The organism is Kluyvera sp. EC_51 (genome assembly GCF_019584505.1).
In the GTDB taxonomy this organism is placed as follows: Bacteria; Pseudomonadota; Gammaproteobacteria; order Enterobacterales; family Enterobacteriaceae; genus Kluyvera; species Kluyvera sichuanensis.
The window spans coordinates 1-57671 of sequence record NZ_VDAG01000075.1 but is presented as its reverse complement, the minus strand read 5'-3'; the positions used below and the strand labels follow the sequence as shown (position 1 = coordinate 57671).

51 protein-coding genes and 1 pseudogene (1 of these 52 running past the window's edge) are annotated in these 57671 nt (G+C 55.8%); 27 read left to right on the top strand and 25 right to left on the bottom strand.

The window, feature by feature from the left end; translation table 11 throughout:
- Positions 1–562 (bottom strand): annotated as a pseudogene (locus tag FHC49_RS13410) (GntR family transcriptional regulator) (it extends 98 nt beyond the left edge of the window).
- A gap of 171 nt (positions 563–733) precedes the next feature.
- On the bottom strand, positions 734–1306 hold the full coding sequence (locus FHC49_RS13405; RefSeq protein WP_220440020.1) for an XRE family transcriptional regulator: 573 nt from the start codon (positions 1304–1306) through the stop codon (positions 734–736).
- A gap of 40 nt (positions 1307–1346) precedes the next feature.
- Here FHC49_RS13405 and FHC49_RS13400 point away from each other — a divergent pair, with 40 nt between their 5' ends.
- Both FHC49_RS13400 and FHC49_RS13395 read left to right on the top strand, forming a co-directional pair.
- Positions 1347–1865, top strand: coding sequence for a GNAT family N-acetyltransferase (locus FHC49_RS13400; RefSeq protein WP_220440019.1), 519 nt, complete (start codon positions 1347–1349; stop codon positions 1863–1865).
- Positions 1862–2311: a DMT family transporter gene (locus tag FHC49_RS13395; protein ID WP_220440018.1), complete on the top strand. Its 450-nt coding sequence runs from the start codon at positions 1862–1864 to the stop codon at positions 2309–2311. Before FHC49_RS13400 ends, FHC49_RS13395 begins: the two co-directional genes overlap by 4 nt.
- A 101-nt stretch (positions 2312–2412) precedes the next feature.
- Here the strand turns inward: FHC49_RS13395 and FHC49_RS13390 are convergent, their stop codons facing one another.
- Together FHC49_RS13390 and FHC49_RS13385 are read right to left on the bottom strand one after the other, a co-directional pair.
- Positions 2413–2646 carry a DUF2526 family protein gene (locus FHC49_RS13390; RefSeq protein WP_185666226.1) on the bottom strand — a complete coding sequence of 78 codons (234 nt, stop codon included), beginning with the start codon at positions 2644–2646 and terminating at the stop codon, positions 2413–2415.
- A 9-nt stretch (positions 2647–2655) separates the two neighbouring features.
- The gene (locus FHC49_RS13385; RefSeq protein ID WP_220440017.1) at positions 2656–4263 is read right to left on the bottom strand and encodes an ABC transporter substrate-binding protein; all 1608 of its coding nucleotides are present in this window, start codon (positions 4261–4263) and stop codon (positions 2656–2658) included.
- 257 nt (positions 4264–4520) lie between these two features.
- On the opposite strand from FHC49_RS13385, the gene FHC49_RS13380 reads away from it, so the two are divergent.
- From FHC49_RS13380 to FHC49_RS13365, 4 genes are all read left to right on the top strand, one after another.
- Positions 4521–5852, top strand: coding sequence for an SrfA family protein (locus FHC49_RS13380; RefSeq protein ID WP_220440016.1), 1332 nt, complete (start codon positions 4521–4523; stop codon positions 5850–5852).
- A gap of 3 nt (positions 5853–5855) precedes the next feature.
- Positions 5856–8837 (top strand): virulence factor SrfB, encoded by a 2982-nt coding sequence (locus FHC49_RS13375; RefSeq protein WP_220440015.1) that lies wholly within the window; start codon positions 5856–5858, stop codon positions 8835–8837.
- Positions 8834–10957 (top strand): virulence factor SrfC family protein, encoded by a 2124-nt coding sequence (locus FHC49_RS13370; RefSeq protein WP_220440014.1) that lies wholly within the window; start codon positions 8834–8836, stop codon positions 10955–10957. The genes FHC49_RS13375 and FHC49_RS13370 overlap by 4 nt, the downstream gene beginning before the upstream one ends.
- A 131-nt stretch (positions 10958–11088) precedes the next feature.
- Positions 11089–12522: an aldehyde dehydrogenase gene (locus FHC49_RS13365; RefSeq protein ID WP_220440013.1), complete on the top strand. Its 1434-nt coding sequence runs from the start codon at positions 11089–11091 to the stop codon at positions 12520–12522.
- A 94-nt stretch (positions 12523–12616) separates the two neighbouring features.
- On the opposite strand, the gene FHC49_RS13360 is transcribed toward FHC49_RS13365, so the two are convergent.
- The 7 genes from FHC49_RS13360 to FHC49_RS13330 form a co-directional block, all read right to left on the bottom strand.
- On the bottom strand, positions 12617–13864 hold the full coding sequence (locus FHC49_RS13360; RefSeq protein WP_220440012.1) for a putative acyl-CoA thioester hydrolase: 1248 nt from the start codon (positions 13862–13864) through the stop codon (positions 12617–12619).
- 78 nt (positions 13865–13942) lie between these two features.
- Positions 13943–14332, bottom strand: coding sequence for a 4-carboxymuconolactone decarboxylase (pcaC, locus tag FHC49_RS13355; RefSeq protein WP_220440011.1), 390 nt, complete (start codon positions 14330–14332; stop codon positions 13943–13945).
- Positions 14322–15086 carry a 3-oxoadipate enol-lactonase gene (gene pcaD, locus FHC49_RS13350; protein WP_220440010.1) on the bottom strand — a complete coding sequence of 255 codons (765 nt, stop codon included), beginning with the start codon at positions 15084–15086 and terminating at the stop codon, positions 14322–14324. Before pcaD ends, pcaC begins: the two co-directional genes overlap by 11 nt.
- Positions 15083–16429 (bottom strand): 3-carboxy-cis,cis-muconate cycloisomerase, encoded by a 1347-nt coding sequence (locus FHC49_RS13345; RefSeq protein ID WP_220440009.1) that lies wholly within the window; start codon positions 16427–16429, stop codon positions 15083–15085. The genes pcaD and FHC49_RS13345 overlap by 4 nt, the downstream gene beginning before the upstream one ends.
- Before the next feature lie 9 nt (positions 16430–16438).
- Positions 16439–17641, bottom strand: a complete 1203-nt coding sequence (pcaF, locus tag FHC49_RS13340) for a 3-oxoadipyl-CoA thiolase (protein WP_185666369.1) — start codon at positions 17639–17641, stop codon at positions 16439–16441.
- 9 nt (positions 17642–17650) lie between these two features.
- Complete coding sequence (locus tag FHC49_RS13335; protein ID WP_185666368.1) at positions 17651–18307, bottom strand: 3-oxoacid CoA-transferase subunit B; 657 nt, start codon at positions 18305–18307, stop codon at positions 17651–17653.
- A 10-nt stretch (positions 18308–18317) separates the two neighbouring features.
- The gene (locus FHC49_RS13330; RefSeq protein WP_185666216.1) at positions 18318–19007 is read right to left on the bottom strand and encodes a 3-oxoacid CoA-transferase subunit A; all 690 of its coding nucleotides are present in this window, start codon (positions 19005–19007) and stop codon (positions 18318–18320) included.
- A gap of 168 nt (positions 19008–19175) precedes the next feature.
- Here FHC49_RS13330 and FHC49_RS13325 point away from each other — a divergent pair, with 168 nt between their 5' ends.
- The gene (locus tag FHC49_RS13325; protein ID WP_220440008.1) at positions 19176–19982 is read left to right on the top strand and encodes an IclR family transcriptional regulator C-terminal domain-containing protein; all 807 of its coding nucleotides are present in this window, start codon (positions 19176–19178) and stop codon (positions 19980–19982) included.
- Here FHC49_RS13325 and smrA read toward each other — a convergent pair.
- A complete protein-coding gene (gene smrA, locus FHC49_RS13320) occupies positions 19979–20542 on the bottom strand; it encodes a DNA endonuclease SmrA (protein WP_185666214.1) in 564 nt (187 codons plus the stop codon). The genes FHC49_RS13325 and smrA overlap by 4 nt on opposite strands.
- Positions 20543–21132: 590 nt before the next feature.
- Between smrA and ogt the strand changes: the two genes are divergently transcribed.
- The 3 genes from ogt to uspE all read left to right on the top strand — a co-directional run bounded on the left by ogt (position 21133) and on the right by uspE (position 23778).
- Complete coding sequence (gene ogt, locus FHC49_RS13315) at positions 21133–21648, top strand: methylated-DNA--[protein]-cysteine S-methyltransferase (RefSeq protein ID WP_220440007.1); 516 nt, start codon at positions 21133–21135, stop codon at positions 21646–21648.
- Between the two features lie 196 nt (positions 21649–21844).
- Positions 21845–22597, top strand: coding sequence for a fumarate/nitrate reduction transcriptional regulator Fnr (fnr, locus tag FHC49_RS13310; protein ID WP_015964308.1), 753 nt, complete (start codon positions 21845–21847; stop codon positions 22595–22597).
- A 230-nt stretch (positions 22598–22827) separates the two neighbouring features.
- Complete coding sequence (uspE, locus tag FHC49_RS13305) at positions 22828–23778, top strand: universal stress protein UspE (protein WP_185666212.1); 951 nt, start codon at positions 22828–22830, stop codon at positions 23776–23778.
- Between the two features lie 107 nt (positions 23779–23885).
- On the opposite strand, the gene FHC49_RS13300 is transcribed toward uspE, so the two are convergent.
- The 3 genes from FHC49_RS13300 to pntA form a co-directional block, all read right to left on the bottom strand.
- Entirely contained in the window at positions 23886–24074 is a 189-nt protein-coding gene (locus FHC49_RS13300) for a YdiH family protein (RefSeq protein ID WP_035895467.1), read from the bottom strand.
- Positions 24075–24209: 135 nt separating this feature from the next.
- The gene (gene pntB, locus FHC49_RS13295) at positions 24210–25598 is read right to left on the bottom strand and encodes a Re/Si-specific NAD(P)(+) transhydrogenase subunit beta (RefSeq protein ID WP_220440006.1); all 1389 of its coding nucleotides are present in this window, start codon (positions 25596–25598) and stop codon (positions 24210–24212) included.
- Positions 25599–25609: 11 nt separating this feature from the next.
- Positions 25610–27139 (bottom strand): Re/Si-specific NAD(P)(+) transhydrogenase subunit alpha, encoded by a 1530-nt coding sequence (pntA, locus tag FHC49_RS13290; protein WP_220440005.1) that lies wholly within the window; start codon positions 27137–27139, stop codon positions 25610–25612.
- A 525-nt stretch (positions 27140–27664) separates the two neighbouring features.
- Between pntA and ydgH the strand changes: the two genes are divergently transcribed.
- The 3 genes from ydgH to folM all read left to right on the top strand — a co-directional run bounded on the left by ydgH (position 27665) and on the right by folM (position 31022).
- Positions 27665–28615, top strand: a complete 951-nt coding sequence (gene ydgH, locus FHC49_RS13285; protein WP_220440004.1) for a DUF1471 family protein YdgH — start codon at positions 27665–27667, stop codon at positions 28613–28615.
- A gap of 262 nt (positions 28616–28877) precedes the next feature.
- On the top strand, positions 28878–30260 hold the full coding sequence (locus FHC49_RS13280) for an amino acid permease (protein ID WP_220440003.1): 1383 nt from the start codon (positions 28878–28880) through the stop codon (positions 30258–30260).
- A gap of 39 nt (positions 30261–30299) precedes the next feature.
- Complete coding sequence (gene folM, locus FHC49_RS13275; RefSeq protein ID WP_220440002.1) at positions 30300–31022, top strand: dihydromonapterin reductase; 723 nt, start codon at positions 30300–30302, stop codon at positions 31020–31022.
- A gap of 3 nt (positions 31023–31025) precedes the next feature.
- Here folM and FHC49_RS13270 read toward each other — a convergent pair whose 3' ends face one another.
- On the bottom strand, positions 31026–31361 hold the full coding sequence (locus FHC49_RS13270; RefSeq protein WP_220440001.1) for a GlpM family protein: 336 nt from the start codon (positions 31359–31361) through the stop codon (positions 31026–31028).
- 154 nt (positions 31362–31515) lie between these two features.
- Here FHC49_RS13270 and rstA point away from each other — a divergent pair, with 154 nt between their 5' ends.
- On the top strand, positions 31516–32235 hold the full coding sequence (rstA, locus tag FHC49_RS13265; RefSeq protein ID WP_220440000.1) for a two-component system response regulator RstA: 720 nt from the start codon (positions 31516–31518) through the stop codon (positions 32233–32235).
- 143 nt (positions 32236–32378) lie between these two features.
- Here the strand turns inward: rstA and FHC49_RS13260 are convergent, their stop codons facing one another.
- Positions 32379–32909: an isochorismatase family protein gene (locus FHC49_RS13260; protein ID WP_220439999.1), complete on the bottom strand. Its 531-nt coding sequence runs from the start codon at positions 32907–32909 to the stop codon at positions 32379–32381.
- A 244-nt stretch (positions 32910–33153) separates the two neighbouring features.
- Between FHC49_RS13260 and FHC49_RS13255 the strand changes: the two genes are divergently transcribed.
- On the top strand, positions 33154–34497 hold the full coding sequence (locus FHC49_RS13255; RefSeq protein WP_220439998.1) for a cation:dicarboxylate symporter family transporter: 1344 nt from the start codon (positions 33154–33156) through the stop codon (positions 34495–34497).
- Positions 34498–34560: 63 nt separating this feature from the next.
- Here FHC49_RS13255 and FHC49_RS13250 read toward each other — a convergent pair whose 3' ends face one another.
- The 3 genes from FHC49_RS13250 to FHC49_RS13240 all read right to left on the bottom strand — a co-directional run bounded on the left by FHC49_RS13250 (position 34561) and on the right by FHC49_RS13240 (position 37054).
- The gene (locus tag FHC49_RS13250) at positions 34561–35352 is read right to left on the bottom strand and encodes a PhzF family phenazine biosynthesis protein (protein WP_220439997.1); all 792 of its coding nucleotides are present in this window, start codon (positions 35350–35352) and stop codon (positions 34561–34563) included.
- 172 nt (positions 35353–35524) lie between these two features.
- A complete protein-coding gene (locus tag FHC49_RS13245) occupies positions 35525–36097 on the bottom strand; it encodes a TetR/AcrR family transcriptional regulator (RefSeq protein WP_185666202.1) in 573 nt (190 codons plus the stop codon).
- 93 nt (positions 36098–36190) lie between these two features.
- Complete coding sequence (locus FHC49_RS13240; protein ID WP_185666201.1) at positions 36191–37054, bottom strand: arginase family protein; 864 nt, start codon at positions 37052–37054, stop codon at positions 36191–36193.
- Between the two features lie 269 nt (positions 37055–37323).
- Between FHC49_RS13240 and rstB the strand changes: the two genes are divergently transcribed.
- Together rstB and tus are read left to right on the top strand one after the other, a co-directional pair.
- Positions 37324–38625: a two-component system sensor histidine kinase RstB gene (gene rstB / locus FHC49_RS13235; protein ID WP_220439996.1), complete on the top strand. Its 1302-nt coding sequence runs from the start codon at positions 37324–37326 to the stop codon at positions 38623–38625.
- Positions 38626–38711: 86 nt separating this feature from the next.
- Entirely contained in the window at positions 38712–39644 is a 933-nt protein-coding gene (gene tus, locus FHC49_RS13230) for a DNA replication terminus site-binding protein (RefSeq protein WP_220439995.1), read from the top strand.
- On the opposite strand, the gene fumC is transcribed toward tus, so the two are convergent.
- Complete coding sequence (gene fumC / locus FHC49_RS13225; RefSeq protein ID WP_185666198.1) at positions 39641–41044, bottom strand: class II fumarate hydratase; 1404 nt, start codon at positions 41042–41044, stop codon at positions 39641–39643. The two genes, tus and fumC, sit on opposite strands and share 4 nt — an antisense overlap.
- A 105-nt stretch (positions 41045–41149) precedes the next feature.
- Positions 41150–42796: a class I fumarate hydratase FumA gene (gene fumA / locus FHC49_RS13220; RefSeq protein WP_220439994.1), complete on the bottom strand. Its 1647-nt coding sequence runs from the start codon at positions 42794–42796 to the stop codon at positions 41150–41152.
- A gap of 199 nt (positions 42797–42995) precedes the next feature.
- On the opposite strand from fumA, the gene manA reads away from it, so the two are divergent.
- The 3 genes from manA to FHC49_RS13205 all read left to right on the top strand — a co-directional run bounded on the left by manA (position 42996) and on the right by FHC49_RS13205 (position 47386).
- On the top strand, positions 42996–44174 hold the full coding sequence (manA, locus tag FHC49_RS13215) for a mannose-6-phosphate isomerase (RefSeq protein ID WP_220439993.1): 1179 nt from the start codon (positions 42996–42998) through the stop codon (positions 44172–44174).
- A 93-nt stretch (positions 44175–44267) separates the two neighbouring features.
- Positions 44268–45689, top strand: coding sequence for a YdgA family protein (locus FHC49_RS13210; protein WP_220439992.1), 1422 nt, complete (start codon positions 44268–44270; stop codon positions 45687–45689).
- Between the two features lie 185 nt (positions 45690–45874).
- Positions 45875–47386, top strand: a complete 1512-nt coding sequence (locus FHC49_RS13205) for a YdgA family protein (protein ID WP_220439991.1) — start codon at positions 45875–45877, stop codon at positions 47384–47386.
- A gap of 87 nt (positions 47387–47473) precedes the next feature.
- Here the strand turns inward: FHC49_RS13205 and FHC49_RS13200 are convergent, their stop codons facing one another.
- Positions 47474–48502 (bottom strand): Mal regulon transcriptional regulator MalI, encoded by a 1029-nt coding sequence (locus FHC49_RS13200; RefSeq protein WP_220439990.1) that lies wholly within the window; start codon positions 48500–48502, stop codon positions 47474–47476.
- 177 nt (positions 48503–48679) lie between these two features.
- Here FHC49_RS13200 and malX point away from each other — a divergent pair, with 177 nt between their 5' ends.
- From malX to FHC49_RS13170, 6 genes are all read left to right on the top strand, one after another.
- Positions 48680–50272 carry a maltose/glucose-specific PTS transporter subunit IIBC gene (gene malX, locus FHC49_RS13195; protein WP_220439989.1) on the top strand — a complete coding sequence of 531 codons (1593 nt, stop codon included), beginning with the start codon at positions 48680–48682 and terminating at the stop codon, positions 50270–50272.
- A 65-nt stretch (positions 50273–50337) separates the two neighbouring features.
- The gene (locus tag FHC49_RS13190; RefSeq protein WP_220439988.1) at positions 50338–51510 is read left to right on the top strand and encodes a MalY/PatB family protein; all 1173 of its coding nucleotides are present in this window, start codon (positions 50338–50340) and stop codon (positions 51508–51510) included.
- 302 nt (positions 51511–51812) lie between these two features.
- Complete coding sequence (locus tag FHC49_RS13185; protein WP_255581363.1) at positions 51813–52193, top strand: spore coat U domain-containing protein; 381 nt, start codon at positions 51813–51815, stop codon at positions 52191–52193.
- 22 nt (positions 52194–52215) lie between these two features.
- Positions 52216–52932, top strand: coding sequence for a molecular chaperone (locus FHC49_RS13180; RefSeq protein WP_220439986.1), 717 nt, complete (start codon positions 52216–52218; stop codon positions 52930–52932).
- Positions 52898–55252, top strand: a complete 2355-nt coding sequence (locus FHC49_RS13175) for a fimbria/pilus outer membrane usher protein (RefSeq protein WP_220439985.1) — start codon at positions 52898–52900, stop codon at positions 55250–55252. The genes FHC49_RS13180 and FHC49_RS13175 overlap by 35 nt, the downstream gene beginning before the upstream one ends.
- Positions 55231–56181, top strand: coding sequence for a spore coat protein U domain-containing protein (locus tag FHC49_RS13170; RefSeq protein WP_220439984.1), 951 nt, complete (start codon positions 55231–55233; stop codon positions 56179–56181). Before FHC49_RS13175 ends, FHC49_RS13170 begins: the two co-directional genes overlap by 22 nt.
- On the opposite strand, the gene FHC49_RS13165 is transcribed toward FHC49_RS13170, so the two are convergent.
- Complete coding sequence (locus tag FHC49_RS13165; protein ID WP_220439983.1) at positions 56165–56743, bottom strand: TetR/AcrR family transcriptional regulator; 579 nt, start codon at positions 56741–56743, stop codon at positions 56165–56167. The two genes, FHC49_RS13170 and FHC49_RS13165, sit on opposite strands and share 17 nt — an antisense overlap.
- A gap of 89 nt (positions 56744–56832) precedes the next feature.
- On the opposite strand from FHC49_RS13165, the gene FHC49_RS13160 reads away from it, so the two are divergent.
- The gene (locus FHC49_RS13160; RefSeq protein WP_220439982.1) at positions 56833–57303 is read left to right on the top strand and encodes a nuclear transport factor 2 family protein; all 471 of its coding nucleotides are present in this window, start codon (positions 56833–56835) and stop codon (positions 57301–57303) included.
- 269 nt (positions 57304–57572) lie between these two features.
- On the opposite strand, the gene FHC49_RS13155 is transcribed toward FHC49_RS13160, so the two are convergent.
- Positions 57573–57671 (bottom strand): IS1 family transposase (locus tag FHC49_RS13155; protein ID WP_000641146.1); only part of this gene is annotated, 99 nt, incomplete at its 5' end.

Sequence of the window (57671 nt, the reverse complement as noted above, 5' to 3'; positions counted from 1 at the left end):
TCAGTAATGATGCATACACATTTTGATGCTGAAACGGTTCTACTCAATTTAAATATAAATAATGAAGACTCGGCCCCGCTCGCACCCATAATTGTTCAATCATCGTCACCAATGTTGGCATTTCCGCATAGTCGTAAATCTTAAAGCGAAATTGATAATTGGTTTGCAGCATGAGGGTAACATCCCCTGCTGCTTTAGCCTCATGGAAAGCGTCAGAGAGGCGGTTTAATTCACCCATTCTTTCTGTGGTTATATTGATTGCCGCAGCGGCAGTCGCCATTCCTTCGAGGTTTTTACGAATCTGATTAATTTTAAGATAGCCTGAATTTGTCAGCACCGGCACCATAAAGGCCTGTGCAGGCGCCGCCTGCAGCGCGCCTGAGGAGACCAGTCGCAGCAGCGCTTCTCGCACCGGCGTAATACTGATCCCCTGGTTCACGGCAATTTCACGCGTGACGAGCCGTGCGCCAGGTTTTAACGCGCCGACAACCAGCGCATTCTTGATATTATTCTCAATTTGCTGCGTCAAACTGATACGTTGTGCTTTAGCAAAATCCAGCATATTTATTATAACTCCGCGCTTTTATTTACCCAGACTATTTATAATTAATAGCTGGCGTTTTATTTTTTGCGCAGGAAATACGATATATATTTTTTGCGAAGTAGTTTTCAGCATAATTAATAGAAGATGAATCATCGCCAAACACCCCGCTCAGGCCGCTCCCGGCCTGGATTAGAGCGGCACGTTGAGCCTGACCACCAGATAAGTACAGGGTTTGCCGCTGTCGTTAATAAAGCGGCAATCGTTCGGTGGCCCGAGTTCGAGGCAGTCGCCGGTTTGCATACGGTGCGCGATGTCGCCTTCCATAAACAGCAATTCACCGTCCTGTACCCATAGCAGTTGGCGCGCCATCGCATAGGCCGAGGCAGGCATCGGAATGTCGCTGCCTGTTGGCAGTTCAATTTGTACCAGATCGACCGGCAGTTCACCCCGCGGCGAAACGTGCCGACGCAGGTAGTGAGTCTGCGGGTCGTGCCAGACCGGCTGGTCAGCAAAGCGCAGCAGTTTACCTTCCTGCATCTCCGCACGGGCGATCAGCGTCGACATGCTGATACCAAAGGCACCAGAAAGCCGCGCCAGCAGTGCCGCCGTCGGGCTGCTTTCGCCGCGTTCAATTTTGTGGATCATCGCCCGGGAGACGCCCGCACGTTCGGCCAGCTCGCTCAGTGACCAGCTGCGCGACTCACGCTCAATGCGAATTCTTGCACCGATCCGTTGATTTAAGTTGTCTTCAATAGTATTCATATCGTAATAATATAGTGAACAACACTCAGGGTGCAACTCCATGCCTATTCGTTTTGCAACAAAAGAAGACTGCGCCGCCATTGCGGCAATCTACAACCATGCTGTGGTCCACACCGCCGCTATCTGGAATGACAAAACTGTCGATACCGACAACCGCATCGCGTGGTTTGAAGCGCGCCAGTTGGGGCATTTCCCGGTGCTGGTGAGCGAAGAAAACGGTACCGTGACCGGCTACGCCTCCTACGGTGACTGGCGCAACTTTGATGGTTTCCGCCACACCGTCGAGCACTCGGTCTACGTCCATCCGGAACATCAGGGCAAAGGGCTCGGCAATATCCTTCTCGGTGCGCTGATTGAAGAGGCCCGTCGTCGTGGTAAGCACGTAATGGTGGCCGGTATTGAAGCACAGAACCACGCGTCGCTGCATCTGCACGAGAAGCACGGTTTTGTCACTACCGGGCAGATGCCGCAGGTTGGCACCAAGTTTGGACGCTGGCTGGATCTTACCTTTATGCAGCTACAGCTTGATAACCGTCGAGATCCGGACGGACAGGCATGAATCAATCCCTCACGCTGACGTTCCTGATAGCCGCCGGCATCGGTCTGGTTATTCAGAACACGCTGATGGTGCGCATAACCCAGTCAGCCTCCACCATTCTGGTGGCGATGCTGCTGAACTCGCTGGTGGGTATCGTGTTGTTTGTCAGTATTCTGCTGATTAAGCATGGGCTTGCGGGCGTGAGTGAACTGGTGGCGACCATCAAATGGTGGACGCTGATCCCCGGCCTGCTCGGGTCGTTCTTTGTGTTTGCCAGCATCAGCGGCTATCAGTACGTGGGGGCAGCGACGACCATTGCGGTGCTGGTCGCCAGTCAGCTTATCGGCGGGCTAGTGATGGACGTGGTGAGAAGCCACGGCGTGCCCTGGCGGGCGCTGGTTGGGCCGATTTGCGGTGCGGTGATGTTGATTGTGGGCGCGTGGCTGGTGGCAAAGCGTCAGTTTTGATGCAGCGATTTCCCCGGCGTCGCGTTGCTCGGCCGGGCTACAGAATGTCGTGAACAAACGTAGCCCGGCCAAGCGAAGCGCCGCCGGGAACCATGCCTGACTTAAAGAATAGTCCCACCGGAAGTGAGCTGCTCTTTACGCGCCTCTTCCTGCTCACGCAGATGCTGGCCATGATGAGAAATTGCCACACGCAGGCGCTGCTGCTGGGTGAAACGATCTTCACGACTCAGCTCGGCGTCATCGCTTAACACCACCAGCAACTCATTCATATGCGTAATCACGTTCTCTTGCACCGCGGCGTCCACGCGCGCGATGACCTCATCCAGATGTGACATATTCACTCCTTAATTAATTTTCACTTTCGAGAAATCGCTGCCCATCAGGCTAACGCTATAGCCGGTGATGTTGCTACGCGTGGCGTAGAAGGTTTTGCCGTTCGCCAGGGCAATCCACGGCGCCTGTTGATAGAAAATCTCCTGCGCCTGACCGTAGAGCGCGGCACGCTTCGTCGGGTCGCTCACCACCAGGGCTTTTTTCACCAGCCCATCATACTCTTTATTGCACCAGCGCGCGGCGTTAGAGCCGGTTTTAATGCTGTCGCAGCCGAGCAGCGTGTTGGCAAAGTTATCCGGATCGCCGTTGTCTGACATCCAGCCATACAGCGCACTGTCGTGTTCGCCTTTACGAATACCGGTGAGATATTCCCCCCACTCATAGCTGACAATCTTCGCTTTAATGCCCACTTTGGCCCAGTCGTTCTGGATCATTTCAGCAATACGGCGCGAGTTCGGGTTATACGGACGCTGCACTGGCATTGACCACAGGGTCACTTCCGCGCCCTTCTCCAGCCCAGCCTGCTTCAGCAGCGCTTTCGCTTTTTCTGGATCGTAGCTGTAGTCTTTAAGATCTTTGTTATAGCCCATCATGTTCGGCGGAATCGGTGATTTCGCCACGGTGCCAGAGCCCATAAACACCGCGTTAACGATAGCCTGTTTGTCGGTAGCGTAGTTCAACGCCTGACGCACCAGCACGTTATCAAACGGTTTTTTCTCGGTATTAAACGCCAGATAGCCGACGTTCAGCGCGTCAACGGAATGCAGCGTCAGATCTTTGTTGCCTTTAATAACATCAAACTGAACCGGCGACGGTGCCGGGATAATCTGGCATTCGTTGGTTTGCAGCTTCGCCAGACGCGTTTCCACGTTCGGGGTGATAGCGAAGATCAGATGTTTGGTCGGTACCTCGCCATCCCAGTAGTTCGGGTTCGCCAGATAACGAATCTGCGAGTCCACTTTGTACTGTTGCAGCACATACGGGCCGGTACCAATTGGCCAGTTGTCTACGTTCTCCGGGGTGCCTTTTTTCATCATCTGATCGGCATATTCCGCCGAGAGAATCGAGGCAAAATCCATTCCCCAATCGGCGAGGAACGCGGCGTTCGGTTCGCTCAGCACAAACTGTACGTGGTTATCATCAATCTTCTTCACTTCTTTGATCAGTTTATCGAGGCCAACATCGCTGAAGTACTCATAGTTGCCCTGCGACACCTTATGGTACGGGTGATTGACATCTTTCTGACGCATCACCGAGAAAATCACGTCATCGGCATTGAAATCGCGCGTCGGTTTGAAGAATTTGTTGCTGTTGAACTTCACGCCCTGGCGCAGCGTAAAGGTATAAGTCAGGCCGTCCGGAGAGATGGTCCAGGCCGTTGCCAGGGAAGGAACCGGGGTATTTTTCACCGGATCAAAGTTGATCAGGCGGTTATAGAGCACCTGAGAGCTGGCCACAAACGATGGGCCGGAGCTGGCAATCTGCGGGTTAAAGGATTCTGGCGATGCTTCGGAGCAGTAAACCAGCGTGTCGGTATTTGCCGCCATCGCGCCGGCCGGTAGCAGCGCGCTGAAAGCCAGCGCGAGGAGCGTTTTCCCTGTAGTGTTCCCTGTGATCATGGTTATAAGCCTTTCGATTTTATTATATGGACCGCTTAATAACAGCACAGGGGCAGATAACTGGCAAATAACCAATTTGTCTCAGGTTATGCTGAATAACCGTTTATTGCTGGTTTCTTCATCGCCTGCCTGGTGATTTCACTTAAGTCCAGCCATTCAATGCCGCGAGAATTACCCAATTTACCCCTCTCTTTCGCCGTTTGTTGCATTTTGCTTTGCGTAAAGTAATGACGTGAAGAAGTCTATGGGACAGGAACGTGGCAAAAACTCTTTTACGCAGTGGAAGTCTTGATGATTTCCAGGCCGTAGGCGGCGGCGGGCAAACCGTATTTCATTCTGCGCTTCAAGTGCGCGAAACCCTGCGTTTACGCAAACAGCTGGCGCTGGCCGATTGTCTGGCGATACCGCAGCTGAATGATGAAGGCGATCGCGTTGACTGGTACTCCCCGGTCGATGGCGAGATTATCGGCTGGAAAGCGGCCGACGAAACCCAGCGCACCCGCGCGCTACATTATTTAGAAGGCCTGCAGGAGAGCGCCCGCGCGCTCAGTAAGAAGTGCCTGCAATCCGAGAAAACCGCGCAGCAACTGTTCGGCGCGCTGCTGGAAAAATCCCTGCAGTTCCCCGGCGAAAATCACCTTTTTTTGGTCGATGGCAAGCCGGTTATCAGCTTCTGGGGCTTTGTAAACCTCAACGAAGGTGCGCGGGAAGATGCCCTCGACTGCCTGCGTTACGTTGAACCGGAGATAATAGAAGAAGAGCCGGTCATTGACGAAGTGCCTGAAGTGGAAGAGCCGGAGCCGGCCATCGTCACCTTTAGCGAAGCCGATGCTCCACTTATCTCCGCCAACGAACCGCTGATTAACGCCTATTCATTGCCGGTGGAAGAACCTGAAGAGCCACCGCAGGCGCCTGCGCCTGTTGCGGCTGCCGTCGTGCCAAAAACGCGTCGTCCACGCTGGGTCTGGGGCCTGCCGCTGGCTGCCGCAGTAGCCGCCGTGGCCATTGCCGTACCGTTAATGATCCCGAGCACTCAGGCCGAATCCGAACCCGTTACGCAGGCCGCACCCGCACCTGCGCCCGTTGTCCTCAAAGGCCCGGCAATGCCGGTACTGATTAGCGACCTGCCGCTGCACCAGGCGAGCGTGAAGGTTGAACCCGTTGTTGAGCCAGAAGAAAAACCGGTGGTAATCGCCGTGATCCCAAAAGATGCGATGGTGATGGACGCCGACCAGCTCCGTGCCGGAACGACCCGTTTCCTCAACGGCACCTGGCGCGTTCAAATGGACGTCAGCGATGCCCATAGCGGCAAAGCGCCGAGCCTGCGTTATCAGATTCAGAACAACAAAGGCACCGCCCGCGTGGTGCGTGAAGGCAGTATCGTCTGCAAAGCGGCGGTGTTCTCCGGCCTGCACCAGAACGGCGAGCTGATGATCAAAAGCCGCGGCAACGCGCAGTGCAGCGACGGCGCGCGCTACCCGCTGCCGGAAATCAGCTGCAAGCCTGGCAACAGCAACGTTGCCGTCTGTACCGCACGGTTTGATGCTAAGACTGTTGTGCCGTTGACCTTTAAAAAGACGGGAGCCTAATCCATGCTGGTCACCCTTTGCGATTACAAACAGAGCGTTACGCTGATTGCCAATAGCGGCGTGCAGTTCCTCGATTTCGGTCTCAGCCCGCAGGAGTCGCTCCAGCACGGGCGCTTCGTGCGCAAAACCGCCAACGGCCCGCTGCTGCGCCTCGATTATGATGTGGTCAACCAGCGCTACACCCTGCCAGGTGAACCCGGCCGCGCGCCGGAAGTGGTCAAACCCGAATCAACGCTCTCCCTGCACCACTCGCTGACGCTGCTTGACGGCGTCTGGCTGCCGCTGCCGTTCCTGCGCTTTAACCCACCGCGCACCTTCGTAGAAGGGCCGGATAACTGGGCGCGTGTGCAGATAAGAAAGCTGGCGGAGCCGGACAGCGCGGGTAATACCCACCGCGTGACGCTGGCGTTCGACAGCCAGATTAGCCCGGATGACGCCACATCGCTCTCCCCGGTGGCGGGCGATTTGCTGAACGGCACCCGCTTTGCGCTGGCCTGGCGCGATAATGAAATTGCCGATTTCCTCGACCAGACCTGGATTGACGGCTGGCTACGCGAAGTGTTTCAGCAAACCACCTCCGTCCATGAAACCCGCAGCGAGCGTGACATTGCTCAGGCGCTGCGCAGCTTTGAATACCAGGGCCACTGGATGAACATTCTGGCGCTGCTCGGCGAACAGCTGACGGTGCCGGAAATTAAAATGGTCACCGCCACCCTCAGCACGCCCGCCATTCCGGTCGATTTAATTCTCGATGTCGGCAACACCCACACCTGCGGCGTGATCATTGAAGACCACGGCGATGCTAACGATGGCCTGCGCCAGACCGCCGAGCTGCAGGTGCGGTCGCTCAGCGAGCCGCAGTACCTGAACGAACCGCTGTTTACCAGCCGGGTCGAGTTCTCGGAATCCCGCTTCGGTAAGCAACATTTCTCGGTAGAAAGCGGACGCGAAGACGTCTTTATCTGGCCTTCTCTGGTACGCGTGGGTGATGAAGCCCGCAAGCTGGCGATGCAGCGCGCTGGCACCGAAGGCTATAGCGGGATCTCCAGCCCGCGTCGCTACCTGTGGGACGAAACGCCGACGGTCCAGGACTGGCGCTTTAGCCAGATGAACAGCAAAACTCAGCGTGAACCGCTGGCAACCGCCTTCCCGCTGATGAACCTGATGAACGACGAAGGCCAGCCGCTGTTTACCCTGCCGCCGGACGAACGCATGCCGGTCTTCTCGCCGCAGTACAGCCGCAGTACCCTGATGACCCATATGCTCTGCGAACTGCTGGCACAGGCGCTGGGACAGATCAACAGCGTAGCCACCCGTCTGCGTCTGGGCTTCCCGGCCTCGCCGCGCCAGCTGCGTACGCTGATCCTCACCCTGCCATCAGCAATGCCGAAGCAGGAACGCGAGATTTTCCGCCGCCGGATGTTTGAAGCTATCGCGCTGGTGTGGAAAGCGATGGGCTGGCACCCGCAGGACGACGATTTTGCCAACGTTCGTCTGCAGGAAAAAAGCGTCGTGCCAATCCCGAAAATTCATATGGAGTGGGATGAAGCCAGCTGCGGCCAACTGGTGTGGCTGTACAACGAAGCCATTTCCCACTTTGCCGGGCAAACCGAAGCGCTGTTTACCGCGATGGCGCGTCCGGATCGTCAGCCGGAAGCGGGCGAAACTGCTGGCCGCACGCTGCGCATCGCCTCGTTGGATCTCGGCGGCGGCACCACCGATATGGCGATTGCCGAGTATCAACTGGACGATGGTATTGGCGGCAACGTCAAAATCACCCCGCAGTTGCTGTTCCGCGAAGGATTTAAAATCGCCGGGGATGACGTGCTGCTGGATATTATTCAGCGCTGTGTTCTCCCTGCGCTGCAAACCCAGCTACAAAAATCCGGCGTCGCCGATGCGCAAGCGCTGATGGCCACGCTGTTTGGCGATTCCGGACGTCTGGACACTCAGGCGGTACTGCGTCAGCAGACCACGCTGCAACTGTTTATGCCGATTGGCCATGCCATTCTCGCCGCATGGGAGCAAAGCGACGTGCAGGATCCGCTGGCCGGGCTGCACGCCACCTTTGGCGAGCTGTTATCACAAACGCCAACCCGCAACGTGATGAACTACGTCGGCCAGGCCATCGAGCATGCGCTGCCCGCCGGGAGTGCACCGTTTGATCTTCTCGCCGTGCCGCTGGAAGTCACCTTCAGCAGCCTTCAGTCGGCAATGCTGGCGGGCGAATTTACTCTTGCCGGCCCGCTGCACGCGCTGTGTGAAGCCATTTCCCACTACAGCTGCGACGTGCTGCTGGTCACCGGGCGACCGGGCTGCCTGCCGGGCGTTCAGGCGCTGATTCGTTATCTCCAGCCGGTGCCGGTGAACCGCATGGTGTGGCTGGATAAATATCACGTTCACGAGTGGTATCCGTTCAGCCAGCAGGGCCGTATTGGCAACCCGAAATCAACCGCCGCCGTCGGCGCGATGCTGTGCAGCCTGGCGTTGGATCTGCGTCTGCCGCACTTCAACTTTAAGGCTGCGGATATCGGTGCCTACTCCACCGTGCGCTATCTCGGCGTGCTGGATAAAACCGTGAATACCCTGCGTGACGAGAACATCTGGTACCACGACCTTGATCTCGACAAGCCGGGCGCAAAGCTTGACGCCCGCCTGCATTTCCCGCTGCGCGGTAACGTCACCCTCGGTTTCCGCCAGCTCGCAAATACCCGCTGGCCCGCCACGCCGCTGTATACCCTGAGCATCAACTCACCGAATCTGGCTCGCGCCATTGCCGGAGATGGCGTACTGCAGGTTCGCCTCAAGCTTCAGGGCGGCAGCAAAAACGAAGCGCCACAGGCGTTCGTGCTGAGCGATGCGTGGTTGCAGGACGGTACGCCGGTTTCGCCGGATGCCCTGACCCTGAAGCTAAATACGTTGGCCGACCGCCGTCATAGCGGCAGCCATTACTGGATTGATAGCGGGAGCGTATTCCTGAAATGACCACTGTAAACGCTGTAATGGACTGGCTTGCCACTGAGCGACTCGCGCACCCGGCGCTGGATGATGACGCCGATGCCCTGCTTATCCGCCTGCTCGCCCTCGATGCGCAGCAGCAATCCCACCAGCAGGCGCTCAACTGCCGCGCCAGCATTGCGCTGTTCGGCCATTCCCAGCCCTCAAAAGCACACCTGCTGCGCACGCTGTGCGGCAGCGGCGAAGGCCGCTTAACGGTGCAGAGCGGTAGCAAAACGCTCGACTATTTTAGCCATATCAATCCCGGCCATAGCCTGACCCAAATGGCGCTGCGCTTTAGCCGCGACCAGTCCACGCCGGACGATGCCTTCCCGCTACGCCTGAAATTGATGCGCGAAGCAGAGCTGGTACAGCTGTTTATCGCCCATGCCTGGCAGCGCGGCGATATTCGCCCGCCGGACAGCAGCGTGATTACCGAACGCCTGCGCGGCTGGCAGAGCCTGCGCCAGCCGCAGCCGGTGCCGGGGCTAACCGCCACCGATATCGCCGCCATCAGCCGATTCTGGCGCGATACCTTACCGGGCAACTATCAGCAGATTGACGATGCATTGTGGTATCAGTTTGCCCATCTGCTGCCGTCGCTGGATCTCAGCGCCCGCGCCCGCGCCTGGTCGTTGCTTTGGGGCGAACAGCAGGAGTTAACCCAGCAATGGTTGACGCTGGCGCACACGCTGCATCAACTCGGCAATCGCCGCGAAGTGATGGCACCGCTGAGCCTGCTGGTCGATGCCTTTACCCTGCCAATGGACGCTTTCTTAACGCCAGGTGGCGAAAGCGACGACGCGGTGCTGGTGCACCCGTTGACCAGCGATGGCTACCAGAATGCGGTAAGCGTCCCGGTAACCACGTTGGCGCAGTTGACCCTGGAACTGGTGCTCAGTACCGAACACGGCGTACTGGATAACGTAGATATCATCGACATTCCCGTACCGCCACTGACCGATGAGACACCGCTGTGGGCCAGCAAATGTCGCTGGCTGCTCGACTACTATCGCCAGCAGCAGCAGCCGGATATCCTGCTGACCTGCAACGCCACAGCGCAGCGCAGCGCGATCCCGTCATCTGCCAAAACCCTGCTGCGCTGGGTGAATGAAACCCAGCCGGTGCAGGAAAACAAGCTGCCGGGGCTGGTATGGGCGATTACGCCAGAGGACGATCGCTTCATCCACAAACGCCATTTTGATGAAGCCATTCAGCAACTGGTCGGTAAACCGGGCCAACACTGGGGTACGCTGCAGGCGCTGGACCACAGCAGTCTGCAGCGCCTGATTGAGTGGTTGTCGCAGGCTTCGCAGCCGGAATTACGCCAGCGTCGCTTTGCGGCTATCAGTAGCGCCCGTCAGCAACAGCTGCGGACGCTATGCCAGCCGCTGCTGGCGCCTGCGCAGCCGGATAAAGCGCGCGTCGAGACCATGATCCGCGAACTGCAAACCCACGCGGCCCGCCACGGCGAACTGTTGGAGAGTCTGTTACCTGAACTGGCGGCGTTCGATGCCCTTTGTCAGGTACAGCAGCAGCGCGAAGAAAAAGTGAGCGGCCTGTTTAACGACGCGGTAGACCTGTTTGCCGCGCCGGAGGCCATCGCGTCAAACCCGCTGACGCATCAGGATAATGGTTCACAGGCCTATGCGCTGTGGTGCAAACATCTGCGCCAGTGGAGCCGCCAGCCGCATGCGCTGCTCAGCAGCGACACTCAGCAGCAGTTGGCGCTGTCTCTGCTAAGTGCCAGCCAGCATCTGTCGCTCGGGCAACAGCTACGACGCGCCAGCGCCGAGCAACAGGCTGGTGCAGCCCAGCTTCGCGCGATTATCGGCAACTTTATTAACTGGCTGGGTTATGCCGAGCAGCCGGTGGCACAGCGCCCGGCCAGCCGTATTGCGAAAGGCAGCGCTATTTTTGTTCAACCGACAGCAGCGTCGCGCACGCGTTTAACCCAGCTTGGTGAACAGCCGGTGCACGCCGCCACCCGCTACGTCTATGACTGGCTGGTCGCGCTTTACGCCCGCAGCATTGAACCGGGTGACGCGGTCAATCTACTGGCATTGCGCGACGACGCGCAGCAACGGCTGCACGCCCTTCTCAGGTAACCCTCGGCGGCACAAGGATGTGAACCGCTTTCAAAAGCTGAAAAAAAGCGTGCGAAATCCGCCTGATGGATATTCAACCTGCCCACGCCTCTTTACACTCGATGGATAACCCGAGTCGATAAGAGGCTGCCATGACCATCACCTGTACCCTGTTTATTCACGGCGAAGCGTGCGCTGCGCAAAACGCCGCCACTTTTACCCGTCTGAATCCGGTGACGCAAACCGTCGCTAGCGTCGCCCCCGCCGCCACGCTGACCGATGCCACCCGCACCGCCGATGCCGCCGCTGCCGCATTCCCACAGTGGCGCGATACCCCTCCCGGTGAACGCCGTCGATTGCTGCTGGCTGCCGCCGATGAGCTGGAAAAACGCAGCGAACAGTTTATCACCGCCATGAACGCAGAAACGGGTGCCACGCCGCAGTGGGCCGGGTTTAACGTACATCTCGGGGCCGAAATTCTGCGCGAAGCCGCAGCGTTAACGACGCAGATCGACGGTCAGGTGATCCCATCGAATATTCCCGGCAATCTGGCGATGGCCACCCGTCAGGGCGCTGGCGTGGTGCTCGGCATGGCGCCGTGGAACGCGCCGATTATTCTGGCGGTGCGCGCTATCGCCACGCCGCTTGCCTGCGGCAATACGGTGATCCTCAAAGGTTCTGAGCTATCGCCTGCCACCCAAGGGCTGATTATCGATTCACTGGCGGCGGCGGGGTTCCCGGCGGGGGTGGTGAACTATCTGACCTGCGCTCCGCAGGATGCACCCACGCTGGTCGAAAGCTTAATTGCCCACCCCGGCGTGCGGCGGATTAACTTCACCGGTTCGACACCGGTTGGCCGCCTCATTGCGCAGACCTGCGCGAAATACCTCAAACCCGTTGTCCTGGAACTGGGTGGTAAAGCGCCGCTGCTGGTGCTGGATGACGCCGATATCGACCAGGCCGCCGCCGGGGCAACCTTCGGCGCGTTCGCGAACGCCGGACAGATCTGCATGTCGACCGAACGCATTATCGTTGAACAGGCCATTGCCGAGCCGTTTATTGACGCACTGGTTAAGCGGGTGAACGGCTTGCCGGACGGGCTGTTAGGGTCGGTGGTCGATAAGAAAACCGTGGATCGCTGCAATGCGCTGATTGACGACGCGCTGGCGCACGGCGCAACGCTGCTAACCGGTGGAAAAGCGGATTCAACGTTGATGTCGGCAACGCTGCTGGACGGCGTCACGCCCGCCATGCGCCTTTGGCATGAAGAGTCATTCGGCCCGGTCAAAGCGGTGATCCGCGCGGCCGATGAGCAGGACGCGGTACGGATTGCCAACGACAGTGCCTATGGCTTGTCGTCGGCGGTCTACAGTCGCGATACCGCGCGGGCGTGGAACGTGGCGCAGAACCTGCAAACGGGGATCTGCCACATTAACGGCCCGACGGTACACGATGAAGCGCAGATGCCTTTCGGCGGCACCAAAGATTCCGGCTACGGTCGCTTTGGCGGACGGGCGGGGATCCATGAGTTTACCGAGCTGCGCTGGATTACGATGCAGACGCAGCCAAGACAATTGCCGTTCTGACCCGCAGCGATCCCGGCGGCGCTTCGCTTGGCCGGGCTACATCGCGAATATGTAGCCCGGACGAGGCGCAGCCGACTCCAGGGAGGCACCGGCTCTACTTCTCCCAATGCGTATTCCGCTCCCACAAGCGGTTGAAATGCACGTCGTTAAGCTGCCGTGAGGTTTCCGCATTCGCCTTATACGGCCTCGCCGTGGTGGCCGCTGCGCCCCACGGCGACAGTGCGTCGTAGCCGCTATCAACGGTGCTATCGACAATCAACGCCTGCCCGTTTGCCGTTTTGCCCGGCAGGTAACCCGTTTTCCCTGCCCCTTGATCCCACGCACGGCCAAGCTTGGCCTTAAACGTGCCTTTATATCCGTCGTCGGTGGTAAAACGGCTGTTCTTCACCAGGAATCCGTACGGGTTATCCGGCAGCGTGTTGGGGGCCAGCACATAGGCTTCCGGCGAGCGGCGGCTGGATACCGTGTGGAAATGCACCCGGTCGAACACCACGTTAGCGCGGCCAAATACGTAATCCACATCCCCTTCCACGTAGCTGTCCTGCACCAGGACGCGATAAAGACGATCGGTCAGCGCATCATTTTTACGGTCGCTGATATTGAGATACAGCGTATCCTGACGCCCCAGCAGACGGACGCGCTGGAGCTGAATGCGATCGCCATCGGTACGCAGCGCCACACCCTGATGGGTGCCGCCGTCAACCGTATCCAGCAAACTGTTAGCGATAGTCAGGTTATAGAGCTGCAAATCATGGCTTTGCGCCCAGAATACGGCGGCGCAGTTGGTGCCTATCAGCGCGCTGGTTCTGCCAGCGCACAGGGCATACTGATAATAGGCCGGGGAGCTCGGCGGATAGCGGTTGGCGTTGACGATTTCGCGGTATTTTGCCGGGCTAAACTGCGAGTCCAGCGCGAACTCAATGCGCACCGCTTCTGCCTGTTTACCGGTACCAAAAAGGGTGATGGGAGGCGCATCGTCAGGAATATAAACCGTGCCGCTATAAACACCGGGATCGATTCGGATATAGAGACGGTCCTGGCCGTTGTGCTGGGCGATGGCGGCGTTAATCGCCTGCTGAATATCGCTAAACGGCGCACCGGACTTTGCTACCCGCCACGGAGTATCGTTATCGGGAACGATGGGCTTGGGCTGCCAGGCGCCCTGAAGATGGTTGAGCATTCCGCCACGAGCAAAGTAGTTTTCGGCGGTATAGCCGGAAGCTTCTTGCGCCGTCAACTGCGGCCGACTGGCCGTGCCGGTTGACGAGGAAGCGACGCAGCCCTGCAGCACCAGCGGCATACAGAGCAGCGTCGCCATTCCTGGGTAACGTAGTCTTGTCATCGGTTCTCCATTAACAATGTTAAACAGAAAAGGATTACCGATAATAATGGAACTGCGTTTTATTTTTTCACTGCGCGATCACGCTTTCTCCGCGTCAATCTCATCAAACACCTGCTGAGCCAGATGCATGGTGGCATTTGCTGCGGGCAGCCCGCAGTAAAGCGCCGAGTGCATAATCAACTCTTTCAGCTCATCGCGGGTGACGCCGTTATTAAACGACGCGCGCAGATGCATTTTCAGTTCGGCTTCACGGTTCAGCGCAATCAGCATGGCGATGGTTATCATACTGCGCGTGTGGTGATCCAGCCCCGGACGGGTCCAGGTTTCACCCCAGGCGTAGCGCGTGATAAAGTCCTGAAACTCTTCGTTCAGCGATGAGAGTTTCGCCACGGTGCGGTCAACGTGGGCATCGCCCAGCACTTTGCGTCGTACCGCCATTCCCTGCTGATAACGTTCGTTATCCGCCATGATTCCTCCGTAAAAACGATACCAGCGCGGCGTTAAATTCGTCGCTGGCTTCAATATTTGAGAGATGCGAAGCCGGGAGTTCAACCTGGAACGCGCCGTCTATTTGCTGATGCAGATAGTCGGCATCGTCCACGGTGGTGACCGGGTCATACTCACCGGCGATGATCAGCATCGGCACGGTAATTGCCGCCACTTCTGCCCGCAGATCCGCCGCCGCCAGCGCATCGCAGCACTCGGCATAACCTTCGGCTTCGGACTCAGCCAGTTGATGGCAAAGCTGTTCAACTATTGCCGGTTGATGCTGACGAAACGCCGGGGTAAACCAGCGGTCGGCGGAACCGGCAGCCACTACGCCCATGCCTTCACTGCGCACGGTGCGCGCACGGGAGAGCCAGCCTGCTTGTTCACCAATCCTCGCGGCGGTGTTCGCCACCGCAACGGCGTCAAAACGCTCCGGCGCGAAGCGCGCCAGCCACAGCCCGGTCAGGCCGCCCATCGAAATGCCGCAGAAGCTGGCGCGGTCGATATTCAGGTGATCGAGCAGCGAAATAACGTCCTCTCCAAGCTGTGACAGCGTCACTTTTCCGCGTTTGGTTGTTTGCCCGTGACCGTGCGTATCGTAGCGCAGTACGCGGAAGTATTCGGTCAGCGCGGGCATTTGCGCGTCCCACATGGAGAGCGTGGTGCCCAGTGAGTTTGATAACACCAGTACCGGTGCCTTTTCCGGTCCGTCGAGGCGATAATGGATATTCATGTCCCTAACTCCTGAAAGCGCGCCAATACCTGGCGCACAAAGTGGTCCGCGCTACCGACTGCGTTTGCCGGGTCCAGTAGCTGCGTCAGTTGCTCTGGAGAAAGATGCTGGCTCACCAGCGGATCGTTTTCCAGCAGCGGTCGTAGCGGGCAATCAAGCGCAATCGCCCGGTGGCAAATCGTTTCAATCAGATGGTGAGCATCGGCTTTACCGAGATGCGCCGCCAGCGCCTGGGTGACCGATTCCGCCATCACCAGACCGTGGGTAATATCCAGGTTATCGTGCATTTTATGCGTATTCACCTGCATCCCTTTTACCAGGTATTCGCTGTTTTCCAGCACCCCGCCCGCCAGCATCACCAACTGCGGCAGCGTTTCCCACTCCGCCTGCCAGCCGCCCAACGCGCGTTCGTGCTGTTGAATCTGGCTAGCATATAGCGTTGCCATCAGCCCCGGCACTCTGGTCACCGCCGCCAGAATCGCGGCGCAGCTCACCGGGTTACGTTTATGCGGCATCGCGGAAGAACCACCGCGCCCTTCGGCTATCGGTTCGCTCACTTCCGCCACTTCCGTTTGCATCATTAAAGCAAAGTCGTTGGCAAATTTGCCCAGCGTCCCGCACAGCCCGGCGTACCAGCTCGCCAGTTCAATCAGCCTGTCGCGTTGGCTATGCCACGGCGTATCGGGAAGCATCAGGTTCAGCTCAGCGGCCAGCGCCTGTGCGACTTCCGGCCCCTTCTCTTTTAGCGATGCCAGCGTGCCCGCCGCGCCACCAAACTGCAGCGCCAGAACGCGCGGCCGCATTTGCGCCAGCCGTTCCTGCCAGCGCAGCAGCGCATCGAGCGTGCCCGCCAGTTTCAACCCGTAGGTGATGGGCAGCGCATGCTGCATCCAGGTGCGACCCGGCAGCAGCGTATGCTGATGACGCATTACCTGTTCAGCCAGCACGCTAATAAGCCGCGCAAGCCGCGTTTCCGTTTCGCCAAGCGCCTGCTGGAGCTGGAGCATCAACCCCGTATCAATGGCATCCTGGCTGGTCGCGCCCCAATGGACGTAGCGCGCGGCCTCCGGATCGGTATTTTTCACCCGCTGGGTAAGCTGTTTAACCAGCGGGATCGCCAGATTGCCCGCGCTTGCCGCCGCTGTTGCCAGCGTGGTCAGGTCGATGAGCGATGCCCGGCAGGCAGCGGTAATGGGCTCCACCGCCGCGTTCGGGATCACGCCGCAGCGCGCCTGCGCCGTTGCTAGCGCGGCTTCAAAATCCAGCATCCCCTGAACGAGGCGTTCATCGCTGAACATGTCCGTTAATGCTTGGGTGCGCAATAGCGGGGTCAACACACTCATTCCAGCTCCTTATACGCGTTCAATAATCAGCGCGATCCCCTGGCCTACGCCGATACACATGGTGCAGAGCGCATAGCGCCCGCCGGTACGACGCAGTTGGTAGGCGGCTGTCATCGCCAGTCGCCCGCCCGACGCCCCCAGCGGATGGCCCAGCGCAATCGCCCCACCGTGCGGGTTGACGTGCGCGGCATCGTCCGGCAGCCCTAAATCACGCAGCACCGCCAGCGCCTGCGCCGCGAAGGCTTCATTCAACTCGATAACATCCATTTGCGCCAGCGTTAACCCGGTTTGCGCCAGGACTTTACGCACCGCCGGTGCCGGGCCAAAGCCCATGATGCGCGGTGCCACCCCGGCGGTGGCGATACCCACCACACGCGCCAGCGGTTGAAGATCGTTCTGCGTCATCGCCAGTTCACTGGCCAGCAGCAGTGCGCAGGCACCGTCGTTAACGCCGGAGGCATTGCCCGCCGTAACGGTGGCATCCGGGCGCACCACGCCTCTCAATTTTGCCAGCGCCTCAAGCGAGGTGCTGCGCGGGTGCTCATCCTGAGTGAAAATTAGCGGCTCGCCTTTGCGCTGCGGGATGTGCACCGGGATTAATTCATCGTTAAACACGCCGTTGGCCTGTGCCAGCGCGGTACGCTGCTGGCTGCGCAGGGCAAACGCGTCCTGATCCGTGCGCGCAATGGCAAAATCGGTCGCCACGTTCTCCGCCGTTTCCGGCATTGAGTCCACGCCGTAGCGCGCTTTCATCTGGCTATTAATAAAGCGCCAGCCGATGGTGGTATCTTCCATTTTCATGCTGCGGCTGTAGGCACTTTCCGCTTTACCCATCACAAACGGCGCGCGCGACATGCTCTCTACGCCGCCTGCGATCATCAACTGCGTTTCGCCGCTTTTAATCGCCCGCGCCGCCACGCCGATGGCGTCCAGGCTGGAGCCGCAAAGACGGTTAATGGTGGTGCCCGGCACCGTTTCCGGCAGCCCGGCCAACAGCAGCGCCATACGCGCGACATTACGATTATCCTCACCCGCCTGGTTGGCGCAGCCATAAATCACGTCGTCGATACGAGCCGGATCAAGCCCCGGGTTTCGTTCGATGAGGGCCTTCAACGGCAGCGCCGCCAGGTCGTCCGCGCGGACGCTTGCCAGAGTACCACCAAAACGACCGAACGGAGTGCGGACCGCGTCGCAGATAAATGCTTGATTCATCATTGTTCCTTAAGCGATTTCCGCTACGGCATTATAGGAAAGCGTTACCGGGGTCATTCGCTGCAGTTCTTCAAAAGAGAGACCGTTAAAGATTTCGCGCACCACTGGACCGCTGGCGGTAATGTCGATCACTGCCAGGTCGGTATAGATACGGCTAACGCAGCCTACGCCGGTCAGCGGATAGGTGCAGTGTTCAACCAACTTGCACTCGCCGTCGCGCGTGAGGTGGTCCATCATCACGAAGACCTGACGCGCGCCAACGGCTAAATCCATCGCGCCGCCGACTGCAGGAATCGAGTCCGGCGCGCCGGTGCTCCAGTTGGCGAGGTCGCCAGAGGCGGAAACCTGATAGGCACCCAGTACGCAGATATCGAGGTGGCCGCCGCGCATCATGGCGAACGAGTCGCCGTGATGGAAGTAGCAGCCGCCCTGCAGTAAGGTGACGAACTCTTTACCCGCGTTAATCAATTCCGGGTCTTCTTCCCCCGGTGCGGGCTTCGGGCCCATGCCCAGCAGGCCGTTTTCGCTGTGCAGGAAGACTTCTTTATCCGTCGGCAGGTAGTTGGCGATGCGCGTCGGCAGACCGATACCTAAATTGACGTAGGCCCCTTCCGGGATATCCTGCGCCACACGTTTAGCCATATCGTCACGAGAGAGTTTTTGCATCATGGGCTCCTTAGGCGCGCAGTGCCTGGACGTTGAGATTTTCCAGCGAGAAAACGCGCTGCACAAAAATACCTGGCGTGACGACGTTTTCCGGGTCCAGTTCTCCCAGCGCCACTAAATTAGTCACTTCGGCAATCGTTGTTTTTGCCGCAGTCGCCATGATCGGCCCAAAGTTACGCGCCGCTTTGCGATACACCAGGTTGCCCCAGCGATCGCCCTGATGGGCTTTAATCAGCGCAAAATCTGCTTTAATCGGGTATTCCAGCACATAGTGGCGACCGTCGATTTCCCGCGTCTCTTTGCCTTCCGCTAGCGGTGTGCCGTAGCCCGTCGGGGTGAAAATTGCCCCAAGCCCGGCGCCAGCGGCCTGAATGCGCGCCGCCAGGTTGCCCTGCGGTACCAGCTCAAGCTCCACTTTGCCGCGGCGATAGAGGTCATCAAAAATCTGCGAATCGACCTGGCGTGGGAATGAACAGATCATCTTACGCACGCGTCCGGCTTTCAGCAGCGCCGCGAGGCCAATCTCACCGTTACCGGCGTTATTGTTGATGATGGTCAGGTCGCGTGCGCCCTGCTCAATCAGCGCATCAATCAACTGCGTCGGCTGCCCGGCAGGCCCAAAGCCGCCAATCATTATCGTCGCCCCGTCGTGGATACCCGCAACGGCATCAGTCAGCGTCGACACACTTTTATCGATCATCAGGTTGCTCCTTGATGTGCGGTTATCGCACTTATATTCGTTGTTCGCACAAAATGTGACCCGCTTAACGATGCTGGTCAAGGGCGATAATCGAAATATGGTGCGATTATCGAACATCGTGTATGTTTAGCTGAAGAATGTGATCGGCGGCATAAACGGAGAGAAAAAGTGGAGAAACATCCAGACGATATTTTGACGGGCGACAGCGACCCGTTTAAAGGTGACCCGAACTTTATGGCTTCGCTGGCGCGCGGGCTGGAGGTGATTCAGGCCTTCACGCCGCAGCGTCGGGTGCTGTCGATTTCACAAATTAGCCAGAAGACGGGTATTCCACGTGCAGCGGTGCGCCGCTGCTTGTATACGCTGGGCAAGCTCGGGTTTGTCTATGCGGAAGACGGCAAAAACTTTCAGCTGCGTCCGCGGATTTTATCCCTCGGCCACGCGTGGTTAGCCTCAACGCCGCTGGCGCGTTCGGCACAGCCGGTGCTGCGGCATTTAAGTGAAATGCTCAATGAGTCCTGTTCGATAGCGACCCTTGACGGCGATGATATTCTGTATATCGCGCGGGCCTCCAGCTCACGCATTATGACTATCGATCTCGATATCGGTAGCCGCCTGCCCGCGTGGTCAACCTCGATGGGGCGTGTTCTGCTGAGCTATCAGCCGGAAGAGAAACTTAACGATATGCTGGCGCGCATCACCATGATTCGCTATACCCCGCAGACCATTTCATCCGTTGCCAAACTGCGTAGCGAGCTGAAAGCCGTTCGTCAGCAAGGATATGCGTTAAACGACCAGGAGTTAGAAATGGGCCTGCGTTCGCTGGCGGTGCCGCTGTTTAATCCGCAAGGGCACGTGGAAGCGGCGCTGAACGTCGGCGTACATGCCGGGCAGGTTTCCGCCGCTGAGCTGTTAGAGCGGGTGTTGCCGGAGTTGCAAAAAGCGGCTTCTGAGCTGAGTTTGCTGCTGCGCTAGCGGCTGCGTTTGGCGTGGCGCTCCCAGTTTTCCTGTTTTGCCGCTTCCGACTTTCGCAGTGCAACGTAGCACGCCCCGCTGCCGCCATGATGCGGTAGCGCGCTGCAAAACGCCTGTACCTCGTCGAATTCGGTCAGCCAGCGTGCCAGGTAGCTGCGAATGATATTGGCGTGGGAGTTATCTTCTTTGCCTTTGCCATGAATAATCAGCACGTTGCGCAGATTCTCTTTTTGCGCCTGGTGGATAAAGGCAAACAGGCTCTGCCGACATTTTTCGACCGGCTGATGCAGCAGATTCAGACTGGCCTGCTGGCTATATTTGCCTAGCCGAAGCTTATCCAGTACGCCGGTTTGCAGCCCTTCGCGTTTAAACTCCAGCGGCGTGGCAAGCGGGACGATATCCAGAAAACCGGTAGTGAGAAAATTATCCAGCTGCAGCGTGTCTATCTGCTGTCGAGCGCGCGTATTACGGGCCGGCTGCCAGTGAACATCATGGCACTGCTTCAGCGGCTGGACATCCTCCATGGCGTCAAGAAACAGCGATTTGTCGTCAAGATTCATGAGTCGTCCCCCTTCATTACGTCTGGCGCATACTATAGCGGGGTCGCCGGGCAGGCTCAATGCGTTGTCGGCACATTGTCTGCTTTCTCATCACTCAAATATTTTCATTCGCAACCCATTATTTATTTGAATAAATTAATGCGTGCTTAAACATTGTATATTGAAAATTAATTTTTGCGGCGCATTGCCAATACGTGAAATAAATCACCAAGAATTATCTGGAAAATTAACGCGAACCCGTTATAAATAGTAATACCCGCTGTTCGGAGCAAAAGTGGGCGACAGTACGGATACAATTGTGTGGTTGCTGCGGGGTCTGGCGATGTCGACAGGCCCCGATTTTTATTCCGCGCACCTATAAAAACCAGCATTGGCTATGATTATCAATGCATTACTTATAACCCTCGGTCATAATGTTATATTATCGCGCGCTCCCATTTTTATTTATCTCTCTATTTATCCACGCTCTCCCGCTAGAAAATAAACAATCCTCTTAATTTATGGGGTTACACATCTGAGGTATAGAGAAGGTTCGCATTCACATGGTATGGTGGAGTATAGGAATAATTCACTTCAATGAGAGCGTACTGATGCTGACTTTGCTCGAAGATAAAATTGCTACACCGGTTGGGCCGTTGTGGATCCTTTGTGACGAAAATTTTCACCTGCGGGCGATTGAGTGGGAAGAACATAGCGATCGCATGGAGCAGTTGCTGGACATTCACTACCGTCAACAGGGCTATACCAGAGTGGCTTCACGTAACCCAGGCGGGCTCAGCCAGAAACTTGCAGACTATTTTGAGGGTGATCTTGCCATTATTGACACATTACCAACGGCCACTGGCGGCACGGATTTCCAGCGTGAAGTGTGGCAGACCTTACGCACTATCCCCTGCGGGCAGGTCATGCACTACGGTCAGCTTGCCGAACAGCTCGGTCGCCCCGGTGCAGCACGGGCGGTGGGCGCCGCCAATGGTTCTAACCCCGTCAGCATTGTCGTGCCCTGCCATCGGGTGATTGGCCGCAACGGCACCATGACCGGCTATGCGGGCGGCGTACAGCGCAAAGAGTGGCTTCTGCGCCATGAAGGTTACCTGCTACTTTGATTTTCTGTGCCTTATAGCCGGGATGTTTGCCTCCCCTTTCACAATCGCACCGAAAAATTATTGATGTATATCAATAATATAAACCACTACAGGAACTATCCCTTTTTAATATTGGGTGAATCCCTACGCCGAGACTTACCTGCTCCATAAAAAGATGTTAAAATTGACTAATATCAATTACGGCTTGAGCAGACCTATGATCCCGGAAAAGAGAATTATACGACGCATTCAGTCTGGCGGTTGCGCTATCCATTGTCAGGATTGCAGCATCAGCCAGCTTTGCATCCCGTTCACTCTTAATGAGCATGAGCTTGATCAGCTGGATAATATTATCGAGCGCAAAAAGCCCATCCAGAAAGGGCAAACCCTCTTCAAGGCCGGTGATGAACTGAAGTCTCTGTACGCCATTCGCTCCGGTACTATCAAGAGCTATACCATCACCGAACAGGGTGATGAGCAGATTACGGGCTTCCATCTGGCCGGTGATTTAGTAGGCTTTGATGCCATCGGGACAGGTCATCACCCTAGCTTTGCTCAGGCGCTGGAAACCTCAATGGTTTGTGAGATCCCGTTCGAAACGCTGGATGATTTGTCCGGTAAGATGCCGAACCTGCGCCAGCAGATGATGCGTCTGATGAGCGGTGAGATCAAAGGCGATCAGGACATGATCCTGCTGCTGTCGAAGAAAAACGCGGAAGAGCGTCTGGCTGCCTTTATCTACAACCTGTCACGCCGTTTCGCGCAGCGCGGTTTCTCTCCTCGTGAGTTCCGCCTGACCATGACCCGAGGCGATATCGGTAACTACCTCGGTCTGACGGTAGAAACCATCAGCCGTTTGCTGGGTCGTTTCCAGAAAAGCGGCATGCTGGCGGTAAAAGGCAAATACATCACCATCGAAAACAGCGACGCGCTGGCGGTGCTGGCGGGTCATACTCGTAACGTTGCCTGATAGGTTCTGCACTTATTTGCCTGAAAACCCCGAATCTTCGGGGTTTTTTATTTTGTCTATGAGACAAAACTGACCCGTTTTCCCTCCACCCAGTCACGCTTAGCGTTAGCCTTTCTGCACATCAAATTTATCCTGTTTATTGATCTGGCAAAGGTTATCCCCTGTTTCATTCTCCATATATGAGTTATCTTTTACTTACAAACTGTGGTTACAGCTGTAAGGAGACCTGTATGGCCAAGTATCAAAATATGCTCGTTGCTATCGATCCTAACCAGGACGATCAGCCTGCGCTGCGCCGTGCCGTTTATCTGCATCAACGGATTGGCGGTCGCATCAAAGCCTTTTTGCCTATCTATGATTTCTCTTATGAAATGACCACCCTTTTGTCTCCTGACGAGCGCACCGCAATGCGCCAGGGCGTAATTAGCCAGCGAACCGCATGGATCCGCGAGCAGGCGAAATTCTACCTGGAAGCAGGCGTTCCGCTGGAGATTAAAGTGGTGTGGCACAATCGTCCATTTGAGGCGATTATCCAGGAGGTCATCAGCGGCGGTCACGACCTGCTGCTGAAAATGGCGCACCAGCACGACAAGCTTGAGTCGGTTATTTTTACCCCTACCGACTGGCACCTGCTGCGTAAATGCCCTTGCCCGGTCTGGATGGTGAAAGATCAGCCCTGGCCGGAAGGCGGTAAAGCGCTGGTGGCCGTCAACCTCGCCAGCGAAGAGGAGTATCACAACGCGCTGAACGAGAAACTGGTAAAAGAGACAATAGAACTGGCAGAGCAGGTCAACCATACCGAAGTGCACCTGATTGGCGCCTATCCTGTTACCCCTATCAATATTGCCATCGAACTGCCTGATTTTGACCCAAGCGTATATAACGATGCCATTCGCGGGCAGCACCTGCTGGCGATGAAATCACTGCGTCAGAAATTCGGCATTGATGAGAAGTTCACCCACGTAGAGAAAGGGTTGCCTGAAGAGGTTATCCCAGACTTAGCCGCGCATCTGGATGCCGGTATCGTGGTGCTGGGCACGGTTGGCCGTACCGGTATTTCGGCGGCGTTCCTCGGTAATACCGCGGAACAGGTCATTGACCATCTGCGCTGCGATCTGCTGGCGATTAAGCCGAACGATTACCAGACGCCGGTGGAGATGGATGACGAAGAGGACGATTAACGCTCCTGATGATGGTAATAAAAAAACCGGCGCAAGCCGGTTTTTTTCTGTCTGGAGTAGATTCCCCGGCGTCACGTTGCTCGGCCGGGCTACAAACGACACACCTATCAGTGGAGCCCTAGTCGCCAGGCAAAATCGATCTCTTCTTTAAGCTCAATCGCGGAAAGCGACATCAGGTCGGCAAATTCCAGCTCAAGCTGCTTAACGCGTTTCAGATATTGTGCGGGGGTTAACGGCGTGGTTTCACGGCGGAGATATTCGATGGCCAGTTGTGCAGGCGATAACAAGGTATCCATAATTTCCTCATAGGTGTGGACGACGTTGAGTAGTATAACACCGATGAGCGCGCAATTTTTGACCAAAAGCAATCAAGCCACAAATAAAAAACCGCCGGTCAGGCTGACGCGGCGGCTTATCATTCACATTATCTATCAGAGCGCTTTCAGAATCGCGTCCACGCTGGCTTTGGCATCGCCAAACAGCATAGAGGTATTCTCTTTAAAGAACAGGGGGTTCTGCACGCCTGCGTAGCCGGTGTTCATTGAGCGTTTGAAGACGATAACGTTCTGCGCCTTCCACACTTCCAGAACCGGCATCCCAGCGATTGGGCTCTTCGGATCGTCCTGCGCAGCCGGGTTAACGGTATCGTTCGCGCCGATAACCAGCACGGTATCGGTATCGGAGAAGTCGTCGTTAATCTCGTCCATTTCCAGCACGATGTCGTAAGGCACCTTCGCTTCCGCCAGCAGCACGTTCATGTGACCCGGCAGACGCCCGGCAACCGGGTGAATACCGAAACGCACCTTAATGCCGCGCGCGCGCAGCTTATCGGTAATTTCAGCCACCGGGTACTGCGCCTGCGCCACCGCCATGCCGTAGCCTGGGGTGATGATCACCGTATGGGAGTTTTTCAGCATTTCAGCCGTCTCTTCCGCGGTGATTTCGCGGTGCTCGCCCACTTCTTCGTCGCTACCGGTAGAGGAACCATCGGTACCAAAACCACCGGCGATAACGCTGAAGAACGAACGGTTCATCGCTTTACACATGATGTACGACAGGATGGCACCAGAAGAACCCACCAGCGCGCCGGTGACGATCAGCAGGTCGTTGCTGAGCATAAAGCCCGCCGCCGCCGCCGCCCAACCGGAGTAGGAGTTCAGCATGGAGACCACTACCGGCATATCCGCACCGCCGATGGATGCCACCAGATGCCAGCCGAAGGCCAGCGCGATAACGGTCATCACCAGCAGGCACAGCACCTGGGTGCCGACGCTATCGGTACGCACGAAGGCCACCAGCAGCAGGAAGGAGACCACCAGCGCCGCCAGGTTCAGCTTATGACGGTTTGGCAGCATCAGCGGCTTAGAAGACATTTTGCCGCACAGCTTGCCGAACGCCACGATAGAACCGGTAAAGGTTACTGCACCGATGAAGATGCCGAGGAACACTTCGGTCAGGTGAATATTGACCAGAATCTGCTCCATGCCGGTTTCGTGCTGCAGATAGCTGTTAAAGCCAACCAGCACCGCCGCCAGACCAACGAAGCTGTGCAGAACCGCCACCAGCTCCGGCATTTCGGTCATTTCAACTTTCTTCGCCAGGCGAATACCAATCGCGCCGCCGATAATCATCGCCAGCAGAATCCACGCTACGTTGCTGGTATCCGGCCCGAAGATGTTCGCAATCAGGGCGATAGCCATCCCGGCAATACCGTAGTAGTTGCCCTGCTGGGACGTTTCGTGTTTTGACAGCCCTGCCAGGCTAAAAATAAACAGGATCGCGGCAACAATGTATGCAGCTGTAACTAATCCTCCAGACATTTGTTAACCCCTTATCCTTTGCGGAACATTTTCAGCATGCGCTGAGTGACGGTGAAACCACCAAAAATATTAATGCTGGCGATCAATACCGCGATAAAACTCAGGAAGCTGACCCAGCCACCATGGCCAATCTGCAGCAGCGCGCCCACCACGATAATGCCGGAGATGGCATTCGTGACCGACATCAGCGGCGTGTGCAAGGCATGAGAAACGTTCCACACTACGTAGTAACCCACTACGCAGGACAGCGCAAACACCGTAAAGTGGCCGAGGAACTCTTTCGGCGCGACGTTCGCCAGCCAACCGAACAGAATAATCACCAGCGCCATCAGCGCATACTTGCGCCACGGCGAAGCCGGTTTCGGCGCTTCTTTCGGCTCTTCAACCGTTTTCTTCGCCGCCTGAGGCTGAGCAGAAACCTGAATCGGAGGCGCCGGCCAGGTGACTTCGCCTTCGCGGATCACGGTCACACCGCGAATCACGACGTCGTCAAAGTCGATAGTGACGTTGCCGTCTTTCTCTTTGCACAGCAGCTTCAGCAGGTTAACGAGGTTAGTGCCGTAAAGCTGGGAGGATTGGGTCGGCAGACGACCCGCAAGGTCGGTGTAGCCAATCACCTTCACGCCGTTTGGCGTGGTGACGATTTGGTTTGCCACGGTGTATTCGCAGTTACCGCCGTTTTGCGCCGCCAGGTCAACAATCACACTGCCTGGGGTCATGGAATCAACCATTTCGCGGGTGATCAGCTTCGGCGCCGGTTTACCTGGAATGAGCGCCGTAGTCACAATGATGTCGACCTCTTTTGCCTGCGCGGCAAACAGCGCCATTTCCGCCGCGATAAACGCTTCGGACATCACTTTCGCGTAGCCATCACCGCTGCCGGCTTCTTCTTTAAAGTCCAGCTCAAGGAACTCGGCGCCCATACTCTGCACCTGTTCTTTCACTTCTGGACGCGTATCGAAGGCTCGCACAATTGCGCCGAGGCTGTTTGCTGCACCGATCGCCGCAAGGCCTGCGACACCAGCACCAATCACCATCACTTTCGCCGGAGGCACTTTCCCTGCCGCAGTGATTTGACCGGTAAAGAAGCGACCAAACTCGTGCGCCGCTTCAACAATCGCACGGTAACCGGCGATGTTAGCCATCGAACTTAAGGCATCAAGCGACTGCGCGCGGGAAATGCGCGGCACGGAGTCCATCGCCATCACGTTGATATTGCGGGCGGCCAGTTTCTCCATCAGCTCGGCGTTTTGCGCGGGCCAGATAAAGCTAATCAGCGTAGTGCCTGAGTTCAGCAGCGCAATCTCTTCGTCCAGCGGTGCGTTAACCTTGAGGATAACATCGGACTGCCAGACCGCATCGCCAGAGACAATTTCGGCTCCGGCCTGAACAAACGCGTCATCATCAAAACTTGCCAGTTTTCCTGCACCACTTTCAATTGCCACGCTGAAACCGAGCTTAAGCAGCTGCTCCACCGTCTTCGGCGTTGCTGCGACTCGCGTTTCCTGGGCCCACCTCTCTTTTGGTACACCAATACGCATAACTATTCCCTTACATCGGTTCTAATTTGATGGTTTGCCATTTTGTCAGTATGTTGCGGATGACCCGTCAGCGAACAAACAGGCGAGCAACCTGAGTAAATAAAACAGTAACAAACTGTCTATAACCTACTGAAAATCCCGATTGTGATCTAGCTCCGAAAAACACTATTTTTGCATTAAATGCCAAATACCGAGTGGTGACGGTTACAAACAGCGATATTTACCCCCGATTGACTAAGCGAGCCTAATAAATCGCTTCATCGAGGAGTGAAAACATGATTATTCGCGGGCGGGATATACCAGTTAACATTCCATTAACTTAAAAAAGTCATATGGTTGACCGGTTTTTCTGGTCAAGAGCCCGTTTTTTCAACATATCAGGAAAAGTTATCCAAAACCGTCATCGGCTTCGCATCTGAAGTTAAAAATGACGCAGACAGTAGAGTCATTTCAATGCCATAATCAGGCGTTTCCCGTTTACACCATTTCCCGAATTTGGTTTGCGCAAGGCGAAGGATTATTTTTATGAAGCTTAAGAACACCCTCCTCGTGTCCGCCATGCTGACTGCCGCGGCCATGTCCGCTCAAGCAGCAACAGAGCTGACCCCGGAGCAAGCGTCCGCACTGAAGCCCTATGACCGTGTCGTGATTACCGGCCGTTTTAACGCCATTGGCGATGCCGTTCAGGCGGTATCCCGTAAAGCGGACAAAGACGGCGCAGCCTCCTTTTACGTTGTCGACACTTCTGATTTCGGCAACAGCGGGAACTGGCGCGTAACGGCTGATTTCTACAAAGCCGATGCAACAAAAGCAGATGCACCGAAAAACCGCGTGATCAACGGCATCGTTGAGCTGCCAAAAGATCAGGCCGTTGAGCTGGTGCCATATGACACCGTCACCGTGCAAGGCTTCTACCGCAGCCAGCCAGAAGTGAACGACGCCATTACCAAAGCGGCGAAGGCTAAAGGTGCGGCATCATTCTTTATCGTTCGTCAGGTTGATGCGAACGACGGTGGCAACCAGCGCGTCACCGCGTACATCTATAAGGCCGATGCAGAAAAACGCGTTCTGCAGAGCCCAGATGCGATTCCAGCCGACTCCGACGCTGGCCGTAAGGCGCTGGCGGAAGGTGGCGAAGCCGCCAAACAGGTTGAAATCCCAGGCGTTGCGACGACTGCAGCCGTAGGCGCAGGCACTGGCGTAGGTCGCTTCTTCGAAACGCAGTCCTCTAAAGGCGGACGTTACAGTGTCACGCTGCCGGACGGCACCAAAGTTGAAGAGCTGAACAAAGTGGCTGCCGCGCAGATGGTTCCGTTCGACAGCGTTAAGTTCACCGGTAACTACGGCAACATGACCGAGGTTTCCTACCAGGTCGCGAAGCGCGCCGCGAAGAAAGGTGCGAAGTACTACCACATTACCCGTCAGTGGCAGGAGCGTGGCGGCAACGTCACCATCAGCGCCGACCTGTACAAGTAATCTCATAAAAGCCGGTGAATTTATCACCGGCTTTTTTCTCATCACGATCCTTTCTTCACGTATAGTCCCCTTTTTTAAACCACCGGCCCATCACGCCATACGTTTTTATCTTTCTGCACCCGATACCATGACTTTTTAGGACATACATTGTTGCATGTATGCACCGCACTCCGTAAAATCGCCGCCTCAGCGCAATCCTCCATTTTTATGCGATTTCGCCAAATAAATATTCTTGTTCTTCTTCTTCCGCGACAGGATTCACATGGAAAAGAAATTAGGGCTTAGTGCCCTGACAGCGCTGGTACTGAGCTCAATGCTCGGAGCGGGCGTTTTTAGTCTGCCGCAGAATATGGCGGAAGTCTCCAGCCCTGCTGCTCTGCTTATCGGCTGGGCCATCACCGGCGTCGGCATTCTATTCCTCGCCGTGGCGATGCTGGTGTTGACCCGCATTCGTCCGGACCTCGACGGCGGCATCTTTACCTACGCGCGCGAAGGCTTCGGCGAACTGGTTGGCTTCTGCTCCGCCTGGGGCTATTGGCTGTGCGCGGTCATCGCCAACGTCTCCTATCTGGTTATCGTCTTCTCGGCGCTAAGCTTCTTTACCGATACGCCGGAGATGCGCCTGTTTGGTGACGGCAATACCTGGCACTCCGTCGTCGGCGCGTCAGTACTGCTGTGGATCGTCCATTTTCTGGTCCTGCGCGGTGTGCAGACTGCCGCCAGCATCAACCTGGTGGCAACGCTGGCAAAACTGGTGCCGCTCGGGCTGTTTATCGTGCTGGCCGCCCTTGCCTTCAACAGCGACCTGTTTACTCTTGATTTCCAAGGCATCGATTTAGGTGTGCCGGTCTGGGAACAGGTGAAAAACACCATGCTGATTACCCTGTGGGTGTTTATCGGCGTGGAAGGCGCAGTGGTGGTGTCCGCGCGTGCGCGTAATAAAAAGGACGTCGGGCGCGCTACGTTACTGGCCGTTATCTCTGCGCTGGGCGTTTATCTGCTGGTGACGCTGCTATCAATGGGCGTTGTCGCACGCCCTGAGCTTGCTGAAATGCGTAACCCGTCGATGGCAGGCTTGATGGTTCGCATGATGGGCTCATGGGGTGAAGTTGTGATTGCTGCTGGGCTGATTGTTTCGGTCTGCGGGGCTTACCTGAGCTGGACGATTATGGCAGCGGAAGTGCCGCTGCTGGCCGCTACGCACAAGGCATTTCCGCGTATTTTTGCTCGTCAGAACGCGAATAATGCGCCGTCCGCTTCGCTTTGGCTGACCAACCTCAGCGTGCAGGCAAGCCTGGTGCTGATCTGGCTGACGGGATCAGACTACAATACGCTGCTGACCATCGCATCCGAAATGATCCTCGTGCCTTACTTCCTGGTCGGCGCGTTCCTGCTTAAAATTGCGAATCGTCCGTTACACAAGCTTATTGGTGTCGGCGCCTGTGTTTATGGCTTATGGTTATTGTATGCTTCTGGCCCCATGCACCTGCTGCTGTCGGTCGTACTCTATGCGCCAGGGCTACTGGTCTTTATTTATGCGCGCCGCACCCATGTCGATAACGTCATATTGAAGCGTCGCGAGTTGGCATTAATTGGTTTACTTCTGGTTGCCGCCGTACCGGCAACGTGGATGTTGGTGGGGTGACGCGCGTGATCCCATCGTCTTTAATTTAAGGAGAGTACGATGGGAAACATGTTATCACGCCCGATTCTGATTACCGGTGGAGGCCGCCGCATTGGCCTCGCCCTTGCCCACCATTTTCTCACCCAGCAGCAGCCGGTTATTCTAAGCTACCGTACTCACTACCCGGCTATCGACGTTATGCAGCAGGCTGGCGCGGTCTGCATTCAGGCTGACTTCTCTACCGACGAGGGAATTTATACCTTCGCGGATGCGGTAAGAACCCACTGCTCCAGCCTGCGCGCGGTTATCCATAATGCCAGCGGCTGGCAGGCGGAGAGCCCTGGCGCATCCCTCAGCCATGTATTGAACGCGATGATGCAAATTCACGTCCACGCGCCCTATCTGCTTAACCATGCGCTGGAAGATATGCTGCGCGGCCACGGGCACGCCGAAGGCGATATTATTCACTTCACCGATTATGTGGTGGAGCGCGGCAGCGATAAGCACATCGCCTATGCCGCCAGTAAAGCGGCGCTGGATAACATGACCCGTTCTTTCGCCCGCAAGCTAGCACCGGAAGTTAAGGTGAACGCGATTGCACCTGCACTGGTATTGTTTAACGAAGATGATGACGCAGAGTATCGCCAGAAAGCACTCAATAAGTCGCTGATGAAGATTGCCGCCGGGGAGAAAGAGATTATCGATCTCGTCGAGTATATCCTCGGCAGCTGCTACGTGACCGGGCGTACCTTTGCCGTCGACGGCGGTCGCCCGCTGGTCTAGCGCTTAGTGAAAACGTACCCACAAAAAGATGAGCAACCAGGCGCTGACGCCCCAGCAGGCCACCGCGCCTGCTAGCGCCAGCGGCAGGCGCATCATGCCGGTGAGATACCATAGCGACAACAGGTAGAGAAAGTACGGGATAATCGACCACATACCGAACACGATGGTCGTTCGCAGTGCTTCAGTGCCTCGCTCGCTGGCAACAATATAATGTGCGATCAGCGCAAAAGTGGGAAACAGCGGGATCAGCCCCGCAATCGCATAGTTTTTAGTTTTCGCTAAAATCCCGATCAGGACAACCACCAGCGCCCCAAGCAGCGCCTTAATTAACAATCCCATTGCATTATTTACCGATAAACAACATGTTGCCTGAGCATAACGGAAGTCTGCTCATAGATAAAAGGTTAATACAGCACGGGAATTGAGAAAGCAGAGGTGGCAGGCGATGGGCGCTCAGTGTATCGTAGCGTTTTTTCCGTCAGTGCGTAGAGTAATGAATAAGATCGTTTATGTTGAGGATGATCCGGATGTTGGGGCGCTGATCGCCGCTTATCTCGGAAAGCATGATATGGATGTGGTGGTCGAGCCACGTGGCGATAACGCCGAAGCGACGATCGCCCGCGAGAACCCAGACCTGGTGCTGCTGGACATTATGCTGCCGGGTAAAGACGGCATGACGCTGTGTCGTGACCTGCGCGGCCAATGGACCGGGCCGATTGTGCTGCTGACCTCGCTCGATAGCGATATGAACCATATCCTGTCCCTGGAAATGGGCGCCAACGATTATATTCTCAAAACTACACCGCCTGCCGTCCTGCTGGCTCGTCTGCGTCTGCATTTACGCCAGCGCCCAGCCACCAGCAACAGTATTGTACAGGCCCAGTCAACGTTGACGCCGCACAAAGCGATTCGCTTCGGTACCCTTTCCATCGACCCGGTCAACCGTCAGGTGCTGCTGAGCGGCGAGAATATCGCGCTGTCGACGGCGGATTTCGATCTGCTGTGGGAACTGGCGACGCACGCCGGGCAAATAATGGATCGCGATGCACTGCTGAAAAACCTGCGCGGCGTAACCTACGACGGTATGGACCGCAGTGTAGACGTGGCGATTTCACGCCTGCGTAAGAAACTGCTCGATAGCGCCACCGAGCCTTACCGCATTAAAACCGTACGCAATAAAGGCTATCTGTTTGCGCCGCACGCCTGGGAATAACACTCACCCCAACAGCATAATATGCTGACCGTAAAACTATAACCCTCGAGAGGCGGCGCACCATCCCTCTCAAAAACAGCGTGTTTATGCTGCCAGTAGCGTACTAAACGCGCTACTGGCGATATTATCTATAATTCCGTTCGCTATTGCGTCAGCTCGGCCATCGTCACACCTCGCGCAAAGCCCGCTTCAAGCAGCCCCAACGTCACGTTGAAGATAGCTTCAGCGCTCAACCCCTCGCCCAGCGGAAAACTCAGTACCGCATCTCGAACGATCGTCATGCTCAGCCCCAGATCGGCCCCGGATCGAATCGTTGAGTTAACGCAGAAACCGGCCACTGCGCCAATCACCGTTAATTCGTTAATATTCTCGCGCTGTAGCCACTGGTAGAGATCGGTCGAACTAAACGCCGACGAGGTTCGTTTGATAAAGACCTTTTCTTCGCCCTGCTCCTCAAATCCTTCGACCGGTGGAAAATGCGGGGAATTTTTTTGCAAGTCGGAACCGGGTTCGATTGTTTCATGGCGTACATGAAGCACGGTTTTCCCGGCAGCCCTGAAAGAAGCCAGAATCGTTTTCATATTCTCGATGCTCGCGGCGGGAAAATACTCCATGCCACGCGCGATTCTATCGCTGACAAACCGTTGCATATCAATAACCAGTAAAGCCTGCATAACGCCCCCGACAGTTCAGTAAAAAGACAAATTACGAGAATCATGGTGCGAAAACAAGCCGCTAAATATTGTTCAGCGCTCCCCATCGGCCAAACGCATAAAGTCACACTTTTTGCATGCCATATCAGAATCTTTCTCTCTATAATGCGCTACGGCACTATTATCCATCCGGGATAATAGGTTAATTAATTGAAAACAACTCTTTCCGGCATTTCAGGTGCTGAATGGGGCAAGAGGCTTAAAGATGTTCATTACACTCGCGTATATTGCGCTTTTTTTGATCTGCTCATGGGGCATTTTCGAAATAGATAAGCGCAGTTCATCGCTTTCCCGCTCTGTCTTCGCGGCTATTTTTATCGGCGCGCTCATCGGGCTTTCTCTCCACTTTATCGCCAGCGATAGCAGAACCACCGTTATTGATTGGTACAGCGTCATTGGTAACGGCTACGTTAATTTATTAAAACTGGTCGCCATTCCGCTAATCTTTATTTCCATTCTCTCAGCGATTAATAAGCTCGAAAATAATGCGGGGATCGGCAAAATGTCGCTGACCATCGTCGCCTGTATGCTGATTCTGGTGATGATCGCCGGATTAGTGGGTCTGACGATGGCGCATACCCTGGGGCTGAGCGCCAGCACCTTTGGGCAGATGCAGTCCACACTGACCGCTGATGATGTGTCCAAAACCGCCTCCGTTTCACTGCCGCAGCTCATCACCTCCTTGATTCCCACCAATCTATTCCTCGACCTGACCGGCGCCAGAAGCGTTTCGGTGATCGGGATTGTGATATTTACGCTGCTGGCGGGTATCGCGCTGCTGAAAGTGAAAAAAGAGGCCCCGGAAGAAGGCGCGAAATTAAGCGCTGGCATTAACGCCATTCAAATTTGGGTCATGAAGATGGTACGCATCGTTATTACCCTCACCCCTTACGGGGTGCTGGCATTAATGGCGAAAGTCTTTTCCACCTATCAGCTCGCACAATTTACCAGCCTGCTCGGCTTTATTGTCGCCTGCTACCTGGCGGTGGCGATGATGTTTGTCGTGCACGCCATTTTGCTGGTACTGAGCGGACATAACCCGCTGCGCTATTACAAAACCGTGTGGCCGGTGTTGACCTTTGCCTTTGTTTCCCGCAGCAGCGCGGCGGCTATTCCGCTGGCGATTACCGCGCAGGAGAAATTTGGTGTACCGAGCACCATTGCCAATATCGCTGCCTCGTTTGGCTCCAGCATGGGGCAAAACGGTTGTGCCGGGATTTATCCGGCCATTATGGTGGCGATGATTGCGCCAACAATGGGCATCGACCCGTTCTCCGTGCATTTCCTGGTGACGCTGCTACCTGCCATCGCGCTGGGCTCCGTCGGCGTGGCGGGTGTGGGCGGCGGCGGAACCTTTGCCGCACTGATTGTGCTTTCCACCCTAAATTTTCCGGTGGCGCTGGTCGGGATCTTTATTGCGATTGAGCCTATTGTGGATATGGCGCGTACCGCACTGAACGTGAATGGCTCGATGATGTCCGGCGTGATTGCCAGCCGGATATTGACCAAGGATGAGACGGCGCAAGAAACAGAAGCGTCGCTGAATTGATAGCACGCGCCTCGGTGCCCTGAACGCCGAGGCGCGTTAAATAGCGGTATCACTGAGAAAATATTAACGCAGCACAATTTTGCCTATCAGATAGGTCGTCGCCTGCCCGCCAATATGAACGCGGTCACCAAGATGGCGGCAGCGCAGTTCCCCACCGCGATCCACGCCCTGATGCGCCATCATCTCCGTTTTGCTCAGCTTTTCAGCCCAGTAAGGGATGAGCATGCTATGCGCCGAACCGGTTACCGGATCCTCAGCCACGGCTTCACCTGGGCAGAAGAAGCGGCTGACAAAATCGTACTCGCCCGTCCCTGGTGCGGTGACGCAGACCATTTTCCCCAGCGGTACCATGGCGTTAATATTCGGCCGCAGCGCCTCGACCTGCTGCTGATTTTCCAGCACCACCAGGTAATCGCGCGCGACGCGCACTTCTTTATATTCGGTGATGCCCAACGCTTCCAGCAGCAAAGCGGGCGGCACGACCGGTTCGGTCTTCCAGGCCGGGAAATCAAGCGTTAACCACTCCCCATTGCGGGTCACGGTAAGTGGCCCGACAAAACGGGTATCGAAGTGGATCGTTGCATCAGGGAAATTCAGGTATTCAAAGATGACATGTGCGGCCGCCAGCGTCGCGTGCCCGCAGAGGTTGATTTCCCCCTGGGTGGTGAACCAGCGGAGTTCAAAGCCGTTATCCGTGGTGACAAAAAACGCCGTTTCCGACTGGTTATGCTGTTTCGCCATTTTCAGTAATGTCGCATCTGGCAGCCATTCGGTGAGCGGGCAAACGGCAGCGGCATTGCCACCAAACGTGGTGGTGGTGAAAGCATCTACCATATAAAAATCGATCTGTTGCATAGCCTAACCTCTCATCAAGCGCAGGAGAATCCGCATCTTTTCCATAGCGGAATGACACAATTTAGATTTTTTTTATGCACTTACACCATAACAGGTCTTATCCCCGCCGCGACAGATTTTCTTGCGTCGGGGACACTATGGCAGTGGAGAGTGAAGAAATAGAGAGAACGTATTATTTCAGTAGCGTTATCATCATCTGGTTAAACATCGGCACATCTTTACTCAGCGAAAAAGCTGGGTTTATCGCCTTGCGCGCAATCAACCCATCAATAAACGCGAACAGAATAATGGTCATTTCTTCCGGGTTAATATCCTGGCGAAATTCCCCCGCCGTTATCCCTTGTTCAATGATTCCAGCAATGCTTTTTCGCATAATGCGGTCGCTGGAAATAAAGGTTTCCTGTAGCTCAGGATTACGCGAGGATTCCGCCATAATTTCAACCCACAAGCGGTGCGTAACGGGATAGCCGACATCGCTGATGCAAGAGATGACCTGATGGCAAAGGCGTTCAAAATAAGTGTCGCCGGAAAGTTGTTCATGCGAGTTCAATGCTGAGTTTTGCTCTTCCAGTACAATCGCCCGAATAAGCTCATCCTTACCCTTAAAATAGGTGTACATCGCCCCCTGACTAATTCCGGCACGCGTAGCGATCTCGCGCACGCTCGTCGCGCTGAAGCCTTTTTCCGCGAAACAGGCTGCAGCTGCGGTAATCAGCTTATGGTAAGTTTCAGTATCCTTTGACATATTCGCCCTTTGCTTTGTCCCTACCCCCAAACTTTACCGTCCTTTTACGCCGGTAGCCAGATATGATGCCCCCTGTGACTACCGGCTTGATTCTTATTTCAGCAGCGGTAACTCGCTCAGCATATTCTTGAGGTTCAGCATATCCCACGGTAAATGTTCTGCGAGGGTGATCCCGACGGCCTCAGCCTGTGAGGTGGCCTGATGAACCAATCTGAGCACTTCCGCCATCGTCAGCTTACCTTCCGCGACATCACCGAAATCATGCTCCCCTCTGCCCGGTTGCGCGAACAGCACCGCACGGAAAAACGTGGGGTCCAGAACGTCGAGATCGATATGAATGGCCAGATAAGCGATATCCTCTCGGGCAATCCAGGCCAGCACCTCATTCGCACCATTTTTGATCTCCTCAGGGCTCGACGTGGCGATGCGATGCGCCTCGAGGTATTCCTGTTCATAAGCCAGCGGTTTGTGGATGCCAGCAATCATGACTTTGGCCGGCGAAAGCGGAGTGGCAACACTCGCCACCAGATCTTTATCGCCCGTCCCCATTAGCGCCCCGAGGACGTGAGCATGTGCATTTGGATACTGCGCGGCGGTCTGGACGTCAGGATGGGAATCAATCCATAACACGCCCAGCTTATCGCCGTATTTATTCAGCAGATGGGCAAACGGTGCCAGCGACACCAGACAGTCTCCACCCAAAACGACCATCGCATCAGGGTCGTGTTTCTCGATAAGCGCTGCCGCGTCACGCAGCTGTTGAATAATTTGCGGTTTGCCGGTGATGCCATCGACCTGAGTGAGAGTGTCCGCGTCAGGTAACGCGACCGGTACCTCTTCTACCGGCCCCTTCGCTGCAGGAGCAAGAAAGGAGAGCAGCCGCGAACCTAGGTAATAAGGCGGGTTATTGCCGCCCTGCCATTGAGGGAAATCGAGTCGAAGCGTCTTTTTACTCATGATGTCTCTACCGTAAATACAATAATGAATGAACGTTCATTCATTATCTATCTGAGATAAAAATGATGCAAGCAAGGATGGTAGAACCCCACATTTATCGTCGCTCATCAACGTCATGGCATGCAGAACCGCGTTATACAGTGTACTCTGCCAGGATAAGCAGGTTTGATGACCCTCTCATCCCCTGCGAATCGGCAAAGCGCTGACCGCCCCTGAAAATCTCTGGGGAAAACGTATTAGCTAACACATTGAACGTTCGGTGATTTTTCATGAAAAAGCTGTTTGTGCAGTTTTACCTTCTGCTGTTTGTCTGCTTTCTGGTCATGACCATGCTGGTCGGGCTGGTCTATAAGTTCACCGCCGAACGGGCAGGTCGTCAGTCGCTTGACGACCTGATGAAAAGCTCTCTGTATCTTATGCGTAGCGAGCTACGTGAAATTCCACCACGCAACTGGAGTAAGACGCTCAACGAGCTCGATCTTAACCTGTCGTTTGACCTGCGTATTGAGCCGTTGAGCAAATTCCAGCTAGGCGAAAGATCGATGCAACACCTGCGCGAAGGCGATATCGTTGCACTTGATGACCAGTACACCTTTATTCAGCGCATTCCACGCAGCCACTACGTACTGGCCGTCGGGCCGATCCCCTATCTCTACTTTATGCATGAGATGCGACTGCTGGATATTGCGCTAATGGCGTTTATCGCCATCTCGCTCGCCTTCCCGGTGTTTATCTGGATGCGACCGCACTGGCAGGACATGCTCCGCCTCGAGAGCGCCGCACAGCGCTTCGGCGAGGGGCATCTGACCGAGCGCATTCACTTTGACAGCATGTCGAGCTTCGAGCGTCTTGGCGTCGCCTTTAACCAGATGGCCGATAACATCAATGCGCTGATTGCCAGTAAGAAACAGCTGATTGACGGTATTGCCCATGAACTGCGCACGCCGCTGGTGCGCCTGCGCTATCGGCTGGAGATGAGTGAAAACCTGACCGAAGCCGAGTCATTGGCGCTCAATCGCGATATTGGGCAACTGGAAGCGCTGATTGAAGAGCTGCTGACCTACGCGCGCCTCGACCGCCCGCAGACCGAACTTTCGCTGACCACGCCAGACCTGCCGCAGTGGATCGCCACACATGTTGAAGATGTGCAGGCAGTCAATCCACAGCGCGAAGTGACCATTGACCAGATTACGCCGGGCGATTACGGCGCGCTGGATATGCGCCTGATGGAGCGCGTGCTCGACAACCTAATCAACAACGCCATGCGCTACAGCCAGTCGCGCATTCAGGTTAGCCTGATGCTGCATGGCAGCATCGCCTGCCTGCAGGTCGATGACGACGGCCCCGGTATTGCCGAAGGCGAACGTGAGCGCGTATTCGAGCCTTTTGTCCGCCTCGATCCAAGTCGTGACCGGGCCACCGGTGGCTGCGGTTTAGGGTTGGCTATTGTCCACTCTATCGCCGTGGCGATGGGCGGACAGGCGCACTGTGACGTCAGTTCGTTGGGCGGCGCACGGTTCAGCCTGACCTGGCCTATCTACCACCATATCTCCCTGCCCGCGGCTAGCTGACCGCGGTTTGCACGGTGCCAGATTCTGGCTTATAGTAAACGGTGCAGTCAGTATGTTGTAACTAACTACATAACGGAGAGCTCATCATGGCCAGCTACGACCTCGTAGAACGGTTAACCGACACGTTTCGCCAGATAGAGCGTAATCTGCTGGACCTGCGCGATGAACTCTCCGCCTGTCGCCTGCTTACCGCGCGTATTTTTGAGCTGCCGGAAGTGACGAAAACGTCAGAGCACGCGCCGCTATCCCAGATTCAGGTTGTCCAGCATCTGGGGCAAACCGCCTTTGAGATGGCACTGAAACACTTTAACCATCTGTTTATTCAGCAGCAGTCGGAGAATCTCAGCAGCAAGGCGGCGGTACGTCTTCCCGGTGCTATCTGCCTGCAGGCAACCAACGAGCAGCATGAAGCGCTCGCCGCACGCGTGCAGCACATTAACGCGTTAAAGGCCGCGCTGGAGCAGATAATCACCGTCGATTCGGGCCTGCCGTCGGTGGCGCGTTTTGAATGGGTTCATCGCTATATTCCCGGTTTGATCACCCTCAACGCCTACCGCTCGCTCACCCTCCTCTCCGACCCAAGCACCATCCGCTTCGGCTGGGCGAATAAACATATCATCAAGAATCTGACCCGCGATGAAGTACTGGCGCAGCTTGAAAAAAGCCTGAAGTCACCGCGAGCGGTGCCACCGTGGACCCGTGAACAATGGCAATCAAGACTGGAGCGGGAATATCAGGATATTGCGGCGCTGCCACAGCAGGCGAAGTTAAAAATCAAACGCCCGGTAAAGGTACAGCCGATAGCCCGCGTGTGGTACGCCGGCGAGCAGAAACAGGTGCAGTACGCCTGCCCTGGCCCGCTGATTGCGGTGATTTCCGGGCGTAACGGCGTCAGCGTGCCTGACCTTGGTGAACTGCTGAACTACGATGCCGATAACGTCCAGCATCGACACAAGCCGGAAGCGCAGCCGCTTAAGCTGATGATTGAGCGGCTGCACCTGTGGTTAGCGCCGGATTAAGCGCCGCTGATTTGGCTGCCGACCATCTCTTCAGGCCGCACCCAGCGGTCAAACTCCTCGGCGCTGAGATAGCCTAACGCCAGCGCCGCGTTCTTCAACGTCAGCCCCTCTTTGTGCGCTTTCTTGGCAATCTCCGCCGCTTTGTCATAGCCGATGTGGGTATTCAGCGCCGTCACCAGCATTAACGACTCGTTAAGCAACTGATTAATACGCTCGCGGTTAGGCTCAATCCCTACCGCACAGTGCTCGTTAAAGCTCTCCATCCCGTCGGCCAGCAGACGCACGGATTGCAGTACGTTGTGGATGATCATCGGGCGATAAACGTTAAGCTCGAAGTTGCCGGATGCGCCGCCCATATTGACCGCCACATCGTTGCCCATCACCTGGCAGCACAGCATGGTCATCGCTTCGCATTGGGTCGGGTTGACTTTACCCGGCATGATGGAGGAACCCGGTTCGTTTTCCGGAATAGCAAGTTCGCCAATGCCGCAGCGCGGGCCGGAGGCCAGCCATCGAACGTCGTTGGCGATTTTCATCAACGATGCCGCCAGCCCTTTTAGCGCCCCGTGGGCATGAACCAGCGCATCGCAGGTCGCTAACGCTTCGAATTTATTCGGCGCCGTGATAAATGGCTGCCCGGTCAACGATGCCAACTCTTTTGCTACACGGACGGCGTATTCTGGATGGGTGTTCAACCCGGTGCCGACGGCGGTGCCGCCCAGAGCCAGTTCGCTCAGGTGCGGCAGGCTCTGTTCCAGATGGCGACGATTATGCTCCAGCATTGCCACCCAGCCGGAGAACTCCTGGCCAAGCGTCAACGGCGTAGCGTCCTGCAGATGCGTACGGCCAATCTTGACGATATCGCGGAAGCTTTCCGATTTCTGGCGCAGCGTCTCCTGCAATACCGCCAACTGCGGCAGCAGATGTTGGCGCAGCGCAATCACCGCCGCCACATGCATCGCCGTTGGGAAAACGTCGTTCGAGCTTTGGCTTTTGTTCACGTCATCATTCGGATGCACTTTGCGCGTCATGCCGCGCTCGCCGCCCAGCAGTTCGCTGGCGCGGTTAGCCAGCACCTCGTTCATGTTCATATTGCTTTGGGTGCCGGAGCCGGTCTGCCAGATAGCCAGCGGGAACTCATCGGGATGCTGATCCTTCAGGACTTCATCGGCGGCCGCCATAATGGCTTCGGCTTTCTCTGCCGCTAATAAGCCTAAATCCAGATTAACCTTCGCCGCCGCGCGCTTGGTCAGCGCCAGGGCATAAATCAGCGAAAGCGGCATTTTCTCGGTGGAGATCCGGAAATGCTCCAGTGAGCGCTGGGTTTGCGCGCCCCACAGTTTGTCGGCAGGAACCTCAATTGGCCCCATAGAATCGCTTTCGCGGCGTGACGTTGTCATTACCTTCTCCTTGAATTCAAAGTGATTGTGAAGTGACATTGCTCTTGCGAAAAAGATAAGTATGAACGGAGAAACAAAAACCGCCCCGAAGGGCGGTAAAAGAGATTATTTCACGCAGCGGGCGCACTGCGACGCCTGAATCTGCTGGAAGAAGTCGTTGCCTTTGTCATCCACCAGGATAAACGCCGGGAAGTCTTCCACTTCAATTTTCCAGATAGCTTCCATACCCAGCTCCGGGTACTCCACGCATTCCAGACTCTTGATGCTGCTTTGCGCCAGCACCGCTGCCGGGCCGCCGATGCTGCCGAGGTAGAAGCCGCCGTGCTTATGGCAGGCGTCGGTCACCTGCTGGCTACGGTTGCCTTTTGCCAGCATGATCATACTGCCGCCTTCCGCCTGCAACTGGTCAACGTAGGAGTCCATACGCCCCGCGGTGGTTGGCCCCAGCGAGCCAGAGGCATAACCTTCAGGGGTTTTCGCCGGGCCCGCGTAGTAGATCGGGTGATCCTTAATGTACTGCGGCAGCCCTTCGCCTTTATCCATACGCTCTTTCAGCTTGGCGTGCGCAATGTCGCGACCCACGATGATAGTGCCGCTCAGCGACAGGCGCGTAGAGACCGGGTACTGGGACAGCTGCTTGAGGATATCGCTCATCGGACGGTTCAGGTCGACCTTCACCGCTTCACCCTCGCCCGCTTTACGCAGCGATTCTGGGATGTACTTACCTGGGTTATTTTCCAGTTTCTCAATCCAGATGCCGTGGCGGTTGATTTTGGCTTTGATGTTACGGTCAGCGGAGCAGGAAACGCCCATCCCGACCGGGCAGGACGCGCCGTGGCGCGGCAGACGCACCACGCGGATATCGTGCGCGAAGTATTTACCGCCGAACTGCGCCCCGAGGCCCAGATTCTGCGCTTCAACCAGCAGCTCTTTTTCAAGCTCAACGTCGCGGAACGCCTGGCCGTGCTCGTTACCTTCGGTTGGCAGACCGTCGTAATACTTGGTCGACGCCAGCTTCACGGTTTTCAGCGTGGCTTCGGCAGACGTACCGCCAATCACAAAGGCGATATGGTACGGCGGGCAAGCCGCAGTGCCGAGGGTACGCATCTTCTCAACCAGGTAAGTTTTCAGCTTCGCTGGGGTGATCAGCGCTTTGGTTTCCTGATAGAGATAGGTTTTGTTCGCCGAACCGCCGCCTTTGGCGATGCACAGGAACTTATATTCGTCACCGTCCACGCTGTAGAGATCAATCTGCGCTGGCAGGTTAGTGCCAGTGTTGACCTCTTTGTACATATCCAGCGGCGCATTTTGCGAATAGCGCAGGTTGTCTTCGATAAAGGTGTCATACACGCCGCGAGCCAGCGCCGCTTCATCGCCGCCGCCGGTCCAGACGCGCTGGCCTTTTTTACCCATGATGATTGCCGTGCCGGTGTCCTGACAGGTCGGCAGGATACCTTTTGCCGCGATATCCGAGTTACGCAGGAACTGCAGCGCCACGTACTTATCGTTTTCGCTGGCTTCCGGGTCATTCAGGATATCGGCCACCTGCTGCTGGTGCGCGGGGCGAAGCATAAAGGAAGCATCGTGGAAGGCGTGTTTGGCAAGAAGCGTCAACGCTTGCGGGGCAACTTTGAGGACTTCCTGCCCTTCAAATTCTGCGACGGAAACGTAGTCGTTGCTTAACAGGTAGTATTCGGTCTCATCCTTTTCTAACGGAAAAGGATCCTGATAGTAGAAAGGTTTATTCGACATTGTGCTCTCACTTACTGCTTTGATGATGTTATGAAGGGCAGGCTTTCCATTTGCCCAGGTTAAAAGCGAGTTACCCTATCGTACACAATTTTTTAACAAAAACTGAGACAAGTACGACTTTTTATTTCTGCGGCATACGACAGCGCATTTTTTTGCTTTAATACAGCCCAAAGAATCCACATTGAAACAGGGCTTGATAATGCAAAAACTCATCAACTCAGTGCAAAACTATGCCTGGGGCAGCAAAACTGCGTTAACGGAACTCTACGGTATGGCAAATCCTGAAGGTCTGCCGATGGCAGAACTGTGGATGGGCGCGCACCCAAAGAGCAGCTCAAAGATTACCGACAGCCACGGCGTCGTGCAGTCGCTGCGCGACGTGATTGATGCCGATAAAACCACGCTGCTGGGAGCCAACGTTGCCACTCGCTTTGGCGAGTTACCTTACCTGTTTAAAGTACTTTGCGCCGCACAACCGCTCTCTATTCAGGTCCATCCGAGCAAAAAAGCAGCGGAAGTTGGTTTTGCCAAAGAAAACGCCGCCGGGATCCCACTGGACGCCGCCGAGCGTAACTACAAAGATCCAAACCACAAGCCGGAGCTGGTCTTTGCGCTGACGCCATTCCTGGCGATGAATGCCTTCCGTGAGTTTGCAGAAATCGCCTCACTGCTGCAGCCGGTTGCCGACGCCAACCCGGCTATCGGTGAGTTTATCGCCCAGCCGACCAGCGAGCGCCTGAGTGCCCTGTTCGCTGGCCTGCTCAATATGCAGGGTGATGAGAAAGCCCACGCGCTGAATGTGCTGCGCGCGGCGTTGGAAAATCAGCAAGGTCCAGCCTGGGATGCAATTCGCCTGATTGCAGAGTTCTACCCGGACGACAGCGGCCTCTTCTCCCCGTTGCTGCTGAACATCGTTCAGCTTAACCCGGGCGAAGCAATGTTCCTCTACGCTGAAACCCCGCACGCCTATCTGCGCGGCACCGGGCTTGAGGTGATGGCAAACTCCGATAACGTACTTCGTGCTGGACTCACACCGAAGTATATTGATATCCCGGAACTGGTAGCGAACGTCAAATTCACCGCCAAACCGGCGAACGAACTGCTGACTCAGCCAGCACAGCACGGCGAGGCGCTGGAGTTCCCGATTCCAGTTGAGGATTTCGCCTTCTCTCTTCACGCCCTCAGCGCGAGTGAAGCCACGCTGACTCAGGATGGCGCCGCCATTCTGTTCTGTGTGGACGGTGAATCCGTACTGAGCAAGAACGACCAGCGTCTGGTACTGAAGCCGGGCGAATCCGCGTTCGTCGCGGCGAATGAATCCCCGGTTCAGGTCAGCGGCAGCGGCCGTTTAGCACGGGTGTATAACAACCTGCAGTAAACGCCGAAGTTAATGGAGCGGCTTGCCTGATAGGCAACCCGTAAAACGTAAACCAGGTGGCCTGTCCACCTGGTTTTTTTTAAGGATGAAAAGATGAAAAAAACGCGCGTGGCAATAGGGGTTATTGTGGCTTTAGGCGCTGTCTGGGTTGGCAGCGCGTGGTATACCGGCCAGCAATTGGAATCACGGATGGCCAGCAAGGTGGCAGAGGCGAATGGGTGGCTACAGCAAAATCCCACCAGCCCAGGGGTTAAAATCAGCTATCAGGATTATCAGCGAGGCATTTTTAGCACGCAGCTTAAAATGGTGTTAACCGCCACCCCGGATGCCAAAGCATCATGGTTAGAGCCCGGTCAAAGCGTGATTCTCAATCAGACCATCGACCATGGCCCTTTCCCGGCAGCATCGCTTAAATCCTTTAACCTCATTCCCGCACTGGCGTCCGTCCACACCACGCTCGAAAATAATGCCGCCACAAAAGATGTTTTCCTGCTTTCTAAGGGGATTTCGCCTTTTGAAGTGGAAACCCGCTTCAGCTACGACGGCGCTACCGTGTCAGCTATTTCGCTTAGGCCATTACACTCCGAAACCGATCGCTCAAAGCTTGCTTTTAGCGGCGGCAACGCCATCTATTCGCTCGACGCCCGGCACGATGTGATGTCGCTGAACGGCCAAATAGAAAGCGCCCAAATCGCTACTACTGACCGGGATAATAAAAAAATAGAGTTCACCCTTCGTCAGTTGAAAACCGACAGCAGCAGTTGGGTCAGCAATTTTGGACGACTGGGCGAACAATTGATAACCCTGGAACAGGCGGCTATCACCCGCGACGGCATCCACCTGGCGGAGTTGAATAATATCCGCATCGGCGGCAAAACGGCGCTGGCCGAAGGCGGCAAAAAGATCAACTCTCAGTTAGATTTCGCGCTGGAAAACCTGAAAGTCGTGAATCGCCCCATCGGGAGCGGCCAGTTAACGCTGAAAACGGAAGGCGTTGACGGGGAGGCTATGCACCAGTTTATGGCGCGTTTGCGCACGCTGCATGCGCAGGATAAGAGCGCGCAGGAAAATATCCTCGCCACCTTACCTACCCTGCTGAAAGGCGGCCCAACGGTCACGTTGTCGCCGCTTCGCTGGAAAAATGTTAAGGGTGAGAGTTCGCTGGATCTCTCCGTGAGCGTACGGGATCCTGCGGAGGTTACAGGCGCAGCGGGCTCGACAGCGCAGGTTTTCGATAGCAACGTGAAATCGTTGAGTATGAAACTGGCGATCCCAATCGACATGGCGACCGAATTGATGACGCAGATTGCGCAGACCATGCACTTTTCTCCTGAGGACGCGGCTAAACAAGCGAATCAGCAGGTTCAGCAAATGATAATGCTCAGCAAAATGTTCAAACTGACGACAATGCAGAACAACACCATCAGCAGCGACCTTCACTATGCTGATGGCCAGGTCACGCTGAACGAGCAGAAAATGTCGCTGGAGAAATTTCTCAGCCGGACACGGTTATAGATTTATCCTCTTTTCCCTCGGCAAAACGTCATTGATGCCGGGTTCTTACCACTTCGTTTAACGCGTATTTGTAATAAGTTGAAGTTAATACTGAAGTTTCAGTACAAGCTTGCTACTCTTTTGCATAGCCTTATGACTCAACCAGGCGGCTTTCCCGCCTGGTTTCATTTTTATGGACAAATACTATGAAAAAAACGCTGGTAGCCGCAGGTATTATCGTCGCTTTAGGGGTGGTCTGGACAGGCGGAGCCTGGTATACAGGCAAACAACTGGAATCACATATTGCGGAAATGGTCTCTCAGGCGAACGCCCAGTTGAAGCTGAGCGCGCCGGAAGCCGGTCTTGAGATTAGCTATCAGGACTACCAGCGCGGCGTCTTCAGCAGCCAGCTAAAAATGGTGGTGAAGCCGCTGGCTGGCGCGGAAAACTCATGGTTAAAACCGGGTCAGAGCGTGATTCTGGATGAGTCCGTCAGCCACGGTCCAATCCCACTGGCGTCGCTGAAGTCCTTCAATCTTGCCCCTGCGATGGCAAGCGTAAATACCGTGCTGGTCAACAATGAGGTGACCAAACCGCTGTTCGACATCGCCAAAGGTACCTCGCCGTTCGATATCAACACCCGCATCAGCTACAACGGCGATACCGAATCCGCCATCGCGCTCAAACCGCTGGATTACGAAAAAGATGCCGAGAAGGTCACCTTCAGCGGCGGCGATTTTGTACTCTCTGCGGATAGCCAGGGCAGCCTGGTGTCGCTGACCGGTGAAGCGAAAAGCGGCCAGGTCAACGCGGTTAACGAATACGATCAGAAAGTACAGTTCACCTTCAACAACCTGAAAACCGACGGCTCCAGCAAGCTGACCTCGTTTGAGGAGCGCATCGGTGACCAGACCCTCTCCCTGGAGCGCCTGGCTGTCTCCGTTGAAGGAAAAGATCTGGCCGAATTAACCGGTATGACCATTGCCGGGAAATCATCCCTGACGCCTGATGGTAAAAAGATAAACAGCCAGCTCGACTACACGCTGAATAATCTCAAGCTACAGAATCAGGATTTCGGCAGCGGCCAGCTGACGTTGAAAGTTGACGGCATTGACGGCGTGGCGATGCATCAGTTCAGCCAGCAGTATCAGGCGCAGACTCAGGCACTGATGGCACAGCCGGACCTGGCGCAGAACCCAGAGCTGTATCAGCAAAAAGCGGTCGACGCGCTGTTCAACACCCTGCCGATTTTGCTGAAAGGTGATCCGGTAGTGACACTGTCACCACTGAGCTGGAAAAACGCCAAAGGCGAAAGTTCGCTGAACCTCTCCCTGGCGCTGAAAGACCCGGCACAGGCTACCGGTGAAGCCACCACGCTGGCGCAGCAGGTCGATCGTGGCGTGAAATCGTTGGATGCCAAGCTGGTGATCCCAATGGAGATGGCAACCGAGCTGATGACGCAGGTCGCGCGCCTGGAAGGCTATCAGCAGGAAGATGCTGCCAAGCTGGCTGGGCAGCAGGTTCAGGGTCTGGCAGCAATGGGGCAAATGTTCCGTCTGACCACCACGCAGGATAACGCGATTAGCAGCAGCCTGCAGTACGGTGAAGGTCAGGTCACGCTGAACGGCCAGAAAATGCCGCTGGAAGACTTTGTTGGCATGTTCGGTATGCCGGGCCTGGCCCAGCCGGATGAACCCGCAACCATCCCAGCACCATAAATAAAAAAGCGCCTTAAAGGCGCTTTTTTATGACCGTAACGCAGTAGCCCGGCCGAGCAACGCGACGCCGGGAACCTCTCCCGCGCCCTATTTTCTCGCCACCAGTCGCGGCGGCATAATCAGGTTTCTCGCCGTCCCTCGCCCGGTATCAATACGCTGCAAAATTCGCTCGGCAACGCTTTGCCCCATTTCGCGTGCCGGTGTGGTCACCCAGGTCAATGGCACGTCATCAAGCGCCTTTTCCGGCACGTCGGCAAATGCCGCCAGCGCCACGCGCTGCTCAAAATAGCTTTCGACGCTGTCTTCACCGCTCTGCTTACCCGCCCGCATCAGACCAAACCACGCGCCCATCGCAATCACGCTGTTGTAGCACAGCACGGCGCTAATCGTCGGGTTATGGCGCAACAGTCTGGTGATCGCTTCCGACGCCTGCTTCTGGCTGGTCTCACACTCCAGCACCCAATCGCTGTGGAACGGCAGCCCGTATTTAATCAGCGTGGCGCAGTAGCCGCCGACCCGCTCAGCGCGAGTCAACGATGAGCTCTGCCCACCGAGCCAGGCAATGCGCTGATGGCCCCGGCGGATCAGATGTTCGGTCACCAGTTGCGCCGCCTGCATATTGTCCGGACGAATAATGTCGACTTCATCGAGGTAGCTGGCGCGTGAAGCAAACACCAATGGCGTTTCCGTTTCTGCCGCTTTTGCCCGCAGTTCCGAGGCCTGGTCCACCGAACCGGCAATCACCACCCCGTCAACGCCCTGCGACACCAGCGCATCGAAACGCTGCAGCATCTGCTCGCCCCGCTTCCCGCCCTGGGTCAAAAACACCATTTTGCCCTGCGATTCAAGGGCGGCGGTCATCCCCGCAGTCAGTTCGGCATAAAACGGTGACGAAAGGTCGCCAACAATCAGCCCAATCACCCCCGTTTGCCCCCCGCGCAGCGAGACGGCCTGGCGGTTACGCACAAAGCCTAACTGGTCAATCGCCTGGTAGACGCGCTCACCCGTCGCGGAAGATATTCGCCCTTTACCGCTGAGAACCAGCGAAACGGTACTGACGGACACACCGGCCGCCAGTGCAACATCGTTAATGGTGACTTTCTTTGCAATCGCCATGGTTCCAGCGAGGCTCCTTTTGCTCAAGAGATAAAACGTTTTATCAACAGACTCACTTTATAAACCTTATTATCACTTGCTTTTGTGATTTGTTTCTCACTAAAAAATGGTAAAACGTTTTATCTTCCTGTCCCGTGATTGTTAGAAACCCTTTTTTCAGGATTAAGGAGTCGTTTCATGACGGCGAATACCGCACCAAAAGTTACCCTCTGGGAGTTTTTCCAGCAGCTTGGCAAAACCTTTATGCTGCCGGTTGCCCTGCTTTCCTTCTGCGGGATCATGCTTGGGATCGGCAGCTCGCTTAGCAGCCATGACGTCACCACGCTGCTGCCGTGGCTTAATACGCCGTTCCTGCAGGCCGTCTTTATCTGGATGAGTAAAGTTGGCTCCTTCGCCTTTAGCTTCCTGCCGGTGATGTTCTGTATCGCCATTCCGCTGGGGCTGGCGCGTGATAACAAAGGGGTCGCCGCTTTCGCGGGTTTCGTCGGCTACGCGGTGATGAACCTGGCGGTAAACTTCTGGCTGACCGCCAAAGGCATCCTGCCAACCACCGATGCTGCAATTCTGAAAGCGAATAACATTCAGAACATTATCGGTATTCAATCCATCGACACCGGCATTCTCGGCGCGGTTATCTGCGGGATTATCGTCTGGATGCTGCATGAGCGCTTCCACACCATCCGTCTGCCGGATGCGCTGGCCTTCTTCGGCGGCACCCGTTTTGTGCCGATTATCACCACCATCGTGCTGGGTCTGGTTGGCCTGGTGATCCCGCTGGTATGGCCGGTATTTGCGATGGGCATCAACGCGCTGGGTCATGTGATCAATAGCGCCGGTGATTTTGGCCCGATGATCTTCGGTACCGGTGAACGCCTGCTGCTGCCGTTCGGCCTGCACCACATTCTGGTGGCGCTGATTCGCTTTACCGAAGCGGGCGGTACTATGGACGTCTGCGGCCACGACGTCAGCGGCGCACTGACCATCTTCCAGGCACAGCTGAGCTGCCCGACCACTCACGGCTTCTCCGAAAGCGCGACCCGCTTCCTGTCTCAGGGTAAAATGCCTGCGTTCCTCGGCGGCCTGCCAGGTGCTGCACTGGCGATGTACCACTGCGCACGCCCGGAAAACCGTCATAAAATTAAAGGCCTGCTGATTTCCGGCGTCATCGCCTGCGTCGTGGGCGGCACCACTGAACCACTGGAATTCCTGTTCCTGTTCGTTGCACCGGTGCTGTACGTTATCCACGCACTGCTGACCGGTCTGGGCTTCACCATCATGGCGGTACTGGGCGTGACCATCGGTAACACCGACGGCAATATCATCGACTTCGTGGTGTTCGGTATCCTGCACGGTCTGTCGACCAAATGGTACCTGGTGCCGGTCGTCGCAGCTATCTGGTTCGCGGTTTACTATGCAATTTTCCGCTTCGCTATCGTGCGCTTTAACATCAAAACGCCGGGTCGCGATGTGGATACCACTCCTGCAGCAGAGCACACCTCCAGCGGCGTAACCGGGAAATCCGGCTACAACGTGCCGGTTATCCTTCAGGCGCTGGGCGGAGCTGAAAATATCATCTCGCTCGACAACTGCATCACCCGTCTGCGTCTGTCGGTAAACGACATGGACAAGGTCGACGTTGATACGCTGAAAGCCAACCGTGCCATTGGCGTGGTGAAACTGAACCAGCACAACCTGCAGGTGGTCATTGGCCCGCAGGTACAGTCGGTGAAAGACGAAATGTCGATACTGATGAACTCCGTTCAAGCGTAAAGCCCTTTGCCCCTGTGCCTAACAGGGGCAAAATAGCCCAATCTTCCCTTCGTTAGGATCTCCACATGTTTGATTTTTCAACGGTGATTGACCGACACGGCACCTGGTGCACCCAATGGGACTATGTTGCCGACCGCTTTGGCGACGCTGACCTGCTGCCGTTTACCATTTCTGATATGGATTTTGCCACCGCGCCCTGCATTCTGGACGCACTGAGCAAACGTCTTTCTCACGGTGTATTCGGCTATAGCCGCTGGAAAAACGATGAGTTTCTTCCGGCTATCGCTCACTGGTACGCGCACCGTTTTCATGCGGTGATTGATACCAACACGCTCGTCTACGGCCCTTCTGTCATCTATATGGTGGCTGAGATGATCCGCCAGTGGTCGAAGCCTGGCGACGGCATCGTAGTACACACCCCTGCCTACGACGCGTTCTTTAAAACCATCGAAGGAAATCAACGCCACGTGGTTGGCGTGCCGATGGATAAGCACGATGGGCAGTGGTTCTGCGATATGGACAAACTCGAAGCCGTGCTCGCTGAACCACACAACAGCGTGCTGTTGCTGTGTAGCCCGCAAAACCCGACGGGTAAAGTCTGGACACGTGAAGAGCTCGAAACCATGGCGGCCCTGTGCGAAAAACATAACGTGCGGGTGATAAGCGATGAGATTCATATGGATATGACCTGGCAAGGGCATAAGCATATTCCGTGGAGCGAAGTGGCTCGCGGCGAGTGGGCACTGTTCACTTCAGGGTCGAAAAGCTTCAATATCCCGGCATTTACCGGCGCATACGGCATGATTGTTGATGATGCCGCGCGCGAAGCCTATCTCACCGCGCTGAAAAACCGCGACGGCCTCTCTTCCCCTTCCGTTCCCGCGCTGGTCGCCCATATTGCCGCTTACGAACAGGGTGAATCCTGGCTGGATGCGCTACGCGAATATTTGCAGGATAATATGCGTTATATCGAGAAAACGCTGAACGCCGCCTTCCCGGAACTGCAATGGTCGATGCCACAGGCAACCTATCTGGCATGGGTTGATTTGCGTCCGCTGAATATTGACGATCGTAAACTGCAGGAAGTGTTAATTAAACAGCAGAAGGTCGCCATTATGCCGGGCTACACCTACGGCGAAGAAGGTAACGGTTTTATTCGTCTGAACGCCGGATGCCCGCGCGTGAAGCTGGAACAAGGCGTCGAACGTCTGATTGCGGCGATTCGCACCCTGCGTTAATCGCCATTGCGCAATGCTGCCAGGCATTGCGCAAGCTTTAAGCCTTAGCTATCGATTGTTAATATCAGATCCTGCCATTCACATCTCTTAGACATAGCACGATTGCTCAATCTAAGACATTTCTTAATCTTTATTCTCCGCCCCCGTTAACACCCCACCCCAAAACAATTGAAAAATTAGTGAGTTTTAAAATGATTAACCGTCAAGCCACTGCATTAACTCTGACTGCGATTAGCATTTTATTTTCATCTGCCGCCTTTGCGGATAACGCAGCAAGAACAGACCAGGTTCGCGGCGCCGACATGCATGTCAATCTGACCGTTGGGAAATCCTGTCAGATCAGCGTGGACGATATGAACTTTGGCTCGCGTGCGAGCGACTCCGGCGATGCGACTGCTTCCGCAAATGCAACCGTGACCTGTACTACCGGCACAAGCTATAACCTCAGCAGCGAAAAAAGCCACGACTACAACATGTCGAATAACAACGGCACCGATAAGGTGGCCTACGCCCTCTATAGCGATGCTGATGATACCAACGAACTGTCCACCACCGGCATTCCACAAACCGGTACCGGCACGGCGCAGGTTATTCCTATCTACGGCAAAGTCACTGCGGACGCACTTTCACAGGCGCCCGCTGGTGTGTATGCCGATACCGTGACCCTGACCGTCTCCTACTGATTCAGCTCCCGGGGAGTAGCATATGATACGCACACTGGCTGGCATCCTGCTCGCGACATTGGGCTCGTTATTTGCCCTTTCTTCCTATGCTGCAACCCTCCAGGTTTACCCGGTTAACGTTGGCTTTTGCGCGGGTGAAACGGCGCAGGCAATCTACGTTAAAAACGTCGGTAGCGCCGCCATTGGCGCACAAATCCGGGTATACGCCTGGCATCAGCAAAACAATACAGACGCGCTAAGTGAGACGGAGGATTTACTGGTCAGCCCGCCAATGACCACTATTCCAGCAGCCCGCCAGCAACTTATTCGCGTCATTCTTCCCGTGCCGCCCAGCGCTGATACCGAACACGCCTACCGTCTGGTCGTCGATGAACTGCCCGGCAGCAGTAACATGGCGGAAAAAGATGGCGTGCGCTTTCTGCTGCGCTACTCCATCCCGGTGTTTGTGAACTGTCACGACCAGCCGGTGGACCTGAAAACCGTGAGCGCATCAATTGATCATCTCGCCCACCCGGCGATGCTCAGAATCCGCAACAACGGCACGCAGCACATTAAGTTGAGCAACATTGCCCTGTTAGCCGGTAGCCATCGCGTACCGATGAGTAAAGGGTTACTCGGCTACGTACTACCGAACAGTGAAAAGGAATGGCCCCTGCCAAAAGGAATCAATACGGCGTCATCTTTGTCACTTAATTTGAATGATAATGAGCAAAAACAGACCATCGATATTACTCCGTAACGCCATACCGCTTTGGTTTCTGCTCTGTCACTGCGCCTACGCCGCCAATGATGAAACGCTCTACCTGACCGTCAGCGTTAACGGTCAGCCGATTAAAGGCTTTGTGAAAGCCAAAAATATTGATAATAAGCTGTATATCTCGGCCAATGACGCCAAAAAACTGGACATCAAAACCGCCTCGCTACCAGAGCGTCAAGGGTTCTTCGACTTAAGCGCACAGGACGGTCTGGACGTAACGTTCGATAGTCTGAGTCAGAATATCAACATCGTCGCCAGCAAAGCGTGGTTAGGGCGCGATAGCCGTCTGTCCAATCGCAACGGCTCCCATCTGATCCACGCCTCTCAGCTTTCGCCGGAAGTGCGCGGGTTGGCGCTGAACTACAATGCGTTCACCAGTCACGAAAACGGCGAGCAGGAGGCTTCACTGTTCAGCGAGTTGCGCACGTTCGGCCTGGGGCCCGGTTTTTTTAGCACCTCGTTTAATAGCCAGGACTCCACTAACGCCACCGACAGTGAGCGCGGCACCCATCGTCTGATGAGCAGTTGGGTCTACCAGAACGTCGATAAACTGTTCTCCATGACGCTTGGCGACAGCTTTACCAGCAGCCAAAGCTGGAACAACAGCGTGCGTTTTGGCGGTATCAATATCGCCCATAACTATTCGACACAGCCAAACTTCAGCACCTCATCGCAGGATATTCTGACCGATAGCGTCACCCTGCCCTCCACCGTTGACCTCTACGTTCGCGGGGTGAAAACCTCTTCACAGCGGGTGGACCCAGGCCAATTTACGCTCAATACCGCGCCGATTTTCACCGGTAATGAAGGTGCGCAGGTGGTGATTACCGATATTAACGGCCAACAGCGGGTGGTAAATCTGGATCTCTACGGCGCCACGCAGCTACTGTCAGCCGGGCTGAATACCTGGGGCATTAGCGCAGGTTGGGTGCGAAAGGATTACACTTACGCATCGTTTAGCTATGACAGTGAATTTGTCGGCGTGGGAGACTGGCGCTACGGGGTCAGCAACAAATCCACCCTCGGGCTACATACCGAGCAAAGCGCCAGCCTGCACAATCAGGGTGCGGGCTGGGATTACCTGCTATCGCCCACGCTAGGGGTGCTTCACGCCAACGCGTCGAACAGCCGCGATGGGCAAGAGAGCGGAACGCAGTGGGGGTCAGGCTGGCAGTGGAACAATCGCCGTTTTAACGTGGCGTTGAACCATTCGCAGGCGAGCCGGGGCTATCGGGATGTTTCATCCCTGGCGGACAATACCCTGACCACGCGGGAGGATTCGGCATTTACCAGCGTCACCGTGGATGCGGTCGGTACCTTCGGCATAAGCTGGGTAAATCAAACTTACCCGGACGCCTCATCGCAGTACGTTGGTCTCTCCTGGTCAAGAAGCTTTACCCACCAGATAACCTTAGCCACCAGCCTCACCCGGGAACTTGGCGATGAGCGCAATACGACGGTGTATCTGAACTTCAGTATGCCGTTGAATCAGAATAAAGATTACCTTTCGCTGCAGGACAGCCACGATAACGCCGGCAATGCAATGCAGGCCAGTCTGGCCCACTCTCTTGATGCCAATAAACCCGGCTGGGGATGGAATATGTCGGCTCAAAGCGGCGATAACGCCGCGCTGCACGCGACCGTTCAGCACCGTAACCACTGGAGCGATATGGCGCTGGGCCTTAACCGCCAGGACAATAACAGCGATTACTACGGTTCAATCTCTGGGGCATTGGGGCTGTTTATGGGCCATCTGTACGCCACCCGCATGTTGGGCAGCGCGTTCGCCATTGTCGATACTTCAAACGTGCCTGACGTACCGGTTTATCTGGAACATCGGCCCGTTGGCCATACCGATAAGAACGGTATGCTGTTTCTCAACAACCTCAATGCGTATCAGGAAAACCGGTTGGATATCGATGTGCTGCAGCTCGACGAAGCCTATCGAGCGCCCTACACCGGCGAAGTGCTGATCCCGAAAGCCGCCAGCGGCGCGTTGGCTCAGTTCACGATCTACAAAACCCAGGCGCTGCTGATGACGGTGAAAACGGTCGATGGAAAGGCGGTGCCGTTTTCGGCGCAGGTTAACGTACTGACCGCAGCCGGTGAACCACCCGCACACGGCACACAGCACACCATTGCGGGCTATGAAGGAAAGATATATCTGGAAGATCCCCCGGCTGGCGGCCATGTAGAAGTTAAATGGGCCGCTTCATCCTGTCAGGTAATACTGCCCCAGCGGCTTCACCCTACCCATTCCGTGGAGACAATTAACGCGCTATGCCAGTCACTCGCTCAATAGGATTTATCGGCCTGTTTATACTGCTGATGTTTACCTTTAACCCCGCCGCGCAGGCGGCAAACTGCTGGAACGGCAGCCCGCCGGGGCTGAGTTTTGGTACCGTTACGCCGGGCGTTAGCAGCGCGACCAGCACCAGGCTGACCTTTACCTGCAACAACTACGACGGGCAGCCGGAATACGTTCGCGCCTGTCTGAAGCTAATGGCAAACGACCCGATTCCGATGAGCCAGAATGAGCCGTCCACCACGCCGCTCTATTTTTCGCTGTACTCACTGTACGACCTGAGACACCCGCTGAGTCAGAACAGTGACGTCTACGCGCAGATTGATATGTCGTTGGCGTCCGGACAGGGTAACGTTGAGCATGACATTCCGCTCATCGGCAAAATCAATCCAGGCCAGAGCAACATCAGCGCCGGGAGTTATTACGATTACGCCACCGGCGTTCAGATACGCTATGCCTCAGCCTCGTCGATGCAATCGCTGCCATCATGCAGCGAAGAGTCTGGCACGCTTATCACCGATCAAATCAGCGCTACCGCCACGGTGAAAAATGGCTGCGAAATCGTCAGCGTCGATAGCATGGAATTTGGCAGTAAATCACCTGCCGAAGCGGATACGTTACAGGCAAGCTCAACCGCCGACATCAGCATTCAGTGCCCGACGGGCACCACCTATGCCGTTGGCATCGGCCGCGGCCTGCACGCGGACGGTAACGCCCGACAGCTTTGCCACGACGGCGAATGCGTCAGCTATGGTCTGTATCAGGATGCTGCCCATGCCGTCGAATGGTCGCCTGACAACCCGGAGAAACAGTATTCCGGCGACGGTAAGCCGCAGAATCTGGTGGTCTACGGCGACGTACCCGCACAGAAGTGGCCGTCGGCGGGGGTCTATTCCGACACGGTGGTGATTACGCTGACCTATTAACCGCTGGCAGCAGCACGTTCAGAAGTTGAGCCAGTTGCGCCGCCACTGCCTCAACGGGCAGCCCCATCTGCGCGTGCATAATCGCGCCGTCCAGCGCCACCACTACCGCTGCGGTCTCATGGCCCGGCCAGCGCCCTGCCAGTTCGGCGGCAACGGCGGCTTTATGTTCGCGAGTCAACTGCTCAACCTCGGGCAGCGCATCGCCTATCTCCGCCGTCGCATTCAGAAAAGCGCAGCCGCGAAAGTCAGGCTGCTCCCACCACTGCCGCATCGTGGCGACCAGCGCCGTAGCAGGCGCCTGCCCGGCTTCACTTTGCCGCTGTAGCGTATCGCTAAACCACGTCATCCACAGCGTGTGGCGATAATCCAGATAGGCGAGAATCAGCTGATTCTTGCTGGGAAAGTGACGATAGAACGTGACTTTGGTCACCCCGGCCTGCTCGATAATTTTATCAATACCGGTGGCACGGATACCGTATAAGTAAAATAGCGCATGCGCCGTGGTGAGAATTTTTTCCCTGGCGCCGATGGCCTTTGAACCGTTTTTTACCGCGTTATTCATCGTTTTTTCACCGTTGACAAACTCTGGAGACGGGAATACGTTAGCACCAAGTAGACAGATCTGTCTACATTGCTACTCTGGAGGTTTTTATGAGCATCAGTCGCCCGCCACTCCCGCCTTTCACTCGCGAAAGTGCGATTGAAAAAGTTCGCCTTGCTGAAGATGGCTGGAACAGTCGCGACCCGGTGAAAGTCGCGATGGCCTACACTACCGATACCCAGTGGCGAAATCGCGCCGAGTTTATCCACGGACGCGCCGAGGCGCAGGCCTTTCTCGAGAGAAAATGGAAAAAAGAGCAGGAATATCGCCTTATCAAAGAGCTATGGGCTTTTGAAGGCAACCGTATTGCCGTGCGCTATGCCTACGAATGGCATGACGATTCCGGCAACTGGTTTCGTTCCTACGGCAATGAAAACTGGGAATTTAACGAGGATGGACTGATGCAGCGCCGCTTTGCCTGCCTGAACGACCTGCCGATTCGCGAAGATGAACGCCTGTTCCACTGGCCCGAGGGCCGACGCCCGGACGATCATCCGGGGCTTAGCGAATTAGGACTGTAACAGCAGCGCTCTCCGCGCAGTCGCGCGGGGAGTGTTTATCCACCGCAATATTATTTTTGCATCAGTACAGATGCCGCGCTCAGCAGAAAAATAGCAATCATCACGACACTCATGATAATTACCGCTAAACGGGCGTTGCGCAAAGTTCGGGTCATTGCGAATATCCTCACAAAGAAAAATAGTGGCGTAACAGCGCCGTAGCGAGCACGCCGATAATAACGGTTACTGGCATAGAAAAACGGATAGCCGCAATAGGTAATGACTCCAACTTATTGATAGTGTTTTATGTTCAGATAATGCCCGATGACTTTGTCATGCAGCTCCACCGATTTTGAGAACGACAGCGACTTCCGTCCCAGCCGTGCCAG

What these genes read in the sequence shown, in the direction of transcription:
- FHC49_RS13405 (WP_220440020.1), bottom strand. Translation starts at nt 1,306, where the DNA reads ATGAATACTATTGAAGACAACTTAAATCAACGGATCGGTGCAAGAATT.
- FHC49_RS13400 (WP_220440019.1), top strand. Translation starts at nt 1,347, where the DNA reads ATGCCTATTCGTTTTGCAACAAAAGAAGACTGCGCCGCCATTGCGGCA.
- FHC49_RS13395 (WP_220440018.1), top strand. Translation starts at nt 1,862, where the DNA reads ATGAATCAATCCCTCACGCTGACGTTCCTGATAGCCGCCGGCATCGGT.
- FHC49_RS13390 (WP_185666226.1), bottom strand. Translation starts at nt 2,646, where the DNA reads ATGTCACATCTGGATGAGGTCATCGCGCGCGTGGACGCCGCGGTGCAA.
- FHC49_RS13385 (WP_220440017.1), bottom strand. Translation starts at nt 4,263, where the DNA reads ATGATCACAGGGAACACTACAGGGAAAACGCTCCTCGCGCTGGCTTTC.
- FHC49_RS13375 (WP_220440015.1), top strand. Translation starts at nt 5,856, where the DNA reads ATGCTGGTCACCCTTTGCGATTACAAACAGAGCGTTACGCTGATTGCC.
- FHC49_RS13370 (WP_220440014.1), top strand. Translation starts at nt 8,834, where the DNA reads ATGACCACTGTAAACGCTGTAATGGACTGGCTTGCCACTGAGCGACTC.
- FHC49_RS13365 (WP_220440013.1), top strand. Translation starts at nt 11,089, where the DNA reads ATGACCATCACCTGTACCCTGTTTATTCACGGCGAAGCGTGCGCTGCG.
- FHC49_RS13360 (WP_220440012.1), bottom strand. Translation starts at nt 13,864, where the DNA reads ATGACAAGACTACGTTACCCAGGAATGGCGACGCTGCTCTGTATGCCG.
- pcaC (WP_220440011.1), bottom strand. Translation starts at nt 14,332, where the DNA reads ATGGCGGATAACGAACGTTATCAGCAGGGAATGGCGGTACGACGCAAA.
- pcaD (WP_220440010.1), bottom strand. Translation starts at nt 15,086, where the DNA reads ATGAATATCCATTATCGCCTCGACGGACCGGAAAAGGCACCGGTACTG.
- FHC49_RS13345 (WP_220440009.1), bottom strand. Translation starts at nt 16,429, where the DNA reads ATGAGTGTGTTGACCCCGCTATTGCGCACCCAAGCATTAACGGACATG.
- pcaF (WP_185666369.1), bottom strand. Translation starts at nt 17,641, where the DNA reads ATGAATCAAGCATTTATCTGCGACGCGGTCCGCACTCCGTTCGGTCGT.
- FHC49_RS13335 (WP_185666368.1), bottom strand. Translation starts at nt 18,307, where the DNA reads ATGCAAAAACTCTCTCGTGACGATATGGCTAAACGTGTGGCGCAGGAT.
- FHC49_RS13330 (WP_185666216.1), bottom strand. Translation starts at nt 19,007, where the DNA reads ATGATCGATAAAAGTGTGTCGACGCTGACTGATGCCGTTGCGGGTATC.
- smrA (WP_185666214.1), bottom strand. Translation starts at nt 20,542, where the DNA reads ATGAATCTTGACGACAAATCGCTGTTTCTTGACGCCATGGAGGATGTC.
- ogt (WP_220440007.1), top strand. Translation starts at nt 21,133, where the DNA reads ATGCTGACTTTGCTCGAAGATAAAATTGCTACACCGGTTGGGCCGTTG.
- fnr (WP_015964308.1), top strand. Translation starts at nt 21,845, where the DNA reads ATGATCCCGGAAAAGAGAATTATACGACGCATTCAGTCTGGCGGTTGC.
- uspE (WP_185666212.1), top strand. Translation starts at nt 22,828, where the DNA reads ATGGCCAAGTATCAAAATATGCTCGTTGCTATCGATCCTAACCAGGAC.
- FHC49_RS13300 (WP_035895467.1), bottom strand. Translation starts at nt 24,074, where the DNA reads ATGGATACCTTGTTATCGCCTGCACAACTGGCCATCGAATATCTCCGC.
- pntB (WP_220440006.1), bottom strand. Translation starts at nt 25,598, where the DNA reads ATGTCTGGAGGATTAGTTACAGCTGCATACATTGTTGCCGCGATCCTG.
- pntA (WP_220440005.1), bottom strand. Translation starts at nt 27,139, where the DNA reads ATGCGTATTGGTGTACCAAAAGAGAGGTGGGCCCAGGAAACGCGAGTC.
- ydgH (WP_220440004.1), top strand. Translation starts at nt 27,665, where the DNA reads ATGAAGCTTAAGAACACCCTCCTCGTGTCCGCCATGCTGACTGCCGCG.
- FHC49_RS13280 (WP_220440003.1), top strand. Translation starts at nt 28,878, where the DNA reads ATGGAAAAGAAATTAGGGCTTAGTGCCCTGACAGCGCTGGTACTGAGC.
- folM (WP_220440002.1), top strand. Translation starts at nt 30,300, where the DNA reads ATGGGAAACATGTTATCACGCCCGATTCTGATTACCGGTGGAGGCCGC.
- FHC49_RS13270 (WP_220440001.1), bottom strand. Translation starts at nt 31,361, where the DNA reads ATGGGATTGTTAATTAAGGCGCTGCTTGGGGCGCTGGTGGTTGTCCTG.
- rstA (WP_220440000.1), top strand. Translation starts at nt 31,516, where the DNA reads ATGAATAAGATCGTTTATGTTGAGGATGATCCGGATGTTGGGGCGCTG.
- FHC49_RS13260 (WP_220439999.1), bottom strand. Translation starts at nt 32,909, where the DNA reads ATGCAGGCTTTACTGGTTATTGATATGCAACGGTTTGTCAGCGATAGA.
- FHC49_RS13255 (WP_220439998.1), top strand. Translation starts at nt 33,154, where the DNA reads ATGTTCATTACACTCGCGTATATTGCGCTTTTTTTGATCTGCTCATGG.
- FHC49_RS13250 (WP_220439997.1), bottom strand. Translation starts at nt 35,352, where the DNA reads ATGCAACAGATCGATTTTTATATGGTAGATGCTTTCACCACCACCACG.
- FHC49_RS13245 (WP_185666202.1), bottom strand. Translation starts at nt 36,097, where the DNA reads ATGTCAAAGGATACTGAAACTTACCATAAGCTGATTACCGCAGCTGCA.
- FHC49_RS13240 (WP_185666201.1), bottom strand. Translation starts at nt 37,054, where the DNA reads ATGAGTAAAAAGACGCTTCGACTCGATTTCCCTCAATGGCAGGGCGGC.
- rstB (WP_220439996.1), top strand. Translation starts at nt 37,324, where the DNA reads ATGAAAAAGCTGTTTGTGCAGTTTTACCTTCTGCTGTTTGTCTGCTTT.
- tus (WP_220439995.1), top strand. Translation starts at nt 38,712, where the DNA reads ATGGCCAGCTACGACCTCGTAGAACGGTTAACCGACACGTTTCGCCAG.
- fumC (WP_185666198.1), bottom strand. Translation starts at nt 41,044, where the DNA reads ATGACAACGTCACGCCGCGAAAGCGATTCTATGGGGCCAATTGAGGTT.
- fumA (WP_220439994.1), bottom strand. Translation starts at nt 42,796, where the DNA reads ATGTCGAATAAACCTTTCTACTATCAGGATCCTTTTCCGTTAGAAAAG.
- manA (WP_220439993.1), top strand. Translation starts at nt 42,996, where the DNA reads ATGCAAAAACTCATCAACTCAGTGCAAAACTATGCCTGGGGCAGCAAA.
- FHC49_RS13210 (WP_220439992.1), top strand. Translation starts at nt 44,268, where the DNA reads ATGAAAAAAACGCGCGTGGCAATAGGGGTTATTGTGGCTTTAGGCGCT.
- FHC49_RS13205 (WP_220439991.1), top strand. Translation starts at nt 45,875, where the DNA reads ATGAAAAAAACGCTGGTAGCCGCAGGTATTATCGTCGCTTTAGGGGTG.
- FHC49_RS13200 (WP_220439990.1), bottom strand. Translation starts at nt 48,502, where the DNA reads ATGGCGATTGCAAAGAAAGTCACCATTAACGATGTTGCACTGGCGGCC.
- malX (WP_220439989.1), top strand. Translation starts at nt 48,680, where the DNA reads ATGACGGCGAATACCGCACCAAAAGTTACCCTCTGGGAGTTTTTCCAG.
- FHC49_RS13190 (WP_220439988.1), top strand. Translation starts at nt 50,338, where the DNA reads ATGTTTGATTTTTCAACGGTGATTGACCGACACGGCACCTGGTGCACC.
- FHC49_RS13185 (WP_255581363.1), top strand. Translation starts at nt 51,813, where the DNA reads ATGCATGTCAATCTGACCGTTGGGAAATCCTGTCAGATCAGCGTGGAC.
- FHC49_RS13180 (WP_220439986.1), top strand. Translation starts at nt 52,216, where the DNA reads ATGATACGCACACTGGCTGGCATCCTGCTCGCGACATTGGGCTCGTTA.
- FHC49_RS13175 (WP_220439985.1), top strand. Translation starts at nt 52,898, where the DNA reads ATGAGCAAAAACAGACCATCGATATTACTCCGTAACGCCATACCGCTT.
- FHC49_RS13170 (WP_220439984.1), top strand. Translation starts at nt 55,231, where the DNA reads ATGCCAGTCACTCGCTCAATAGGATTTATCGGCCTGTTTATACTGCTG.
- FHC49_RS13165 (WP_220439983.1), bottom strand. Translation starts at nt 56,743, where the DNA reads ATGAATAACGCGGTAAAAAACGGTTCAAAGGCCATCGGCGCCAGGGAA.
- FHC49_RS13160 (WP_220439982.1), top strand. Translation starts at nt 56,833, where the DNA reads ATGAGCATCAGTCGCCCGCCACTCCCGCCTTTCACTCGCGAAAGTGCG.